Here is a 57,671-nt window from a genome sequence, read left to right as displayed (position 1 = left end):
GTGTGGATAATAATCGCCGGGAAGAGCACATAATAGGCGATCTTCTCGAAGCCGATCCACTGGTCCGGGGTCAGCAGGGCACGCGAGCGCAGCACCGCGCCGACGGCGATCACGAGCAGAACCGGAAGAAGGGCATCGAAGGCGGCGAGCATGGTGGTCAGCCGAGTCGAGAAAGGCGGTCGAGGGCGCCCTGCAGGATGAAAGCGGCGGCGGTCGCGTCGATCTTTTCGGCCCGTTTGGCACGTGAAATATCGGCCGCCAGCATCGCCCGTTCGGCGGCAACCGTCGACAGGCGCTCGTCCCAATAGGCGATGGGCAAATCGGTCAACGCCGACAGATTGCGCACGAAGGCGCGGGTTGCCTGGACGCGCGGGCCCTCCGAGCCGTCCATATTGAGCGGCAGGCCAATGACCAACCCGCCGACGTCATGCTCGGCGCACACGGCCAGCAGTTCCTGTGCGTCCTTGGTGAATTTCACCCGCTTCAGAGTCTTCATCGCGGTGGCAATGCCGCGTCTCACATCCGAGAGCGCAAGTCCGATTGTCTTGGTGCCGAGGTCGAGGCCCAGCAGGCGGGCATTCGGACCGAGCCGGGTGGCGAATTCTTCAATGGAAAGGGCGGGATCGGTAGCCATGTTTCGGCTCTAGCACGGCGGGCGTGAGCTTGTCCCGGCAAATGTCGCGGTATCCCGTCAACGGGTCGTTGATGGCCGCGCCGACGCCTCTATAGTCACTGTATGGCTTTGCGCAGGAGTCACTGTATGGCTTTGCGCAGGCGCTGGCGCCGACGGAGGAAGAAAGATGAAACTGACCTGGTTCGGGCATTCGGCTTTTCGTATCGACATCAAGGACGCGTCGATCCTGATCGATCCGTTCCTGAGCGGAAATCCGCTCTATGAGGGCACGGTGGAGGCCGCGTCGGAGGGCGTGACCCATGTGGTGCTCACCCACGGCCACGACGATCACATCGGCGACGCTATCCCGATCTGCAAGGCGACCGGCGCGCTGCTCACCAGCAATTTCGAGATCTGCATGTGGGCGGCTGCCGAGGGCGTCGAATCGGTCAACCCGATGAATTCCGGCGGCACCGTCGATGTCGGCCCGTTCTCGGTCTCGCTGACGGTGGCGCACCATTCCTCGTCGTCGCAGATGAACGGGCAGCCGCCGATCTATTTCGGCAATCCGCACGGCGTGGTGATCGCCGCTCCCGGCGAGAAGACGCTCTATCACGCCGGCGACACCGACATCTTTTCCGACATGGCGCTGATCCACGAGCTCTACGAGCCGAAGATCGGCATCCTGCCGATCGGCGACCGTTTCACCATGGGCGCGAAGAGTGCGGCGCTGGCGGCGCGGCGATTCTTCCGCTTCGACACTGTCATTCCCTGTCACTACGGCACGTTCCCGATCATCGATCAGGATACCGCGAAGTTCATGGTGCAGATGGGCGACAAGGCGTCCTCGGTGCGCGAGATGAAGATCGGCGAGGCGATCACGCTGTAGGCGCCGGGCGTCGCAAGAAACGGAGGCGGCATGTCGGAAGGCAACGCATCGGTCTGTCCGCGTTGTGGCACGACCTTTACCTGCGGGGCCGGCACCGGGTCGTGCTGGTGCATGGGCGAGGAGTTCCGCATGCCGCTGCCGGTCGAGGGTGACGCGGTGCAGGGCTGCTACTGCCCCGAATGCCTCCGTATTGTTGCCGCCGAGCGGATGGCGGAGCGGGGCCATTCCGCGTCGTGAGACGGCTTCATTCGCAGCAATGTGGCGATTGGCTTGCCCGTTGCGGGGAGGGCGCGTTGCGCGGCGCACACTTGGGGTGATATAGCCGGGCGTGTGGCCGGGTTCACCGCGCGTGCGCCCGCGTCCGCATCAGTCCCTCTCATTCCAACGGAAGCGATTGTCGATCCATGTCCGTCGATACCGACACCGTGAAGCGCGTTGCCCATCTGGCGCGGATTTCCATCACCGAAGAAGAAGCCGGCAAGATGACCGGCGAACTGAACGCCATCCTCGGCTTCGTTGAGCAATTGGACGCGGTCGACGTCGACGGCGTAGAGCCGATGACGTCGGTGGTCGACACCACCATGCGCAAGCGCGTCGATGGTGTGACCGACGGCGGATATCCCGAGCGGGTGACGGCGAACGCGCCGGAGAGCGAAGACAACTTCTTCGTCGTGCCGAAAGTCGTCGAGTAAGCGGGGGCGTTGCAATGAGCGAACTGACCAAACTGACCATTGCCGAAATCCGCGACGGGCTCGGCGCCAAGAAATTCTCGGCTGTTGAACTGACCGACGCCTATCTCGGCGCGATCGAAGCCGCCAATCCGGTGTTGAACGCCTATGTGGCGGTGACGCCGGACAAGGCGCGCGAGATGGCGACGGCCTCCGACGCGCGGATCGCGGCGGGCGAGGCACGGCCGCTCGAGGGCGTGCCGCTCGGCATCAAGGATCTGTTCTGCACCGAGGGGGTGCATGCGCAGGCCTGCAGCCACATCCTCGACGGCTTCAAGCCGACCTACGAGTCGACCGTGACGTCCAATCTGTGGGCCGATGGCGCGGTGATGCTCGGCAAGCTGAACATGGACGAGTTCGCCATGGGCTCGTCGAACGAGACCTCCTACTACGGACCGGTGAAAAGCCCGTGGCGGGCGAAGGACTCCAACGCCGATCTGGTTCCAGGCGGTTCGTCCGGTGGCTCCGCATCGGCGGTCGCCGCGCAGCTTTGCGCCGGTGCGACCGGTACCGATACGGGCGGTTCGATCCGCCAGCCGGCCGCGTTTACCGGCACGGTCGGCATCAAGCCGACCTATGGCCGTTGCTCGCGCTGGGGCATCGTTGCCTTTGCCTCGTCGCTCGACCAGGCCGGCCCGATTGCCCAGACCGTGCAGGACGCGGCGATCATGCTCAAATCGATGGCCTCGGTGGACCTGAAGGACACCACCTCGGTCGACGTGCCGGTGCCGGATTACGAGGCGGCGATCGGCCAGTCGGTGAAGGGCATGAAGATCGGCATTCCGAAGGAATACCGCGTTGAGGGCATGCCGGCGGAGATCGAGGCGCTGTGGCAGAAGGGTGCCGACATGCTGCGCGACGCCGGCGCGGAGATCGTCGACATCACGCTGCCGCACACGAAATACGCGCTGCCGGCCTATTACATTGTCGCACCGGCAGAGGCCTCGTCGAATCTCGCGCGTTACGACGGCGTTCGCTACGGGCTGCGCGTGGCGTCCGACGAAATCATCGACCTTTACGAGAAGACGCGCTCAGCGGGCTTCGGCGCGGAAGTGAAGCGCCGCGTGATGATCGGCACCTACGTGCTGTCGGCGGGCTATTACGATGCGTATTACCTGCGCGCGCAGAAGGTCCGCACGTTGATCAAGCGCGACTTCGAGCTGGCGTTCGACGCCGGTGTCGACGCGATCCTGACGCCGGCAACTCCGTCGGCGGCCTTCGGCATCGCCGAGATGGCAACGGCCTCGCCGGTCGAGATGTACCTGAACGACGTCTTCACCGTCACGGTCAACATGGCCGGCCTGCCGGGCATTTCGGTGCCGGCCGGGCTCGACGCCAAGGGTCTGCCGCTCGGCCTGCAGCTTATCGGCCGCCCGTTCGACGAGGGCACGCTGTTCCGCACTGCCAAGGTGATCGAGGACGCAGCCGGGCGTTTCACGCCGACCAAGTGGTGGTAGGGGTTTGCAAGGCCCGGCCGGGCAATGGTGTTCGGTATCGAAGCTGAATTGAAAGCCCGCGCTGGTTCGGCGCGGGCTTTTTAGTCCGTGCGCATTTCCATGCTGATGCCGCCCGACATGTAGATGTCGGTGTTGGCATCGGAATAGACCTTTGTGCCCTCAGGCGGTGGCAGCTCGGGAGCGCGCACCGATGAACAGGCGGCAAGCAGCGTGAGCGCGAGAAGACTGGCGAACAGGCGCATCGATCAGGTCCGATCCTGAGGCGGCGCGGGATCGCGCCACCAGCGTTGAATTCGTCCCTGCTTGTAGCGCCAATGCGGCGGAATTGGGAAGGGCTGCGATCGATCTCGTCAGGATGTCGGCGCAGCCAACTGTTGCGGTTCGCCCAGTGTCTTCTCGATCAGCGCTCCGCCCTTTGTGAAGTCGATGTGGATCGGATTGGGCACATGCTCCAGCGTCGATCCTGTTGCAGCATCGACCCCCATGCCGATGACGCCGCCGGCGAGCACATTGCCGGCGAAACCCGCCGCGCCCGCATTGGCGACCTTGGTGACCACCTCGACCTCGACGGGCGGATAGTCCGGCGCGGTGAAGGTGGCGACGAACTCTTCCTTGCGATCGATCTTCAGCGTGCACGGCGTGGTGCACACCCGTCCTGTCGATGTGCGTACTTCCGCGCCTGACGGGGTCGAGAGGAAGGTGACGTCATTTGTGGTGCCGCGGGTGACGGTGGCGCAGCCGCCGAGAACGAGGGCGGTGGCGGCGAGGGCATGAAGGATACGCATCGTGCCGGAATTCCTTGTTATGGTCGCGCGAACGCGCGGGGCGGGTAACTTCGGGTGGTGATGGGAAAATATACAATTTAAACGGTATTTGAGTCCATCGCCTGCAATTAATGCGAGCAGGGCTTCGCGCGCGTCGTTTCCGCGCACGCGGCGGAGGTGCCTGATCAATTCCCGCCGCGGGGTTGAACGGGGCTGCCGGACACGGGAAAACAGGTGCCGGGTGAGGCCTGAGGGTGCGATGAGCGATATCCGGGAACGATTTTTCGATGCAGATGCGGCAAACGCACCGGACGGGCTTTCGCCAGCGCTGGCCGGGCTGTGGCATGCCGGTCGCGGCGACTGGGACCGGGCGCACCGCATCGTGCAGGACGATCCCGGGCGCGACGCCGCCTGGGTGCACGCCTATCTGCATCGCGTCGAGGGCGATTTGTGGAACGCCGGCTACTGGTACCGGCAGGCCGGGCGGCCTGAATGTCAGGTGGCGCTTGAAGACGAATGGCGGGAGATTGCCGACGCACTGCTTGGAAAGAGCTGAGCCTGTGGCACGTCAGTTTGTGAGGGATATTCGATGACGATCAAAGGGCACAACCGGCCGGTGGGAACGCGGACGCTCGCCATTCACGGCGGTGAGGTTCCCGATCCGGCGACAGGAGCTTCGGCGCCCAATATCGCCATGTCGACGACCTATGTGGTCGACGAGGTGGCCGGCTTTTCCGCCCACGATCTGACTCCTGACTCGCCTTACCTCTACACCCGCTGGGGAAACCCGACCGTGCGTCAGCTCGAGGCCAAGCTCGCCGCGCTTGAAGGCGCGGAGGGCTGTGTCGCCTTCGCGAGCGGCATGGCGGCTGCGAGCGCGCTGTTCTTCAGCCTGCTGTCGGCGGGCGATCATGTGGTGATCAGTGACGTGTCCTATGCGGGCGTCGCCGAGCTGGTGCGCGAGACCCTGCCGCGTTTCGGCATTGAGGTAACGCCGGTCGATATGTCCGATCTTGCGGCGGTGTCGGCGGCGATACGGCCAACAACGAAGCTTGTCTATGCCGAAACGCCGGCCAATCCGATCCTGCGGCTGACCGACCTCTCGGCGCTGGCAGAGGTCGCCCGTGCGGGCGGGGCAAAGCTTGCCGTCGATTCGACCTTCGCGACGCCGATCGCGACGCGGCCGATCGAACTCGGCTGCGACTACGTGGTGCACTCGCTGACGAAATATCTCGGCGGCCATGGCGACGCGCTTGGCGGGGCGGTGCTTGGCAATGCGGATGCCATGCAGGCGCTCAACGTCGAGGCGGGCATCCACTATGGCGGCATCATCAGCCCGTTCAATGCCTGGCTGATCATGCGCGGGATGGCGACGCTGCCGCTGCGCATGCGGGCGCATGCCGAAACCGCGCTGAAGGTCGCGGAGTATCTGGAAGCGCATCCGAAGGTCAGCCGCGTTATCTATCCGGGTCTGCCGTCGCATCCGCAGCACGATCTGGCGAAGCGTCAGATGGCCAACTTCTCCGGCATGCTGACCTTTCAGGTCGGCGATGGCGCGTCGCTCGCCGAAGTGATGATCGAGGAGCTCGAGATCATTCACTACGCGGTGTCGCTCGGCCATCAGCGCAGCCTGATCTTCTGGATGCCGACCGACGGCCTCATTGAGACATCGTTTCATCTCGAAGGCGCAGCGGCCGAGAGCTATCGCGCCTTTGCGGGCGATGGGATGTTCCGCTTCTCGGTCGGGCTGGAAGACGCGGACGATCTGATCGCCGATCTCGACCGCGTTCTGGCGAAGGCGTGAAGGTGCCTCACGGGGCATTCAGGGGAGGGATCGGATGATCCGGGTCACCGACAGGATCAGCATCGACGAAAGCGAGATCGTTCTCTCCTTTATCCGGGCGAGCGGACCGGGCGGGCAGAACGTCAACAAGGTGTCGAGCGCAGTACAGCTTCGCTTCGATGCGCGGCACTCGCCGTCGCTGACGGATCGGGTGCGTTGGCGGCTGGAGAAAATCGCCGGCTCGCGGCTGACCAAGGACGGCGTCATCGTGCTGACCGCCGACCGCTTCCGCACCCAGGAGCAGAATCGCGAGGACGCGATTGCCCGTCTCGTCTCGATGATCGAAAAGGCTTCCATCGAGAAGAAATATCGCGTTCCGACCAAGCCGACGCTCGGCTCCAAGAAGCGCCGACTTGAAGCGAAAAACCGGCGCGGCGGTATCAAGAAGATGCGCAGCGGCAAGATCGATCGCGACGGCTAAGCAATTCCCTTTGCACATTCTTTCGGCTTGTCATTGCGCCGGGCTTGTGGTCGTTTTCGAAACTTGGGGCACGCTGAAACGTATGAGGGAATGAGGCATGGAAGCCGTCTTTTCGATCGATAACTGGTTCACGCTTGCCATGCTGGTGCTTTTGCAGGCGGTGCTCGGCTTCGACAACCTGCTCTACATCTCGATCGAATCGAAGCGGGTCGCAGCGGACCGTCAGGCCTTCGTGCGCCGCATGGGTATCGGGCTCGCGATCATCCTGCGCCTCATTCTGCTCTTCGTCGTCATGCAGGCGATCCAGTACTTTCAGGAACCGTTCGCGTCGATCCACTGGACAGGCGTGCTCGAAGGCTCGTTCAACGTCCACACCGTGATCGTGCTCGTCGGTGGCGCCTTCATCATCTACACCGCGATGAAGGAGATCTCGCACATGCTGGTGATCGAGGAGATCGGCGATCACCAGAAAAGGAACAGCCGCTCGGTGATTTCCGCGATTGTCTGGATCGTGTTGATGAACCTCGTCTTTTCCTTCGACTCGATTCTGTCGGCGCTGGCGCTGACCAAGGTGTTCTGGGTGATGGCGACGGCCATCGTCATCTCCGGTCTGATGATGATCTTCCTTGCCGACTACGTGTCGGAGTTCCTCAAGAAGAACCGGATGTATGAGGTGCTCGGCCTGTTCATCCTGTTCATCGTCGGTGTCATGCTGCTGTCGGAGGGTGGTCATCTCGGCCATCTGCACCTGTTCGGCTATGCGGTCGAGCCGATGGCCAAATCGACCTTCTACTTCGTGATCGGCGTCATGGTGATCGTCGATCTGGTGCAGTCGCGCTACCAGAAGAAACTGCTGGCGCAGGCAGCCGCCGAACGCGGGCAGGAGGCTGCATGAGCCTGACGATTGCTGTCGATCGTGAACTGAAGAGCGCGGCGATCATCGGTCTGCTGGAACGCCATCTCGATACGATGCGCGCGCATACGCCGCCCGAAAGCGTGCATGCGCTCGATCTTGATGGTCTGCGCAAGCCGGAGGTGACGTTCTGGTGCGTGTGGGACGGTGACGATCTGGTCGGCTGCGGGGCGCTGAAGGAACTCGACGGCGCCCATGGCGAGATCAAGTCGATGCACACGGCCGCGGAACATCGCGGCAAGGGGATCGCGGCGACGCTCGTCGCGCACATTCTCGACGAAGCGCGGCGACGGGGTTACGCCCGGCTCAGCCTCGAGACCGGCTCGCCGGAGCCGTTCCACCCCGCGCTGGCGCTCTATGAACGCCATGGCTTCACCCGCTGCGGGCCGTTCGCGGACTATGTCTACGACCCGTTCAGCGTCTACATGACGCTGGAGTTGTGAGGGGCGGGGCTTTTTGTCCGAATAGGCGATCGAGAGAAGGCACGCGATCCAGGCGCTCCCCGTCACCCCGGGCTTGACCCGGGGGCCAATGTCCCTTTCGGCGGGGTGTGTGGATTGCGATGTAACAGGCGCTCGCTTCTCCCGCCCACGTCATCCTCCGGCTTGACCGGAGGATGACGAGGAGAGATTCCGGAGGATTACGAGGGAAGAGTCCAGGGGTTGACCAGAGCGGTACAGTGCCTCAGACGAGAGAGGCGCCCGCGCGCGTCGCGCTCGGTGACCGAACGAGTATCCCGCCCATCATCCGCTCCTTCTGCCTTCCACCCTGTGCCGCATTGCGCTAAAGGAAGGCCGTGAATACCTTTCGCGGGTATCCATGGTTCTCCCAAGCATTCAAGGCATCCCATGACTCTCGTCGACACCCGTACCACCGATCCGAAGAACCTGATCAAAGGCGCCACCGGCGACTGGGAGATCATCATCGGTCTGGAAGTGCATGCGCAGGTGCAATCGGAAGCGAAGCTGTTCTCCGGCGCCTCGACGGAATTCGGCGGTGCGCCGAACGATCACGTGTCGCTGGTCGACGCGGCGATGCCGGGCATGCTGCCGGTGATCAACGAGGAGTGCGTGCGCCAGGCGATCCGCACCGGGCTCGGGCTGAAGGCGGAGATCAACTGCAAGAGCGTGTTCGACCGGAAGAACTATTTCTATCCGGACCTGCCGCAGGGCTACCAGATCTCGCAGTTCAAGCAGCCGATCGTCGGCGAAGGCGAGGTGTTTCTGGAGCTTGACGGCGAGGAAATCCGCGTCGGCATCGAGCGGCTGCATCTGGAGCAGGACGCCGGCAAGTCGATCCACGACATGCACCCGACGAAGTCCTATGTCGACCTGAACCGCTCGGGCGTGGCGCTGATGGAGATCGTGTCGAAGCCGGACATGCGCTCGGCCGACGAGGCCAAGGCCTATATCGGCAAACTGCGCACCATCCTGCGCTATCTCGGCACGTCTGATGCCGACATGGACAAGGGCAATCTGCGCGCCGACGTCAACGTCTCGGTGCGCCGTCCGGGCGAGGGATTCGGCACCCGTTGCGAGATCAAGAACGTCAACTCGATCCGTTTCGCCGGCCAGGCCATCGACTATGAGGCGCGGCGCCAGATCGGTATTCTGGAAGACGGCGGCTCGATCGCGCAGGAAACCCGCCTGTTCGATCCGAACAAGGGCGAGACGCGCTCGATGCGGTCCAAGGAAGAGGCGCACGACTACCGCTACTTCCCGGATCCGGACCTGCTGCCGCTCGAGTTTACCGAGGCCTATGTCGAGGAACTGAAGGAAGGGCTGCCGGAGCTGCCGGACGAGAAGCGCGCGCGCTTCATCGCCGATTACGGCCTGACGCCCTACGACGCCGACATTCTCGTCGTCGAGAAGATCGCTGCCGACTTCTTCGAGAAGGTTGCTGCCGGCCGCGACTCCAAGCAGGCGGCGAACTGGGTGACCAACGAGCTCTTTGCCCGCCTCAACAAGGAAGGCCTCGACATCGAGACCTCGCCGGTGTCGGCCGAACAGCTCGGCGCCGTCATCGATCTCGTCAAGGACGGCACGATTTCCGGCAAGATCGCCAAGGATCTGTTCGAGATCGTCTGGGCCGAAGGCGGTGATCCGGCCAAGATCGTCGAAGAGCGCGGCATGAAGCAGGTCACCGATCTCGGCGCCATCGAGGCGATCGTCGACGAGATCGTTGCCGCCAATCCGGAAAAGGTCGAGCAGGCGCGCGAGAAGCCGGGCCTGCTTGGCTGGTTCGTCGGCCAGGTGATGAAGGCGAGCCAGGGCAAGGCCAATCCGCAGGCGGTCAATCAGCTGCTCAAGGACAAGATCGGCCTCGAATAGGCTGCCGGCCGGCGCGGCATTTTTCGCCCGAGAGCAGGACACGCGGTGCGCGCCCGATTGGCGCCGCCGACGTTTTGCACGCGTCAAACCCGGTTCTGCCGGCCCTCCGTTCCGCCTGCCATAGTGTCTGGCACCTGCGGTTATGTGCCGCTCCTGCCTATCCGGCCCATGCGCGCGTTCGCGCCGGCGGCATGGTTGCACGCAGGCACTTGTCGAAACCCATCCAGAATGCGGGAATTCCGTGCCCTTTCAGCGGGCATTTGCTTGCAAATCGGCCATGTGTGCGCCGCAGAAGGCGGCATTGTATGCAACCGGTTTTCTGCTTGTATACGAGGGCGTTTTATTCCTCTTGCGCTGCAGCGCGGATGACATAAATATCGATCGCTTTTCGGCTGGTCAGCAAGTTGGCCGGGCGCACGAAGACGACCGTGTTTTTGCCGTATTTTGGTCACTAGGCTGTTTTCGTTGATTGAAATCTGGCTGCCCTCGGGGCGGGCCTGGGGGTGGCGAAGGAATGGATCGACGCCGGTTCTTGAACGGCAGTGTCAGCCTGTTGGTTTTGGCGGGCGCGGGGGTTGCGTTGCCGGTGTTTGCCGATGAGGCAGCGCCGCCGGCGGGCTCGGAGTTTTCGTTCGATAAGTTGAGCCAACAGATGCAGTCGGCGGCCGCAACCGAGTGGGCCGGCGGCGAGCCGAAACTGCCGGACCTTCTCAAGGATTTTTCCTACGACCAGTATCGTGCGATCCGCTATCGGCCCGACCGGTCGCTCTGGCGGGGGAGCGAGTCTGCCTATGAGGCGCAGGCGTTCCACCCCGGCTGGCTGTTCAAACGGCCGGTTCAACTGTTCGAGGTTGTCGACGGACGGGCCAATCCAGTGGTCTATACGGCGGCCGACTTCGAATACCGCGCCCCGCTCGACCCTGCGCAGTTCGCCGGGTTTGAGCTGCCGGGCGTTGCCGGTTTCCGCCTGCATTATCCGCTCAACAGGCCCGACTATCGCGATGAGCTCATTTCCTTCCTCGGTGCCAGCTATTTCCGTTCGCTGGGACGCAATTCGATCTACGGGTTGTCCGCGCGCGGGCTGGCGATCAACACGGCGTCTGACACGCGCGAGGAGTTTCCGGCATTCACCTCGTTCTATCTGGAGCGCCCGGCGGCCGGGGCGACGGCCATGCGGCTGTGGGCGACGCTCGAAGGACCGAGCGTGACGGGCGCCTATGCGTTCACGATCCAGCCGGGTTCGTCGACGGTCGTCGATGTCACGGCGCGGCTGTTCTTCCGCGATGGCGTGGAGCGGCTCGGCGTCGCGCCGCTCACCAGCATGTTCCTGTTCGGCGAGAACGAGCGTGCCGGCTTCGACGATTACCGGCCGGAAGTACACGACAGCGATGGGCTGGCGATCGTCAATGGCGATGGCGAGCAGGTGTTCCGTCCGCTGCGCAATCCGCCGTCGCTTCGCGTTTCCTTCTTCTCGGTCGCCAATCCGCGCGGGTTCGGGCTGGAGCAGCGCGATCGCGACTTCAATAATTACCAGGACCTCGAGGCCCAATACGACCGTAGGCCGTCGCTGTGGATCGAACCGCAGGGGACCTGGGGGCAGGGGCGTGTGGTGCTGGCCGAAATCCCGAGCAAGAGCGAGGCGAACGACAACATCGTCGCCTTCTGGCAGCCGGAAGCGGCGCCGGCCGCCGGCGAGGCGCGGGAATACAGCTACCGCATGTATTGGGGCGACCAGCCGCATGGGAATGCCGATCTGGCCCGTGTGGTGGCGACCCGTTCCGGCCATGCAACGACACCGGTGCTGCGCAAGGATCCGGCAGTGCGCAAATTCGTCATCGATTTCGCCGACGGCATGCTTGCCTCGCTGCCGCCAGAAAGCCGCCTTACTCCTGAGGTCGAATGCAGTAACGGGTCGATTGTCGACAGCGTTCTGCAGCCGTTGAAGCGGGAAGGGCGCTGGCGTCTCGTTCTCGATGTTAAGCGGGATGGAACCAACCCGGTCGAATTGCGTTCCTTCCTTCGGTTCAATGATCAGCGACTGAGTGAAACCTGGCTCTATCAATGGAGTGTCGAATGACGGTTCACGCACACGTTCTTTCTATTCTGCCGGACGACGGCGAAGCCTTCTTGGACCAGCCCTATCGCGCGTTCGCGAGCCGGGTCGGGCGGGAAGATCTGGCGCCTGAGACGGTGCGTGACCTCATCGCCGACGCGATCGTGCGCCTCGGCATGGACGGTATCGAAGCGGGTTCCGTGGTGCGTGGAGCCGTCGCGCCCGATGTCGTGGCAGCGCTCGTCGCAGCCATTGCGTTCCCTGCGCCGTTTTCGCCGATGGCGATGCCGGAGCAGCCGCTCGGACGTGTCCGCCAGCCGGCCGTCCGGCGTTCATGGTTGCCGTGGCGGCGCGAAAAAGCCGCCTGATCGTTCTGCTCATAGCGAAGGAAACCGACCCAATATGTCCGCTCTTTTCGGGCAGCTTCGATGATGGCGATTGTCGTGCGGCGCCTTGCGGCCGCAATCCTGACTGTCTGCCTTACGGCGATCGGCGTCATGCTGTTCTACGGGGTCGTCGGTTCTGACGGCTTCGATGTCCTGGACGCGATCCGTCTCGTTCTGCTTGCCCTGTCGAGCGGCTGGCTCGCCTGGGGTGCCTGTACCGCCTTTATCGGCTTGCTGTTTCCCGTCGATGTTGCCGCCTTCGCGCATGGCCGCGATGAGCCGGAGGGGCGGGTCGCCGTTCTGGTGCCGATCTACAACGAGGATGCGACGGTCGTCTTCGCCAATGTCATGGCGATGTATCACGACCTTGCCGCGACCGGCTTCGGCGCCTGGTTTGACTTCCATATCCTGAGCGACAGCACGCGGCCGGAGCGGGCAGCGGAAGAACTGCGGCTGTTTCGTGCCATCGTCACCCGCTACGGCGTTGGCAACCGCATCTTCTACCGTCATCGCTCCCCCAATGCCGGCCGCAAGGCGGGTAACATCAAGAGTTTCGTGACCGCCTCGGGCGGCGCCTACACCTCGATGCTGGTGCTCGATGCGGACAGCCTGATGCGCGGCGAGACGATCCTCGAGATGGTCCGCCGGATGGATGGCGATCCCGAACTCGGGCTGTTGCAGACGGTGCCGGTGGTGATCGGGCGCACGTCGCTGTTCGGCCGCGCGCTGCAATTTTCCTCCGCCTTCTATTCGCCGATCTTCTCGCGCGGTGTCTCCGCCCTGCAGGGGCGTGACGGGCCGTTCTGGGGGCATAACGCGCTGATCCGGGTGCGCGCCTTTGCCGAGAGTTGCGGGCTTCCTTCGCTGCCGGGCAAGCCGCCTTTCGGCGGCGACGTGCTGAGCCATGATTTCGTCGAGGCGGCCTTGCTGGCGCGGGCCGGCTGGAAGGTTCGGCTCGATCCGGATCTGGTCGGCTCCTACGAGGAAGCGCCGGCCAATCTTCTGGAATACGCCAAGCGCGACCGGCGCTGGTGCCAGGGCAATCTGCAGCATAGCCGGGTCCTGCCGACGGAGGGGCTGCCGTTCTGGAGTCGCGTGGCGTTGGTGCAGGGCATCCTCGCCTATCTCGCCTCTCCCATGTGGCTGTTGTTCCTCGTCACCAGCCTGACCGCGCTGATTGTTGCGCCGGCGCCGGTCTATTTCCCGACCGAGGGAAGCGGCGTGCCGATCTTTCCCTATCCCGAGACCGGCAAGGCGATTGCTCTCATCATCGGCATTGTCGCGTTGCTGATCCTGCCGAAAGCCCTGATGTTGGTGCGCGCGCTCTGGCAGGAGGACCTCTCGGCCTATCGCGGCCGCTTCGCGGTGTTTGTCGGCTCCGCTATCGAGCTGGTCCTGTCGAGTGTGATTGCCCCGATCAACATGATGTTCCAGAGCCGGTCAGTCATGCAGGTGCTGATGGGACGCGATGCCGGCTGGCCGGCGGCGAACCGGGCCGACGGGTCGGTCAGACTTGCGACAGGCTTTGCAGCGAGCTGGTGGATGATGCTCGCCGGCGGTATCGGTGCTCTGCTCGGCTGGTTCTTCGCGCCGAAAATCCTGATCTGGCTGTGGCCGATCGCGGTGCCGCTGATCTTCGCCCCGTTGGTCATTTCCTGGACGGCGTCGCCGCTGGTCGGGCGCATTGCGATGCGCAGCGGCTTGTTCGCGACGCCGGCGGAGACCGGGCCCGAAGCCGTGATCCGCCGCGCTGAGGCCTTTGCCGTGGAACTTGCCGGGGAGGGTGAGGATGATGGTGCTACCATCGCCGACTTCACAACTGCGCGAGCGGCACGACCCCAGGAAGGGTGACCCGTTGAGGTGCGTCGCCGGTGGTCCTATTTAGGGTCGACAATGCTCGCAAACACCTGCCGGGGAGCCTCCAGACATGACGCAGAAAGAACCCATCGCCCTTTACTACTGGCCGACGCCGAACGGCTGGAAGATTTCCATCATGCTGGAAGAACTCGGCGTGCCCTACGAGGTTCACTATGTGAATATCGGCGTGGGCGAACAGTTCGAGCCGTCTTTCCTGGCGATTTCGCCGAACAACCGCATGCCCGCCATCGTCGATCTGGAAGGGCCGGGGGGCGAGCCGATCTCGGTGTTCGAATCCGGCGCGATCCTGCAATATCTCGGGCGCAAGTTCGGTAAGTACTACCCGACCGACGAGCGTGGCCGGGTCGAGGTCGAGCAGTGGCTGATGTGGCAGATGGGCGGTCTTGGTCCGATGGCCGGTCAGGCGCATCACTTCCGGCAATACGCGCCGGAGCAGGTGCCGTACGCCATCGAACGCTACACCAATGAGGTCAATCGGCTCTACGGGGTGATGAACAAGCGTCTCGCCGACCGGGATTTCCTTGCCGGCGACTATTCGATCGCCGACATGGCGGCGGTCGGCTGGATCAAGCCTTACGCCCGGCAGGGCCAGGATCTTGATGACTTCCCGCACCTGAAGCGTTGGTTCGAGACGATGCTGGCGCGTCCGGCCGTCGAGCGGGGACTTGCGGTTGGCGCCGAACATCGGCGTAATCTCGATCTCGCCAAGGACAAGGACGCGCAATCGGTGCTGTTCGGGCAGAAGGCGCGCTGACATTCCATCCGGCGCGTCTTGCCGCCGCTTGGTGAGCGGAGGAGGGCGTCATGGATCAGGTGACGGGCGGCTGCATGTGCGGCCGCGTTCGGCTCAAGGCTTCAGGCCGTCCGTACAGGGTCGGCCTGTGCCATTGCCTCGATTGCCGCAAGCATCATGGCGCGCTTTTCCACGCCTCTGCGATATTCCCCGAAGACGCTGTGACGCTCGAGGGCGAGACGCACGCTTATGAGGGGCGGCATTTCTGCCCCCGTTGCGGGTCGTCGGTGTTCTCGCGCAGCGGCGATGAGATCGAGGTGCATCTCGGGGCGCTCGACGCGCCGGATCAGTTCCTGCCGACCTATGAGCTTTGGACGATCCGCCGCGAGGCCTGGCTGCCGCCGTTCCCGCTCGCCCGTCACTGTGAGCGCGACCGCGAAGGCACTGAGCGGACCGAGGACTAGGCGGGCTTTCGGCCAGTTTGTTTCGACGCCGCTCAGTTCTTGCGCGTCCAGATTTCGTCCTGGCAGATCTTGAAGGCGACCCGGACGCATCCCGTGAGCTTGATGGTATCGGGGGTCTCGACGGTGATGGTCGCGTCGGTGAGGATGCCGTTCTTCGGCAGGTAGATTTCTGCTTCCCAGGTTTGCGGCGCCGTTGGTGTAATGTCTTCCAGCACATGGACGCCATAGAGCGAGCGCGCGCGCATTGCCGGATCGGGGTTGTTCCTGTCGATTGCGCGCTCGCGGGTGATGCCGGGCGGCAGGATGAAGTCGACGAGCGTCCCGCACAGGCCGGAATCACAGGGCGCGATCTCGATCGTCGCCTTGTCCTTGGTCTCCCAGAAGCCGCGCAGGACACTGTCGTCCGACCGGGCGGCCGTGCTGAGTGACAGCCCAGTGACGGCGAGGACGGCAAGGTAAGTGCGAAACGGCATTCCACGACTCCTTCTTCGATCACATCCGCCCATCCAAGCGCGCCTCCATGACGCGCATGTGAAACGTCGGACGGCGCCTGTTATCCGCCCTGTGAGAGCGTTTGATGCCTTACCGGACGGAAATCGCGGCCCGAAAATTCCCGCGTGGTTTCGAGTCCATGCTTAATGATCGGTGAAATGATTGTGTGAAATTGTTTGTTTCGCACCTTGAATCCAAAAGACGATTCACGGAATCAGCTTTAATAGACTGTGAAATTTACGAACAATTTGTGCTTTATTTGAGTAAAATTAAGGCTGTTGTTTAACTCGCGATTCAAGCGACTGCCACACACTCGAAGACATTACGACGTTGAAAAGTCGTGGGGTTTTCAGGCCTTACCTGAAGAAAGGACTTGGGAGAGTGTCATGGCTCGTTTGGAGATCAACGATGCAACGATGGCGGCGCTGGGACAGGAAGACGCCAGTGGAGATATCCTGTTCCGGCTCGGCATGAATTATTCGACCGGCCGTAACGGTACGTCCGATCTGGTCGAAGCACACAAGTGGTTCAATCTCGCCGCGATGAAGGGCAAGCGCGAAGCGGTCTGCTATCGCCAGGAGATTGCCGCGGAAATGTCGTCGTCGGAAGTTGCCGAGGCTCAGCGCGCTGCGCGCGAGTGGCTGCGCCTGCACTGATTGATATGTCTTGCAGCGATCCTTTCCCCGCCAGGGGTGTGGCGGGGAACGATCGCCGCGCGACATAAGCCGACACAGCCGTTCGGCTGAACTCCGGCCAGATCGTTTTGCTTCAGACTGAATCCGCAAAATGCTCTAACGAATTGCCCTGTCGCGTTTTCCAATCCAAAAAGTCTGTCAACTTTTTGGGAAAGCGCTTCAGATCATGAAGTCGCCCGCGTCGAGATCGCTGGCCGCGAAGCCGACGACGGTGATTTCATCAGTGCCCAGGTCGACCACAGCGTCGCCGTCCGCGTTCTCGCGGATTCTCAGATCGCTGAAGCTCGACAGGCCTGCATAGGGCCGCAGATCGATCACGTCGGTCCCGGACACGAAGTCCATGATCCGATCGCGACCGAAGCCGTCGTTGAAGCGGAAGGTGTCGCCACCGCCCTGGCCGAACAGGGTGTCGTTGCCAGCCGCACCGATCAGCAGATCATTTCCCAATCCGCCTCTGAGTATGTCGCGTCCGGTGCCGCCATCGAGCGTATCCTGGCCGCCGCCGCCAAACAGCGTATCGTCGCCGCCGAGGCCTCTGAGCGTGTCGCTGCCGTTGTTCGCGGCCAGCCTGTTTGCTCCCAACTTGCCAATCAGCAAGTCGTCGCCGGCGCCCGAGGTGACGTTTTCGATCTGCAGCAGTTTGTCCGTGCCCTGACCGGTGTCCTGCGCGGCCGTCTTGCGCAGATCCACCGTGATGTCATTGGAGCCAAGGAAGGTTGCCATGTCGACACCGGCGTCACCGTCGATCGTGTCATTTCCCGCGTCGCCGGTAAGCGTATAGTTGCCGCCGCCGCCGCGCAGGACGTCGTTGCCGTTGCCGCCGTATAGCTTGTCGGCATCGTTGCCGCCGAGCAGCGTATCGTTGCCGCCAAGGCCTTTCAGGATGTCGTTGCCGGCATTCCCAGCAATCCAGTTGGCGCTGGCGTGTCCGGTGAGCTGATCGTCGCCCGTTCCGGATGCGACATTTTCAATGTCGAGCAGCGTGTCGTTACCAAGGCCGGTGTTCTGAGCGCCGGTGACGCGGAGGTCAACCGTGATGTCGGCAGCCCCTGCAAAGACCGCCTTGTCGGTGCCATCGTCGCCATAGAGCCGGTCGTTGCCGGCGCCGCCCTCGAGCGTGTCGTTGTTGTTGCCGCCGCGTAGCACATCGGCGCCGTAGTCGCCCTTCAGGCTGTCATTGCCGTCTCCGCCGAACAGCAGATCGTTGCCGCCAAGGCCAATCAGGGTGTCGTTACCATTGTTGCCTGCAAGCCTGTTGGCATCCGCCTTGCCGACGAGCCGGTCGTTGCCGCCGCCGGAGGTGAGGTTCTCGATCCCGGTGAGCGTGTCGATGCCCTGACCGGTGTCCTGACCGACAGTCACACGAAGATCGACGGTGATGTCCGTGGCTCCGACGAAGGTTGCGGTATCGACGCCGGTGTCGCCCTGCAGGTGATCGTTGCCGTTGCGGCCGATGAGGGTGTCGTCTCCGTCGCCGCCGAGCAGCGTGTCGTCGTTGGTTCCGCCGTCAAGCAGGTCTGCGCCGGTGCCGCCAATGATGCTGTCGTTGCCGCCGTCGCCGCGGAGTGTGTCGTCGCCGGCGAAGCCGTTCATCGTGTCGCGGCCGATGCCGCCGGAAAGGCTGTCGTCTCCGGGCGTGCCGTTGATGACGTCGTTGCTGTCGATGCCGGTATGGGTGAGCGTGAGTGACTCGGTTCCGCTGTCGGTGCCGTCATTCAGGGTGAAGTCGAGTGTGACGGCTTCCGTCGCGCCGACCGGCAGATCCTGCGACGGATTGCGATACGAGATTGCCTGGACGATCTCGTTCACAACGGCCGTGGTCGGCGTGCCGCCATTGCCGTTGGTGAAGGTGATCGCCAGCGTTCCACCGGTGCTGGTGTAGGTGGCGATGATGAGGCCGTCCTTGACCAGATTGCTGCCGACAACTGTGACATTCGCCATCGCGGCAAACGAGAACACATCGTCGGCATTGGCGCCGCCGTTGCGCTCGACGGTGAGCGTTGCACCGTCATAGTCGCCATTGCCGCCGTTAGCCGCGTCGAGCTCGATGTCGGAGACGGTCGCGTCGGCGTCGAGAACGACCGGCGCGTCGCCTTCGGTGTAGCCCGGTGTCGCGTCGAGACCGGCAAAGGCGGGTGCGTCGTTGGCGCGCGTGACCGTGACGGTCGTATCGCGCGCGGTCGAGGTGCCGCCGTCGCCGTCAGTGACCGTGAACCGCACGGTGCGCGCGCCTTCGCTCGGCATGTCGGTGTCGGTGTTCTCGTAGGTGACGTTCTGGACGAGGGCTTCAACCGCTTCCGGCGTGGCGCTGGCATTGAATGTGACGACGAGGTCGGCGCCGCCCGTACCTCCGGCTGCCGTGCCGATCACGGTGCCTTCATAGGTGATGTTGGAGCCCGACACGCCGATCTGCCCGGCGCCGGTGCCCTGATTTTGGATCGCAAGCACGTCCTCGGCGGTGTCGCCGCCGGCGGCAATCGAAACCGTCAGGGTGCCCGATTCCAGATTGGCGGAGTCGGGATCCGTTACGGTTGCCGCCGTGCCCTGATCGATGACCACCGCGCCATCGTCTTCGGTGTAGGCGAGGGCGTCGCCGGCGAGATTGCCGATGTCGGGCGCGTCGTTGACGCCTGTCACCGTGACCGTCGCGTCATGGGTGCCGGTCGAGCCGCCGTCTCCGTCGGTCAGTTCGAAGCGGATCGTGCGCGCGCCTTCGGTCGGATCTTCAGTGCCGGCATTCTGGAAGGTGATGTTGCGCAATAGTGCCTGCGTCGCGGCCTGCGTGGCGTTGGCGTTCAGCGTGACGACGAGGTCGACACCGCCGGTGCCGCCGGTGAAGGTGCCGATCACGGTGCCTTCGTAGGTGATGTCGGCGAGGTTGCGGCCGATCTGCCCGGTGCCTGTGCCCTGATCGCGGATTTGGAGCAGGTCGTGGCTGGCGTCGGAGCCGGCCGCGAAGGAAACGGTCAGCGTGCCGCCGTTGAAATCGGCGGAGTCGATATCGCTGACAGTGGCGTCGCCGCCCTGTTCGATGACGACGACACCGTCGCCTTCGGTATAGGCGAGGCTGTCGCCATCGAGGTTGGCGATCACGGGCGTCGAGTTGATGCCGGAAACGGTGACGGTCGCCGAATGGGTTCCGGTACTGCCGCCGTCGCCATCGGTGAGGGTGAAGTCGATGGTGCGCGGGCCTTCTGTCGGTGCGACCGTGTCGACGTTCTCGAATGTGATGTTGCGGATCAGCGCGGAAGACGCCGCCGCAGTGACGCTCGAATTGAAGGTGACGATGAGATCGGTGCCGCCGGCGCCGCCGACGAAGGTGCCGATCACGGTGCCTTCATAGGTCACATCCAAGCCCGACACGCCGATCTGACCGGCGCCTGTGCCCTGGTTGCGGATTGCGAGAAGGTCTTCCGCGTTGTCGAGGCCGGCCGAGATCGAAACCGTCAGGGTGCCGAGATCGAAATCGGTCGAGTCGGAATCGCTGACGGCCGCGTCGCCGCCTTCCTCGATCACCTGCGCGCCGTCGCCTTCGGTGTAGGCGAGAGCGTCACCGTGCAGATTGACCAGCACCGGATCATTGTTGTTGAGGAAGACGTCATTGGCGACGCTCGAATAGTTGCCGATCATGATGTCGAGATCGCCGTCATTGTCGAGATCGCCGACCGCGAGGCCCTGGCCGTAGGCACTGATGAGCGTCTGGCCGCTGTCGGTGTAGGTTCCGCTGCCGTCGTTGAAGTAGACCTTGGTATTGGTGTTGTAGGACGTCACGATCGCGTCGAGATCGCCGTCGCCGTCGATGTCTTCCAGAGCGACTTCATACGTCTCTACGCCGCCGATCGTCTGGCCGGAATCGGTGAACGACCCGGAGCCGTCATTCAGCCAGACCTGGTTCGGGGTGTCCCAGTCGCTGATGAAGACGTCGATATCGCCGTCGCCGTCGACGTCGCCGAGCGCAACGCAGCGCGGATCGGTGTGGGCGATGGCGAGGCTGCCGCCGGAGAAAGTGCCCGAGCCGTCGTTGATCCATAGATAGGCGCCGGAATCCTTGACGATTTCGAGGGCGTCGAGGTCGCCGTCGCCGTCGAGGTCGGCGAGTTCAAGTGAACGGGTGTCGTTGGAGCCGAGACTTTGGCCGCTGTTTGAAAATCCACCGGCGCCATTGCCGAACCAGACGGTATTGGCGGCGCCGAAATTGCCGAGCATCAGGTCGACATTGCCGTCGCCGTTCAGGTCGCCGACGCCCATATCCCAGGCATTGTGGCCGGCGATGCTGGTGACTTCGGTGAAGGTGCCGGAGCCGTTGTTTGTGTAGACCTTGATCGAATCGCCGCCGGTGACCGCATCGAGGTCGCCATCACCGTCTATGTCGACGAGGGCGACCTGTTCCGTTCCTTCGTAAGGTCCGATCGCCTGTCCTGAATCGGTAAAGGTGCCACTACCGTCGTTCAGCCAAAGCCGATCGATGCCGTTGTTGCCGACGAGGGCGTCGAGGTCGCCGTCACCGTCGACGTCGCCGAAGGCGATGGCGTCGCTGTTGCTGCTGCCGAGCGCCTGGTTGGTATCGACGAACGAACCTGTCGCCGGTGTCGTGACGCGCAGTTCGACATCGGCGTTGGCCGATGTGCTGCCATCGCCGTCGCTGATGGTGACGCGGATGGTGCGCGGGTCGGTGTCGGGGTCGGTTGCGTTCGTATTGTCGTATTGCAGCGCCTGGACGAGTGTCGTTGCGGTCGTCGGATTGGCGTTTGCGTTGAAATTGATGACGAGGTCGTTGCCGACGCCGATGTCGTTGCCGAGCGTGCCGACGACCGTGCCGTCGACAAGGACGTTCGAGCCGGCGGTCGAGCCGGAAAGCGAGACGGTTCCGCTGGTGTCGAGTGTCAGAAGGTCTTCGGCGGCGATTTCGCCGCTGACGATGGTGACGGTGAGGGCGCCGCCGTCAAAGTCGGCACTGTCGCCATCTGTCACCGTTGCGGCGACCGAACTCAGCACGCGGTTGTCGACCTGAGTGCTGCTGGCATCGAGCGCCACTGCGCCGAAGCCCAGTTTGAAGTTCACGTGGTCGTCGTGAAGATTGAGGATTGAGGGGGCTTCAAGGGGCATTGGGCCTTACCTTTGTCGTATGGGGCTGGCGCCCCGTCAGAGTCTTGTCGCCGCTTCCGGGTTGCTCGGGCTCCGGTTGCCTGACCGTGGCCGCGAGGGCGTGGCTACTTGCCTCAACGGTCTGGCCCGCCGCCTTGTTCGGTTTTCTCTCGCAGCTTCGCTCAAAGGGGTTGGTTACATGCGGGTGAAACGGCTTCTGCCGTTCGTGCCGTTCCTGGGGGCGGATCCACGGGAGGGAACGAGCCTGAGCAAATTTTCTCAGGCGCAATTATCGCGCCGAATTTTTTCTGGATTTATGAGATGCATCAAAATTGGCGAAAAATTTCGATTTTTCAGCCGCTTAATTGTTTTCTCGATTAATTCTACGGGTGGTGTGGCGGCATGCCGACGCGGTTTGATTGTGGGTGCCCGCGCAAGGCTTTGAATCCGTTACGTCAGCTCCGCTATCCGTTGAAAGCGTAGCTGATGCGCGGGTTTTGCCGCTACGCAGCATCGCGGTGGTCCCCTATATTGGGAAGCGGAATCGATGCAGACCGGCTCGCGGAGACGCGGGGGCGGTGAGTGCATCTTTTCCTGTTTCTGACCGATGGGGAAAGATGTGACCATCCGCCGTTCGCTTGTTGTTTGCGTCCTTGCTCTGGCGGTCTTCGGCTGCCGGGAGCAGTCGAGCGAAAGCGACAAGCTCCCAACGCTCGTCCGCGTCGAGACCGTGGCCTTTGCCGAGCACTCCGAGACCATCGAACTGACCGGGGAAATCCGTGCCCGGGTGCAGAACGATCTGGCGTTCAAGGTTGCCGGACGCATCGTGGAACGGTTCGCCGATGTCGGCGATCACGTTGCCGCGGGCACCACCATCGCCCGGCTCAGCCCGCATGAACAACAAGCCGACCTCGAGGCAGCGGAAGCCAGCGTGCGGGCGGCGGAAGCCGTTTTGCGCCAGGCAAAGACAACGCTTGAGCGGCAAAAGGCGCTGCTCGGCAAGGGGTTCACCACACGACGTCAGTTCGATACGGCGGAAGAAGCGTTTCGCGTGGCGGAAGGTACGCTCGATGCGTCCGAAGCAAGACTTTCGACGGCGCGCCAGAACCTCGCGGACACGGAATTGAAGGCGGAAGCCGACGGCGTCGTCACCGCGCGCAGCGGCGAAGTGGGGCAGGTCGTTCTGCCCGGGCAGGCCGTTTTCACCTTCGCCAATGATGGTCCGCGCGACGCCGTGTTCGATGTTTTCGAGACGTTGCTGGCCAACGAACTGGCCACACAGGAAATGACTGTTTCGCTGGTTTCCGATCCGGCAGTGACGACCACAGCGATTCTTCGCGAGGTCTCGCCGACGGTGGATGCCACCAAGGGGACCGTCCGGGTGAAATTCGGTATCGACAATCCTCCGGCGGGCCTGACCCTGCAGGCGAGTGTCGCTGGCAAGGTACGTCTCAAACCGGAACGGCTTGCGCTTCTTTCGTGGAGTGCGCTGACGGTTTCGGCGGACGGCCCGGCTGTTTGGGTTCTCGAACCGGAGAGCCGCTCGGTTTCCTTGCGCCCGGTCGAGGTGGCACGGCACGAGCGCGATGTCGTGATGATCCGCTCAGGGGTCGAGCCCGGTGAGCAGGTGGTTGCAGGTGGCTCCCAGCTGCTCCATGTGGGGCAGGTGGTGGCGGTCGCCGGCGCGGGAGAGGGCCAATGAAAAATCTCCTGCCGCTGTTGTTCGCCGCCGCCGTTCCGCTTCTTGTGGCCGGGTGCAATGAGGAAAAGGCGCCGAAGGAGCCGCCGGTTCGCCCGGTCCTTTCGGTCGTTGCGAGCCTGTCGGCGGCGGCCGATTCCGGCTTCGTCGGTACGGTCGAGCCGCGCTTCAGCACCGATCTCGGGTTCCGGGTTCTCGGGCGGATGATTTCGCGCAGTGTCGATGTGGGCGACACGGTCGACAAGGGTGCGCCGATCGCGAGCCTCGATGCCTCGGCCTATGAATTCGCGCTGCAGGCAAGCAAGGCCAACCTCGCGGCGGCGAAGGCGCAACTTGCCAACGCGCTTGCCAGCGAGACGCGGCAAAAGACGCTGCTTGAACGCGGTGTGGCGACACAGGCCGATGTCGACGCGGCCGAACAGGCACGCAAGAGTGCCGAGGCGGCGGTGACGCGAGCTGAGGCTGACCTCTCCAAGGCCGAAGAACAGCTTGGCTATACGCAGCTCACGGCGAGTTTCGATGGCGTGGTGACAGCCGTTGGGGCCGAGGTCGGGCAGGTCGTCTCGGCCGGTGAGATCGTGGTGACGCTTGCCCGGCTCGATCGGCGCGAAGCGGTTGTCGACATTCCTGAAAACGTTAGCGGAGTTGCGGTCGGTAGTCGTTTCGAGATGACCGTGCAGGCGCCCGGATCGCCGGCGGTCGAGGGGACGGTGCGCGAAATCGCGCCGGAAGCCGACCGCGCGACACGCAGCCGGCGGGTGCGCATCACGCTCGACGAGATGCCGGCACCGTTCCGGCTTGGCGCAACGGTGACCGCGCGGCCGCTCGAAGCCGTTCAATCGCGCCTGCGGCTGCCGCTGTCGGCGTTGCTGGAAGAAGACGGCAAGAGCTTCGTGTGGGTGGTCGACGAGGCGGCGGGCTCGGTGAACAGGCAGTCGGTAACGGTCGGCGCGCGCAACGCCAGGAGCTTCGTGGTCGTCGACGGGCTGGAGGCGGGAACACGGGTCGTCACGGCGGGCGTCCACAGCCTTGACGACGGTCAGAAAGTGCGTGTCGGCGAGGGAACGCGGTAATGAAGAAGTTCAATCTCTCCGACTGGTCGCTGCAGCACCGCTCGCTGATCTGGTATTTCATGCTGATCTTCATGGTGCTCGGCCTTGGCTCGTATATCGAGCTCGGGCGGCAGGAAGATCCAGATTTCACCATCAAGACGATGCTGATCCAGGCGCAATGGCCGGGCGCGTCCGTCGAGGACACGATCAACCAGGTCACCGACCGGATCGAGAAGAAGCTCGAGGAATTGGCCTCGCTCGACTACACGCGCAGCGTGACGACCGCCGGCAAGACCACGATCTTCGTCAATCTGAAGGCCACCACCAAGGGCCACAATGTTCCCAATGTCTGGATTCAGGTTCGCAATCTGATCGACGACATCAAACCGCAATTCCCCTCCGGCGTTGTCGGGCCCTTCTACAATGACCGTTTCGGCGACGTGTTCGGCAATGTCTATGCGTTTACCGCCGACGGCATCAGCTTCCGGCAATTGCGCGACTATGTCGAAGAGGTGCGCGCCCGCGTGCTGACGATTCCCGACGCCGGCAAGGTCGAACTGATCGGCGAACAGGACGAGGTCGTCTACCTGGAGTTCTCGACCCGCAAGATGGCCGCGCTCGGCGTGACGCGGGCAATCGTCCTGCAGACATTGCAGGAGCAGAACGCGATCACGCCGTCCGGCGTCATTCAGGCGGGGCCTGAGCGCATCAGCGTGCGCGTCGACGGGCAATTCGGTTCCGAACGGGACCTCGAGAACGTCAATCTGCGTGTCGACGGGCGGTTTTTCCGGCTGAGCGATGTCGCCACGGTGCGGCGCGGCTATGAGGATCCGCCCTCGACGCTGTTCCGCTACAAGGGCGAACCGGCGATCGGGCTTGCCATCGGTATGAAGGCGGGCGGCAATCTGCTCGACTTCGGCGAGGCGTTGAACAAGGAACTTGACCGGGTTGTCGAAAAACTGCCGGTCGGTGTCGGAATCCATCTGGTTGCCGACCAGCCGGGCGTCGTCGAGGAAGCGGTCGGCGGGTTCACCCGCGCCTTCTTCGAGGCGGTGGCCATCGTGCTCGCGGTCAGCTTCATCAGCCTTGGCGTGCGCGCCGGCATCGTCGTCTCGCTGTCGATCCCGCTGGTGCTGGCGATCACCTTCCTTGCCATGCAACTGCTCGACATTCCGCTGCAGCGCATTTCGCTCGGCGCGCTTATCATCTCGCTCGGTCTGCTGGTCGATGATGCCATGATCGCGGTCGAGATGATGGTGGCGCGGCTCGAACTCGGCGACAATCTCAACAAGGCGGCGACCTACGTTTACACCTCGACGGCGTTCCCGATGCTGACGGGAACGCTGGTCACCGTGGCGGGTTTTATTCCGATCGGCCTCAACAACAGTAACGCCGGCGAGTTCACTTTCACGCTGTTCGTGGTGATCGCGGTGTCGCTGATCGTGTCGTGGATTGTCGCTGTGCTGTTCACACCGCTGCTCGGCGTCACCATGCTGCCGGCAAAACTCAAGCACCATCACGAGGGACCGGGCCTGGTCGGGCGCATCTTCGGGCGGCTGCTCGACTTCGCGATGCATTTCCGCTGGGTGACGATCATCCTCACGGTGGTGATCTTCGGCCTGTCGCTCTACGGCATGCGCTTCGTACAACAGCAGTTCTTTCCGCAGTCGGACCGGCCGGAGCTGGTCATCGACTGGACGCTGCCGCAGAACGCCTCGATTGCCGAGACCAGGGCGCAGATGGACCGCTTCGAGGAGCATCTGAAGGGTGATCCGGATATCGAGCGCTGGTCGTCCTATGTGGGCCAGAGCGCGGTTCGCTTCCTGCTCTCCTTCGATGTGCAGGTGCCGATGCCGTATTTCGGCCAGATGATCATCGTCACCAAGGGCATCGAGGCGCGAGAACGGGTGAAGGCGCGGCTGAAGCCGATCCTGCGCAACGACTTCGCCGGGACGGACGCCCACCTGCAGCTGCTGGCGCTCGGGCCCCCGGTCGGTCGGCCGATCCAGTATCGCGTCAGCGGCCCGGACATCGAGACGGTGCGGGAGTTCGCGCAGAAGATTGCCGCTGTCGTCAGCGCCAACAAGCACGTCGGCTCGGTCGTCTATGACTGGTTCGAGCCAGGGCGGGTGGTGCGTGTCGACGTGCTGCAGGACAAGGCGCGCAAGCTCGGCATCAGCTCGCAGGATATTGCCGGCTCGCTCAACAATGTGGTCGGCGGCACGACGATCACGCAGATCCGCGATTCGATCTATCTGGTTGATATCGTGGCGCGCGCCAACGAGGACGAACGCCACTCGATCGAAACAATCCAGCAACTCCAATTGCCGTCAGGCAACGGCCAGTCGATCCCGCTCGCGGCGGTGGCGAATTTCCGCTACGAGACCGAGCAGCCGGTGATCTGGCGGCGTAGCCGCGTGCCGACGATCACGGTCAAGGGCACAATCGCCGACGATACGTTGCCGGCGACCATCGTTGCCGAATTGAAGGGCGACATCGATGCGGTGCGCGCCGGTCTGCCGAACGAGTTCAAGATCGCCATGGGCGGCTCGGTCGAGGAAAGCGCCAAGTCACAGGGGCCGATCGCCGATGTGGCGCCGTTCATGATCTTCACCATGGTCACCATCCTGATGTTCCAGCTGCAGAGCTTCCAGCGGCTGTTCCTGGTGTTCGCGGTGGCGCCGCTCGGTCTCATCGGCGTGGTCGCGGCACTGGTTCCAAGCGGCGCGCCGCTTGGCTTTGTGGCGCTGCTCGGCGTGCTTGCGCTGATCGGCATCCTGATCCGCAACTCGGTCATTCTGGTGGTGCAGATCGAGGATCTCAGGCGCGACGGCGTGTCAGCGTGGAACGCGGTGCGCCAGGCGACGGAGCAACGCACGCGTCCGATCATGCTGACGGCGGCGGCGGCGAGCCTTGCGCTCATTCCAATCGCGCGGGAGATCTTCTGGGGACCGATGGCGTTCGCCATGATGGGCGGCATCATCGCCGGCACCATGCTGACGCTTCTGTTCCTGCCGGCGCTCTATCTCGCCTGGTTCCGCATCAAGCCGGAGGCGGCGGCATCGGACGGGCCGAACGAGGCCTGACGCGGCATGCGGGTTCGCATTCCCCGGGGAAAGCGCGTGCCGGGTGGCAATTGGTCGGACAAAAGGCCTTGAATCGGGCGCGCTTTCGCCTTAGACGGGTCGTCACGGAGACGTGGCCGAGTGGCTGAAGGCGCTCCCCTGCTAAGGGAGTATACGTCAAAAGCGTATCGAGGGTTCGAATCCCTCCGTCTCCGCCACCTACTAATCTATTGATATTATGTAGTTTTATTCCTTGGTAATAGAGGCGAAATGTCCACCTCTTGCCGAGTGCAGGGCGCTGCAGAGACGCAATTTTCAGCCCGCAAATCCGGCCCAATTTGGCGCAAGTCTCTGTTGGCCGTTGTGGGCGATACGGTTTTCGGCGTTCTGGCTGGTGAAGGGCTTGGCCTGGACGGGCTGCCGATTGCTCGGCGCACTCGCCGCGTTGTCTCAGAGGGATGCGAAGGCTTGGCGCTGGTCGCTCCAGTCGGCCGGCAACTGGCGGCGCTTGAACCATTCCGAGGTAAAGCCGACCGGCTGGGTTCCGGCCACAACCTGATCGAGGATGTCCGGGGCGAGGAAGGCGAGACCGATCATCTGCTGGATGCGATTGGGTGTGGTGTTCTCGCGTTCGGCCAGCTTGCTGAAGGTGGTTCCTGCCTTGATGGCATCGTACCACCTCCGAGCGGTCAGGATGTTCTTGACGAGGATCGGATCGATCCGCGGTGTTGTGGCGCCGAGAATGATTTTCGTTTCGATCCCGCGCCGCTGAAGGCGGAACGGAGCGGTGAGTTGGCATGCCTCGGCGACGAGGCGGTTGCGGTCGATGCCAAGGCGGTCGGTAAGCGCCTTCCGGTCGAGCCGCACTATGACAATGCCTTGCGCAAGGTCGACACGCCGCATGAGCGGAGCCCATTCCGCGGCTCCGTGTTCGCGTTCGCAGTCGGCGGCGAGATGGTGCAGCTTGTCCCGAAAGTTCGTGATTTCCGAAGCTGTGATGTTGGCGATCAGATCGGTGAGGAAAGCCGGCTTTATCAGAGAGTCGCGGAGAACACCTGAGAGGAAAGCTTCGATCTCGCCTGCCGGCAGCCGCCAGGCATCGGCGTGGCTGTGGCGTCGATCGGTGATCAGTCGCCGTGAGACGTAGTAACGAAGACGCTTGCCGTTCTTTTGCGTGTGGCTGGGTGTCAGGCGATCGCCGGTTTCGTCGAAGAGCTTGCCGGCAAGCGGGGAATGGGCCGAGGAGTTGCCCTTTCCGCGACTGCGGGCGGAGTCTTCGATCAGTCGATCCTCAACCTGCTGCCACAGCTCCGGTTTGATGATTCCCGGGTGCTGGCCGTCTTGGACCCTGTCCCGATGCCGGATACGACCTGCGTAGAGCGGGTTGGTCAGGATGCTGTAGAGGTGCCCGGCGGTAAAAGGCCGATCGCCGGAGATCCGCCCCGATCCGCTGATACGTTTGGCCGTTCGCAGGCCCAGGCGATCGGCTTCCTCCCTGGCGGCCCGAACCGATCCCAGTTGCAGGTAGAGGTCGTAGAGCGCCCGGACCGTAACGGCTTCCTTCTCATCGATCGTCAGGGTTCGTCCCTGTGGCCGGTATCCGATGGGGACATTGCCCCCCATCCAAAGACCCTTCTTCTTCGAGGCTGCGATCTTGTCGCGAATGCGCTCCGCCGTGACCTCCCGCTCGAACTGAGCAAAGGAGAGCAGCATGTTGAGGGTGAGACGTCCCATGCTGGTTGCAGTATTGAACGACTGGGTGACTGAGACGAACGACGCGCCTGCCGCATCGAGACGATCGACGATCTTGGCAAAGTCAGACAGGGGACGGGTCAGGCGATCGATCTTGTAGACGACGATCTGATCGACGTGGCCGGCCTCGATATCTGCTAGCAACCTCAGCAAGGCCGGTCTCTGCAATGTGGCACCTGACAGGCCTCCGTCGTCATAGCGGGTCTGGACCGGTATCCATCCCTCGGCTTTCTGGCTGGCGACATAGGCGAGGCAGGCCTCCCGTTGGGCCTCGAGCGAGTTGAAATCCTGTTTGAGCCCTTCCTCGGAGGATTTGCGAGTGTAGATCGCGCAGCGAAGGCGACGGGTCATGTCAGGCACTCCTCATGCCGGACCGACGCGCTGTCTTCGATCTCTGACCACCTTCGTTTCCTGACGATCGGTTCAGGCCGAAGAACCGCGGTCCGGACCAATGGGCGCCGGTGATCCGTCCGGCAATTGCCGAAAGCGAGACGTAACGTTCTCCAGCCATCAGATACCCGCCCTCGACCACGTCAACCGTCCAGGTTCGTCCTTTCCATTCCCGGACAAGGCGGGCTCCCGGCTTCAGCACCGCGCCGGTTGAAGCTCTCGACGTTTTTCCATTGCCGATGCGCTTCAGATCTTTGAGCGTCTGAGATTTCGGGGCATCCAGGGCAGCACACTGCATCTCGAAGGCAATTGCCCGTCGCAGAAAGGGAAGCGACAGGCTTTTCGGCGGCGGAGCGCCGATCATCTCCCGCCAGAGACCAAGGAGTGCCGCTCGATCGGAGCTGTCGAGTTCCGCAAGAGCAGTCGTCAACGCCTCGGGGGAGGGTACGGGTACAGAGGAATGAGATCGTCGCCGGGACATCATTCCTCGACCTCCGGCAACCCGTGCGCAGTATTCCCCGACGAAGGCTCGGCTATTATCCGATAGGTCGGACCAGCCCTGTCCTTGGCCGCCTTTGCCGTCGCGACGCTGTATCCGGCCTTTCTCAGGCCGGAGATCGCGGCCCGCACGGTATGCGGTTGCCAGCCGAGCGCACGGCCGATTCCAGCGGCCGAAGTACCATTCTTCCGCCGCAGCATTCCGATCAGACGGGATGTCTTGGTCTGCCTTGGGTCCTGTTTTCGACCTGCGGACTTGTCCGCTTCGGAGGTGGGCGAGGTCGTCGAATTGAGAAGATTGCTGGTCATCAGAAGACTCCTGGAAGAATGCCACGGAACTATTCCGGTGCTTCCACCAGGCAGAGCCCGGATATCCGGGCGAACGCGGATCTAATGACGACGGCATATCAGCGCCTGAACACTACCGCTCTTCCTGGAGGAGAAGTCCAGTGGGTTTTCCGTGATTTAAGACGTTATTCCATAAAGGAAAATGGACGCCGGATCCGTCGCCCGGCGCGACAAAAATCAACGGAAGAAAATCACCAAAATACATTCGCGCGCGAACGTTGGCGGGCGGTAGCTCAATCGGTTTTTTTTTTGTTTTGTGATTGAGATCACACGACCCGGTCGGAGGCGTTTCATTCTCAAGGCGGACGTCGGTTCGAACCGTATCGTCCACTTCATCGCCGCCTAGCAATACCTCCAACCTAGAGTGTCAGATATGAATCCGAAACGTTTTAGAAGGAACTGGTTGTCCGCCGGTGTAGGCGTCATCGCAATTGCCGCCGCTGCCGTCGTGGGATCCGCCAGCTTCTCCAGCTCGGCCTCCGCCGAAGAGATGATGGTGGAACGGGCGAAAATCTTGAAGGACATCGGCGTCTACGGCCTCTTCACCACCTTCAAGGTCCGGCCGAGCTATTACATGCTGGACGCCGCAGAGCGTGCCATGGCCGCCGATGAAGTCGACGCGCTGGTCATGGCGCACAAGGACAAGGTCCTCGTCGATGCCTACCTGACCCGCGGCTTCGAAAGCGAGTCCGACTTCATGCTGCGGCTGAATGCCTATGAGCCGCTGAACTCCCAGGCGTTTCTGACGGAATTCGCGGCGACCCGGCTCGGTCGCAATTCCGACGTCACCTTCTCGGTTTTCGGTGTCACCAAGCCGCTCAATCACACAACCAAAGAGAAATCACCCGACCTGCTAAAAGCACTGCAGGAAACCGCCTATTCGGCACCGGATCCGAAATACGCCTTCATGATCCCCATCGCCAAGGATGCCGAATGGTGGAACATGTCGGAAGCTGACAAGCTGAAGAGAATGGAAGAGCATACGCTCCCGACACTGCCGTTCCTCGTCAACGTCAAGCGTAAACTCTACCACTCGACCGGCATCGATGACACGGATTTCATCACCTACTTCGAGACCGCCGATCTCGTCGCCTTCAACGACCTTAACATCGCACTGTTTTCAGTTCCTGAGATGCTGAACAACACGCGGTATGGGCGGCCGACCGTGATGGGCGCGATCATGTCCGTGAAGGACGTGGTGATGGCTCTTTCGAAATAGCTACGAGTCTTCTCTCCCCGGGGGCGGTTCTGCCGCCCCTGGCGGACTTCCGTTGATCGGTTGACTGGTGCAACTGGTCTTCAGAACAAAGGAAAAATGGTGTCGCCATGTGGACAACAAGTCGACGGAATTTCATCAGGGGTGGCCTCTATGCAGCAGCCTTCGTAGGCTCGCCGTTCGCCATCCGCCAGCCGGTTCTTGCGGCGCTTGAAATAGCAAAGGGTCCGCGTCCCTGGGAGGACGGTTATCGCAAGATGGTCGAAGGTGACCAGGTCGTACGCACCGTCAACCTGCCGAACTGCACCGGTTCGTGCGGGTGGAACGTCCATGTGCGCGGCGGCATCGTGCATCACGCCGAACCGCCCTATGACTATCCCGATGCCGACTACAGCCCGCGCGGCTGCATGAAGGGGCAGACCTACCATAAGCGGACCTACGGGCCGAACCGGGTCAAGTACCCGATGAAGCGCATCGGCGCTCGCGGTCAGGGCCACTGGCAACGGATCAGCTGGGACGAGGCGTACGACTACATCGTATCGGAAATCAAACGCATCAACGAGAAATACGGCCCCAAGGCGGTATGGATCTATCCGCCGGTACCGGCGACGGGTCTTGTCAAGCAGGGTGCCGGTTTCCGCTTTGCCGCGGTCAACGGCTTCGGCATCGGCACCTTCTACAACTGGTACGGCGACCTTCCGATCGCCCACCCGATGACATGGAACGTCCAGACCGAAGAACACGAGCTGATGGACGTCCAGAACTCGAAATACGTCATCATGTGGGGCAGCGACATGGTGCAGACCCGCATTCCCGATGCGCATTTCTTCATGGACGTGCGCGCCAAGGGAGCGAAGACGGTCTATATCTCGCCCTATTTCGACCCGACCGCGACAGCCGTCGACGAGTGGGTGCGGGTACGCCCGGGCACCGACGCTGCCCTGGCGCTCGGCATGTGCCACGTCATCGTCAAGAAGGGCCTTGCCAAGGACGAGCCGATCCGGCGGACGACCAGTGGCCCGCTCCTCGTGCGCGCCGATAACGGGAAGTACCTGCGTCAGTCGGACGTTCAGGCCGGCGGCGACGAAAAGGTCTTCATGGTCTGGGACGCTGCTATGGGCGGACCGGCCGCGGACGAGTATTTCAGCGACAAGCCGGCACTGACCGGGACCTTCACCGTGAAGCTTGCGGATGGCAAGGAAGTCGCCTGCTCGACGGCCCACACGCTGTTTCTCGCCAAGCTCGAGGAGTTCGATCCGGCGACCGTGTCCGAAATCACCGGCGTGCCGGCGGCGGACGTCGAGCGTCTGGCGGTCGAATATGCCAGCCACGCCCCGGCCTCGATATGGTCCGGCACCGGTATCAACCACTGGTACCACGGCGATCTGATGGGGCGGGCGGTGATCGCGCTGACCATCCTGTCCGGTAATGTCGGCGTCAACGGTGGCGGCGTCAGCCCGTGGGCCGGCCAGTACAAGATGCGCCTCAATCCGACCGACTACTTCTTCCCGCTGAAGGAAGCCGGCAAGGACGATCGGTATCGGCCGGTTCCGCTCGACACCGCCTACGTGGTCAATGGGCCGACCGACACCATGGCCAACCGCGAGAAGCTGTGGCGGCAGGTCCGCTGTATCTGGATTGCCGGCGGCAACCTGCTCGGGCAGGCGTCGGATCAGAACACACTGCTCTACAAGTCGCTTCCGGAGGTCGAACTGATCGTCGCCCCGGAAATCGAGATGAGCTCGAGCGCTCAGCTCGCCGATATCGTGCTGCCGGTGGTCAGTTGGTACGAGCTGTCGGCCGATGTCGCGACGACGCCGGCCCACCCGTACATCCAATACGTCGAGGGACCGGTCGCACCGCTCTACGAGGCCAAGACCGATTTGGAGATCTACCACGAGGTCTGCAAGCGGCTGGGCACGGGCGACGTCTTCAAGTTCCGCGAACCGGTCGATGCGGTCGACCATCTGCTGAAGACGGGCGGTCCGCAGGTCGAGGGTATCACCCTCGAGCGACTGCAGAAGGAACGGGTCATCCGAGTCAACAGCCCGTCCAATCCGATTGCCGCCTTTTCCGAGGAGATGCAGGGCAAGAAATCGTTCAAGACCGCGACGAAACGCCAGGAGCTCTACAAGGAGGAGGATCGCTTCCTCGAATTTGGCGAACAGCTGCCGACCCACAAAGAGCCACAGATGGCTACTCCGTACGGGCGGTCGATGGAGTGGAAGGAGGCCAAGAAAGTCCAGAACCCGGACTTCGAGAAATATCCGCTCTACTATCTGGCGCGCCATACTCGCTGGAGCGTCCATTCGTCCTGGCGGACCGAAGACCTCGTCCGCCGACTAGACGATGTCGGCGAACCGCTCCTCGAAATGAACCCGCTCGACGCCGCCAAGCGCGACCTGTCGGCTGGCGACTGGGCGATCGCCTACAACCAGGATGGCTACGTCAAGGCCCGGCTGAAGCTGCGCGAGGCCGTCCCCCCGGGAGCGGTGCTGATGTATTTCGGCTGGCAGCGCGAACAGATCCAGGACGGACACTGGAACGCTCTCAATCGGAACGCCATCAATCCGATCCACGAGATCTACTTTATCCCCAATGTTTGGGGCCCCGTGTCAGGCCACTTCGACGAAATATGCGAAGTAAAAAAGGCTTGAGATCAGGAGATCATCGATGTCTGAAGAACTCTGGCAAAAATACTACGGTCAGCCGAACCCGATCTACGGGAATACCAAGCAGTACGGGATGCTGATCGACCTCAACAAATGCTTGGGGTGTCACACCTGCACGATCTCGTGCAAGACGTCCTGGACCGACGGTCCGGGCCAGGACAACATGTACTGGAACAGTGTCAACACTAAGCCTTTTGGCGCCTATCCCAGGCAGGATGAAAACGCTCCGGATGGCAAGGACTACACCAATCCGAACCTCTATCAGGACGTGCCAAAGGGAGTCTACCCGAACCTGTGGCAATTCTATCTGCCGCGCCCCTGCAACCATTGCGCCCGTCCGGCCTGCCTGCCGGCATGCCCGACCCAGGCGATCTACAAGAACGAGAATGGTCTCGTGCTGATCGACGAGGATCTGTGCCAGGGGTACAAGAACTGCATTCAGGCCTGCCCCTACGACAAGATCTACTTCAACAGCGTGACGAAGAAATCGCAGAAATGCATTCTCTGCTTCCCGCTGATCGAGAAGGGGCAGGAGCCGCAATGCGTGAAGAGCTGCGTCGGCAAGATCCGCGTGTTCGGCGATCTGATGGATCCGGAAAGCCCGATTTCCAAGCTGATCCGCGATCCCTCGCTCGGTGCCAAGCCGTATGATCCCGACAAGCATTTCAACGCCGTGACCCGGTACATGACCGAAAACGAACGACGGCAGTACCGCCCCGATTTCGGCACCATTCCGTCGATCTGGTACATCCTCCCCAAGAACGTTCCGATGGAGGAACTGGAGAAGTATTTCGGTCACGCGATGAACGGGTTGATCGACGAGCCGCACGCTCCCGAAGCGCGGCTCAAATACACCAAGGCGTAGGAGGCACACCCCATGAACACTGCGGTTGCTTCCCGTCCGCCCGGGGAGGTCGAAATCTCCGCACACGGGAAAATGTATCATTTTCTGTCGATGTGCTTCGCCCATCCCGACGGAGACATGTTGGAGTGGTGGCAGGGGGGCACTGCGCTGGAGGAAATCCTCGCTGTCGCAGGGCGCCTGCCAAAACCGGAAGACTTGGTCGAAAAACTGATGTCGCGAGTGAAGGAGCTCGTCGAGGACGCAAACCAGCTCAGCTTTGAAGAGTTGGAAGCGACTTACATCAGGATGTTTGCCTGCGGCGTTCCGCAAGTTCTCTGTCCGCCGTACAGCTCGTTGTTCACGTCGGCGGACGACGACAAGCGTCTCGGCGAAATGATTGCCGTCCGCGATTTCTACGAGGACTGCGGAATGGTCGTTTCGGCCGACTTCAAGGACCTGCCCGACCACATCTGTGTCGAATTTGAATTCCTGCAGTATCTCGCCTACGAGGCAGAACGGGCCAGAGTTGGCGGTGAGGAAAAGCTCGGCGCGTTCTTCGAGGACAAGGCGCGGGGGTTCATCGACCGCCACGCCATGGGCTTGCTGGACGGCATGGAGGCCGTCACTGCGATGATCAGACCGCACAACTTCTATTGCGGCCTGATCGGTTTCGCCGCCGCTGTCCTGCGCCACGATCGCGCCTGCCGGCACGCTGCGACCAGCGGCACTGCTTCAGTTCAGAAAGGTTTGGACCAATGAAACCGATTTTCCAAAATGTAGCGTTTTTCGCAGCAGGAGCCCTGCTGCTCGGCATGGCAGTCGCCGATGGTGCATCCTCACAGGACGTCGTTTGGGAACCGGCCATGCCACGTCTCAAGTCGTCGGGTGGCGAGGTCTCGGTCGAGCGGGGGCAAATGCTCTTTGTTCGCCATTGCGTCAACTGCCACGGCGTTCGCGGCGACGGCGCCGGGTTCAAGAAATACTCGTGGCAGGACTACCAGTACATCCCCGACCTGACCGACCCGGAATTCATGGAGGCACGCAAGGATACCATCGCCACGAGCCTGCACGACGGCTTGAAGAACCTCGAACCGCCGCTCGTCGTGATGCCGTCATTTGCCTACGTTCTATCGGCGGAAGATCAGGAAAGCGTCCTGGCCTTCGTCAACACATTGCAGCGGAAAGCGCCGATGAACCAATGACGGCCATGGAGCCCGGCATTTTCGCCGACTGTTGCCCGTGCCGGTCAGACCAACGGTCGCGACCAGGACTTGTCCCTGTGCGGACAAGAACATCCCCCCCTCGTCCTGCCAATGCCCCGGCCGGACCGACGGCGCGGCAACTCTGAGTTCGGCGGGAATGCCGGACTGCCTTTTCGGGGCGGTTCGTTCCTTGCGGGTGATGTCGATCTACCCCGGGGACGGCACTGACCGAAATAGATAGCAGAACGAATTTCTCAGATTTCAGTTTCATGATTTAGCACCAAGCAGTATCGGTTTGTTCGAAGGGAGCCTTAATAGCGAAGGTTGTCGATGGAAACCGGTGAGGCATTTGGGCCGATATGGGCATCTCCGTCAGATGACGAACCGCCAAGGCGTCGTGCGAGTTCACTGCGCGGTCTACCAGGAGGTTGGCGTGCCGATACACACACCGCTATGGCTTGGCAAATGCATCAGGATGGCCCTTCTGACGGCGCTTTTTGTCGGAATAGCTGCCCTTGCCCGAATCTGGCCACTCGGCGCGCTTGAGGCGCGCGTTCCGTGGATTACGTTCTATCCCGCGGTGACGCTGTCGGCACTGATCGGTGGCGGTTGGTTCGGCGGGATGGCAATCGCCCTTACCATTCTGTTGGTGCTCGTTTGGTCGCCCGTCGACATGCCGTTTATCAACGACGAGCGGGACTGGCTCGGTGTCAGTGTGTTCGTACTCAATTGCCTGATGATCTCGATCATGGGCGAAGCGATGCTGCGATTGCGTAAACGCGAAACCCTAGCCAAGGAAGAAGCTCAGGCGGCGCGGGCCCAAGCCGAATTCGCCAATAGCGCAAAGAGTGAATTTCTGGCCAACATGAGTCACGAATTGCGCACGCCGCTTAACGCAATCCTTGGATTTGCGCGACTTGCCAATGCAGATCCAAATATAAATAAAGAACTAAGAGAAAAAATTAGCATAATTATAAATAGTGGCGATTATCTTGTGAAATTAATTGGTAATATTCTCGATTTTGAAAGAATAGAAGCTAATAAAATAGAATTAAGCTATTCAGAATTTGATATAGAAGATATTCTGAAGTTAGTGTATTCAATTAGTATACTGCAGGTCAATAAAAAAAATATCGAACTAAAAATTGTAGTAAATAGTAATGCGCCAATTATTGTTCGCTCAGACAAAGAAAAAATACAAGAAATATTGATAAATATCGTCGGAAATGCCGTCAAGTATACCGAGTCTGGCGGCGTTTCGGTAACCTGCAGTATTCTGCGCTGGGAAAAACCGGAAAAGGCGACCCTGCGATTTGAGGTGGAGGACACCGGCGTCGGCATTCTGGAGGAGGATATCGCCAGAGTTTTCCTACCGTTCGAACAGGGGAAATCTCTGCCGGCGGCGCGCTCGGGGGCCGGCCTGGGCCTGGCAATCTGCCGGCGTTATATCGACCTGATGGGCGGCCAGATCGAGGTTGTCAGCGAACCCGACAAGGGGTCGGTGTTCCGCATCGACGTGCCGGTCGAACTCAGCGTCGGAACCCGAGTCGTGACGCCGGCGGCGGCGCCGAGGCGGGCGATCGGTTTGGCCGAAGGGCAACCGCGCCTGTGCGTCCTGATCGTCGAGGATCGACTCGAGAACCGCATGCTTTTAAGGCAGATCCTCGAGCGCTTTCATTTCGATCTGCGCGAAGTCAGCGACGGGCAGTCGGCGATCGTGCAGGTCGAGGAATGGCGGCCACACCTGGTTTGGATGGATGTCCGGATGCCGGGGATGGACGGACTGCAGGCCACGCGGGCCATTCGAGCCAACAGCGGCGATCCCCAGCCGAAAATCATCGCGATGACCGCCCACGTGCTCGACGAAGAACGCCAGCGGGCTCGCGCTGCCGGGTGCGATGACTTCCTCTGCAAGCCCTACCGCGAAGACGACATTGTGAATCTTCTGGCGAAACACTTGGGATTGCGTTTCGTTTATGACGGCGAAGCAGGGAATAGTAGCGGCCACGACTGAACGCAATCGCGTTATCAAAATGTGATTTCTACGTTATCACCACGAGAATTTTCATCTTTACAGTCCTGTTCGAAACAAGGTGCTGGCCGGTATTCGAGCGGTCACGTCCGGCTGCGGCAAGGTTGGCCGTGCCGGATGAACCCGAAAAAGCGGAAATCGGTATCGGCGCAGAACGGGCGAGGGAGGCGCTGGGCAATACGTGATCTATCGGCCCTCTCATTCTCGACGGGATTCTCGGATCGGGTGGGCAATGCGAACGAAAGGCTTTGCGACCACGACAGTTCCCACTTCGTATTCTCGGTCCAGAAAATCCGAGCAATCTTCGTCCAATTGGTATGTCAAAGCGCTTGGTGGAGCGTCGCATGCCGCCATTCTTACAGAATATCAAGAAGTGGCCTGTTGCGGTGCTGGTATCCCTGGCATTCGTTTGCGGGGGTATCGGCGGTGTTGTGTTCTGGGGTGGGTTCAACACCTTCATGGAATACACCAATACGCTCGAATTCTGCATTGCGTGCCATGAAATGCGGCAGACCGTGGCACAGGAATACATGACCAGTCCGCACTACTCATACGCTTCCGGTGTGCGGGCGATCTGCTCCGATTGCCACGTCCCGAAGGAATGGGTCCCGAAACTCAGGCGCAAGATCCAGGCGAGCAACGAGCTGTATCACTGGGTGGTCGGGACAATCGACACGCCGGAGAAGTTCGAAGCGATGCGCTTCGAAATGGCCAAGCGCGTCTGGGCGCAAATGGAAGCGAACGACTCGCACGAATGCCGGAATTGCCATGCCTACGATTCGATGCACTGGGAAAAGCAGCGCCGCGCCGCATCGGAAAAAATGAAAGATGCGGCCGAACAGAAGAAGACCTGCATCGAGTGCCACAAGGGTATCGCCCATCAACTGCCCAAGGAAGCCAAGGCGCTGGACAGTAGTCTTGGGCTTGACCTTGATTTGCTTAATGGAGGCGGAAAACCAGCTGGAAATACGCCCAAATAGACCAAGATAAACATCGTTCAAGAATCGAACAGTCTAAGATAACCGCAATAAAGTGGAAAAGAAGCTATGAGTCCTGATCTTGCTCGCCTTGGGATGTGCTCCTGCCGGTGTCCGATCCGGGCGTGTTTCGATGGAACGGAGACCTGTTCGAAATCGCGATGGGTACTGCGTCGTCGCCTGGGCAGTGGCGACTGCATCACGTCCAATACCACTGAAACCTACGGATTGCGGATCGTCATTTCCGGTATCGTCAAAGTTTTCGACTACACGAGAAACGGCGAGCAGTTCATCCACAAATTCGTCTATCCGGGCGAATTCCTGAAACTGCAGCCGTGGGCCGAGATTCCCAAATGTACGACGATCGCGCTGACCGACGTCAAGATCTGCGATATCGCTTATCAGTGGCATCGGCAGGCTGAAGCGCCATTTCCCGGCATCGACCGGGTGCTGCTCGCATCGGCGATCTGGGAGAACAACCACGCCGAGCTCTGGCAGCGGATACTGGTATTGCGCAAACCCTTGGACCGGGTGATCTATTTCCTGCTCGACATTGCCGAACGGTCGGGCATCTATTGCGACCGCGAATGCTTGATCGAATTGCCGATGACGCGCTCCGATGTCGCCGATTACCTCGGCCTCAAGCGCGAGACCGTCAGCCGGGCGTTTTCTCAGTTGCGCGACGAGGGTTACATCAGCGTCCTCAACCGTCAGACCCATGCAATTCGGAATATCCGGCGGTTGGCCAATCTCGTCGACTCCGAGATCGTTACGTCGTCCGTCAACCCGCAGCAATCGGGACGGATCGACGCTCCTCGCCAGTACGACGCATAGGGGCCGCCGGCGGTTTCGATACCCAACCAGGGGAGCCGAGGTGGCGGTGGAATTCCCGCCATCCGCGACCGCGCTGGACAAACGGCAAATTCAACGTGCAACGTGTTCATGTCCTTGCCGGCCTGTCCTCACCGATGGGTCCCGCGATGCCGGCATTCGTATGGTGACCGGCAGCAGGGGAGGACAAAAGCCTGAATCGGGCGGCTATGTCCGCCATGATGGCCCGCACGGGGGAAGGCCCGCCGGGCGCCAATCGGTGCCATTGCGAAAGTGACCTGCGTTCGGCGCTGCGGTCGCCAATCGGGGGGGGGGGGATCACGCTGTTCATCGGCGAGCCGGCGTGGAATAATCGGACTTGAATCGTTTGGCGCCAATAAAGGGCCGATATGCCGCGTTCGGTATTGATCATCGAGGACAACAAGGACATCGCGTCGTTGATCGCCATACATCTGCGCGACAGCGGTTACGATGTCACCATCGAACACTCCGGCGACACCGGGCTCGAACGGTTCAAGGCCGGCCGGTTCCGTCTGGTGGTGCTCGATCTGATGCTGCCGGTTCTCGACGGCCTGAGTATCTGTCGGATGATCCGCGAATTTGATCGAACCGTCTCGATCCTGATTCTCACGGCAAAGGCATCCGAACTCGATCGGGTCCTGGGCCTGGAAATCGGCGCAGACGACTACATGACCAAGCCCTTCAGCATTCGCGAGTTCATCGCACGGGTCAACGCGCTGTTCCGGCGGATCGATGCAGCCGCCAGGATTGCCGCCGAAAATCCGGCACAAGAAGGCAGTGCAGCGCATCTGATCGATGTCGGCAGCATCCATATCGATATTCAGAAGCGGCAGGTTGCCGTGAATGAAAAGGCAATCTATCTGACCGCCCGCGAGTTCGAACTCCTGCTGCACTTTGCCCGCAATCCGGGCCGGGTATACAGCCGCATAGAACTTCTCGAGCAGGTATGGGGATACGCCTTCGAGGGATACGAACACACCGTCAATACCCACATCAATCGCCTGCGCGCCAAGATCGAGCGGGATCCGAAGAACCCCGTCTTCATAAAAACGATTTGGGGTTGCGGGTATAAAATGGCCGACTAGTCGATGACCTGTTGTCTGTCTGTCGAAGCGCTATTGCCTGTCGAATTGTTCACCGCGAAATTGGCTTCCCTGTTCTTGCCGTTCGATACCTATGAACCGGCGATCGTGGCCGCCTTCGCCCCGGTCGACGGATACGCCGGGCTTTGCGGCTTGGCGGTGTTTGCCGGCGCGATACCCGACCTGTCCGCGGCCCAGCCCGTTTTGGCGGCGACCATTTCGGCCGGCGCGATCGGATGGGACAGCGGGTGGTATTGGGGACTCGGATTTGTCGTCGGGCTCACGGTTGGGTTGGCGGCGCTGTGGGCAACCGCCCGCCGTCTCGGGCGCCTTTCGAATAGGGTGCGGGCATTGGAGCAGCACCTCGCAGCAGTTGGAGGGCCGTTGGCCACGGGCGGGCGCACCGGGGCGGCGGAACACGACCGGCTCGAGGAAAGACTCGATCGGATTTCCGCCGCGCTCGATGACTGGACGGCACAGTACGGTCGAAAGAATGACCTGCGCCGCCGATTGATTTCTCAGCTTTCGCATGAGCTGCGCAGCCCGCTTGCGTCGGCCTATGGCTATCTGGAGACACTACAGATGAAGCGGGAGCAGATGACCCAGGAGCAGCGGTGCGAATACGTCAACATCGCCCTTCTGCAGGTCCGGTCGGTGGAAAAGATCGTCTCGAACATGTTCCAGCTGGCGGCGTTGGAAGCCGGTGACGTCGCACTCCAAAGGGAAGCGTTCGCGATCGACGAGCTCATCAACGATATCGCGCAAAAGCACCTGGCTCACGCAGACCGGCATGGAACGTCGATCTACCTCGCGACGATGCCGCAGATGCCATTCGTTGCCGGCGATGTGGGCGCAACCGAACGGATTTTCGATCATATTCTCGACAACGCGCTTCAGTTCTCGAGTAGCGGCGACCGGGTAACCATACGTGCGGCCGCCAAAGATGGATTTGCCATGGTGTCGGTGGTCAATGAAGGAGCCCGCATTCCGTCTTCTGATCTGCCGCACCTGTTCGAGTCGTTCTTCACGACCCACAGCAGTTCCGGCCATCAGTGCCATGCCGGCCTTGGTCTCGCCATTGCCCGCCACCTCGTCGAATTGCAGGGCGGTCGGATTAGCGCGGAAAACCTGAACGACTTGAAAGGCGTCGCCTTCCACTTCACGCTGCCGCTTTACGGCGACGACGCCGACGGCTGATCGGCGCCGAGCGTTTTCGATTCTTCGAAGGAACGGCGGGACGCCACGACGCGCGGCCCTCGCTGCGACCTCGTTCGGTCGCAATAACCCCCATTATTTCGCGCTGTGTGATCGCAATCACACTCGGGTTGCCGATCGGCACCATCCTGTCCTCCATCTGTCGTCGCGACGGGTCGGCTTTCCATCGCGACTCGATAGCTAACCAATCCGCAGGTCATCAACGCTACGGGGCGAAATTACTCGAGAAATACGCCTCCGGCGACGAAAAGGAGGTAGGGAAGTGTCGAAGACAACGCGAAGAACCTTCCTGACAGGTGCAAGCGCCACCTGCTTGGGCGCCTCCTTCGGCAGCGGATTTGCTTTCAGGACGCTCGCTGCCATGAGCGACCCGATGGTGCAGCACGACTATAGCGGCTGGGAAAACCTGCACCGCGATCAATGGTCTTGGGATGCCAAGACCCGCGGCACCCACCACCTCAACTGCACTGGTTCTTGCCCGCATTTCGTCTATACGAAGGCCGGCATCGTCCTGCGCGAGGGGCAGTCGAAGGATATTCCAACCTTCGACGGCGTTCCGGAATACAATCCGCGCGGCTGCAACAAGGGGTCGTGCGCTTCGGACTACATGTAGAGTGCCCATCGGGTGAAATACCCGCTGATCCGAGCCGGTGAACGTGGCGAAGGCAAGTGGCGGCGCGCGACCTGGGACGAAGCGCTGGAGATGATCGCCGACAAGATCGTCGACACGATCCGCGACGAAGCCCCCGATTGCATCAGCGTCTACACGCCGGTTCCGGCGGTGTCGCCGATTTCATTCTCAGCTGGCCATCGGTTCGCGCACTATATCGGCGCTCACACTCACACTTTCTTCGACTGGTACGCCGACCCTCCGACCGGCACGACCCAGACCTGCGGCATCCAGGGCGATACCTGCGAGACCGCCGACTGGTACAACGCCAAGACGATCTTTGTCTGGGGCGCTAATCCGGCGACCACCCGCATTCCCGATGCGCACTACATCTACGAAGCGGCGCTCAACGGTTCAACGGTCGTCAGCATCTCGCCGGACTACAACTCGACGTCGATCAAGGCCGACCTGTGGATCCATCCGAAACCCGGCACCGACGCGGCGTTGGCCCTCGGCATGGCCCACCAGATCATCAAGGCCGGCAAGTTCGACGCCGCGAACATCAAGGAACAGACCGACATGCCGTTCCTCGTGCGGAACGACACCGGCATGTTCCTGCGCGAAGCGGACGTGGTCGAAGGCGGTTCGGACGGCAAGTTCTACGTCTGGTGCACGAAGCAGATGAAGCCGGTGCTGACGAAGGGCAGCTGGGGCGAGGAACCGGAGAAGGCCCCGCCAATCCAGCCGCCGTTCTTCGGCCGCAACACCCTGACCTTCCCGGACGGCCACATCGCCCTCGGCGAGGTCGAGCCCGCCCTCCAGGGTACCTTCTCGGTCCAGCTGAAGGACGGCACGGCCATCGACGTGCGACCGGTGTTCGACGTCTTCTCGGAAAAGATCATGGGATCGTACACCCCGGCGCAGGTGAACGAGATCACCGGTGTGCCCGCCGACATGGTCGTTCGGCTGGCAGACCTCTACGCGACCGAAACACCGTCGATGATCATCACTGGTGGTGGCACCAACCACTGGTACTATTCCGACGTCGTGCTGCGGACGTTCCATTTCCTGTCGGCGCTGACCGGCAACGACGGCAAGAACGGCGGCGGCGTTAACCACTATGTCGGGCAATGGAAGCCGACCGCCCTGCCGGGTGTCGCCGCGCTGTCGTTCCCGAACTCGCTGGCCAAGCACCGCGTCTGCCAGACCACGATCTGGTGCTACTACCACAGCGAAGTCTACGACGCGATGGAGAACGAAGGCATTGACACGGCCGCCTATCTGCGCGCCGGCCTGGAAAGCGGTCAGATGCCGATCTATCCGCGCGATGGCCGGGACCCGAAAGTCCTCATCGCCTACCGCGGCAACTTCCTGAACCAGGCCAAGGGTCAGGAATACATGGTGCGGAACCTGTGGCCGAAACTCGATCTGATCGTCAACCTCAACTTCCGAATGGATTCGACGGCGCTCTATTCCGACATCGTCCTGCCGTCCGCGCATTGGTACGAGAAGACCGAACTCAGCATGACGGAAGAACATACGTTCATCCACATGACCGAGCCGGCCATCCCGCCGATGCACGAATCGAAGACGGACTGGGAGATCTTCCGGCTCCTGTCGCAGAAAGTGCAGGAAGCGGCGGTCCGGAAAGGCTTCGAGAAGTACTACGACGCCCAGTTCAAGTGGGCTCGCAACCTCGGTGAGCTGCTCAAGGACTACACCGCCGAAGGCAAGCTCGAAAACGACGTCGATGCCTGCCGGTTCTTCCTCGAGACGGCGCCGCAGACCAAGGGGCCGCACCGCTTCCGCGCGAACTGGACTTCGCCGATCGAAGACAACGTGCCCTACACGCCGTTCAAGTTCTTCATCAAGGCGAAGAAGCCCTGGCCGACCCTGACCGGCCGGCAGCAGTTCCTCATCGAGGCCCAAACCTTCCGCGATCTCGGCGTCGAGCTTCCCGCCTACAAGGCGCCGGTCGATGCCGACCGCTATCCGTTGCGGTTCAACACCCACCACAGCCGGTTCGCCATCCACTCGACGTGGAAGGACAACGAACTGATGCTGCGGCTGCACCGCGGCGGTCCGCTCGTGGAAATGGGAACCGAGGACGCCAAGGCGCGCGGCCTCAGGGACAACGACTGGGTCGAGGTGTGGAACGACCATGGCCGCATCATCGCCCGCCTGAAGATCCGTGCCGGCGAGCCGATGGGGCGCGTATCGATGTGCCACGCCCCGGAATTCTACCAGGATCTGATCGAGGGCAGCTCGCAGAGTGTCCTGCCGATCCGGATCAATCCGACTTCGCTCGTCGGAAACTACGGTCACCTGCGGTTCAAGCCTAACTACTACGGACCTGGCGGTGTGCAGCGTGACGTTCGTGTCGAAGTGAAACGGTACTTGGGCGCGGCATCGCCCATTTGAGGCGGATGAACGAACCGGGCGCCGCTCCCCGCGGCGTCTCCTCGTAATTCGTGGACCAAAAGGAAGATGGCTATGTCTGAAAAAGCCATGTCGACGTCCAAGAGACAGATTGTGTTCGGGGCCGACCTCAACAAGTGTATCGGCTGCCAGAACTGCACCGTCGCCTGCAAGAAGGCGTGGACCCGCAACGAAGGCCAAGACTACATGTACTGGCGCAACGTCGAAACTGCGCCTGGCCTTGGATATCCGAAAAACTGGGCGAAGAACGGCGGCGGCTTCGTCGACGGTCAGGTGCAGAAGGCGACTGCCGGCCGCTCGCTTGCCGACTACGGCGTTCCGTTCGCATTCGAGTACCACGACCGGCTGTTCGAGGGTAAGGGCAAGCACGTCAAACCGAGCCCGGTCGCCCGTTGGGCGCCGAACTGGGAGGACGACCAAGGCAGCGGCGAGTTCCCAAACAACTTCTTTTTCTACGTGCCGCGGATGTGCAATCACTGCGATAACCCAGCCTGCCTGATCGCTTGCCCCAACGATGCCATCTACAAGCGCTCCGAAGACGGCCTGGTGGTCATCAATACCGACCTGTGCAAGGGCGCTCAGGACTGCGTAGCGGCATGTCCCTATGCCAAGTCCTACTTCAACCAGAAGACGACCAAGGCCAACAAGTGCTTCGGTTGCTATCCGCGCATCGAAAAGGGCATAGCTCCTGCCTGCGTCGCCCAGTGCAACGGCCGGGCGATGCATGTCGGCTTCCTCGACGATCCGATGAGCTCGGTGCACAAGCTGGTGAGCCAGTGGAAGGTTGCACTTCCTCTCTTTGCCTACCGCGGCACTAAGCCAAACGTGTTCTGCGTGCCACCGTTCCTCGGACCGACCGTCGAGGACATGCAGGGCGCACTCGGCATGGAATCGAAAATCCCGATGTCGCTCCTCGAAGAGTTGTTCAGAGGTGATGTCGGCGCCGCGATCGACGTGCTCAAAGCAGAGCGGCAGAAGAAGAAGGATACCGGCATGTCCGAACTGATGGATCTGCTGATCGGCCAGCGGTCGGCCGACATGATGCTGAATCCGCTGGCGTAATCGAAACGGATCAGCAGCGGCGGACTAGTCGCGGACAAATGCCGATCCGGCGAGCGGCCCGTATCCGGGGCCGTTCGCATTCCCTCCGTTGTCCGCCACCGACCGACCATCGCCCCTTTGGCCATGGACGTGCTTTTCGGACGGAGACAAGACGATGACGCTAGTGATCCGTGCACTTCTTTATTCTGCAGTGATGTCGGCAGCCTGCCTGTCTGCCGCCGTCGGAACTTCGGCTGCCGAGCCGACCTATGTCGGCGTTCTCGTTTGTGCCAAATGCCATGAGCACCACGGCCAGTCATGGGCGAAGACGCCGCATGCGGCGGCGCTGAATTCGCTTAAACCGGCGATGAAGATCGAGGAAAAGCAACGGGCGGGCCTTGATCCGGAAAAGGACTACAGTGCCGATCCCGGCTGTGTCGGCTGCCACACCACCGGGTTCGGGACGGTCGGCGGCTATAACCCTGCCGAACCGGACAAGACCCTGGCGCGTGTCGGTTGCGAATCCGGCCACGGCGCCGGCAGCGTGTTCCGCGAGGAACATAGTGAAGCCGAACGGAAAATGCAGGCCGAGGCGGAGGCGACGAACCGCAGCGTTCTGGTGGCGGCCGGCCAGAATTTCGATTTCGAGGGTGCTTGCGCGACCTGCCACATGAACTACGAAGGCTCGACTTGGTCGGGAGCAAAGCCGCCCTATTCGCCGTTCACGCTGGCGGTCGATCCGAAATACGCCTTCGATTTCGAAGTGGCCGTTCGCGGTGAAGGCATCCACACCCACACCAAGCTGTACGACATCTTCGTCGGCCCGCCGATCCCGGCTTTTCACGAGGAGTTCCAGAGCACGGCTGTGGAGTCGCAATAGAACGAACATTGCGAGGCGAACATCTTGAACGTCTCGCCGTGACCACTTCAGCGGGCGATTTCGTTGGCCGGTGTTCCGTGAAAGCGTGGAGCATCGCGTAGGCGATCGGAGACCGTTGATCTCGACAAAGATGCGGTAAAACAACAAAATAGAATGTAATCGCGACTGCGGATGACCGCTGAGCACTCTGGAAGTCGATGAACTTCGCTTCGGCGGACGGTTTCGGTGAAGTGAGGTAGTTCGGCAGATGCCCAATAGCTCGTAAGATCGGTGGCCGAGCGGCGGTGGAGCTAAGAAAGGGAGATGCCATGAGCGATCTTCACCAGGGCGAATTCGCCCGTGCCGAGCTCTGGGGATTTCTGGCATTCGGGTTCAGCTATCCGGAGGAGAAACAGTTCGCTCTGATCGCCGATGGCACCTTCCGGACCGATGTCGCCAACGCTCTCCGTGCAGCGATGGCCATGTCGGACGATACCGTCCAAGAATTGACGGGCAATCTCGCGAACGTCGGGGACAGCTTCGCACAGTTCGAAGCCGACTACCTGCGGAGCTTTCACACGAATACGCCCATGGATAGTGCATCGCTCTACGAAAGCCACTATGTCCGAGACAAGGACAAGCCCTTGATTATGCTTGAACTGAAGGCATTTTTTGAAAATTTCGGCCTCGCAGTGAAGAAACAGGACGGCAACCTCGAAGATTCGCTCACCGGCGTGTTAGAGATGATGCATTTCCTGGCGAAAAGAGAAGTTCAATCCCTCGTCGACTCCGCCAACGCGGACCCCTATCGCCGTGCGCAGGCCGATCTGCTGAACAAGCACATGGCGCAGTGGATGAGCGCTTTCCGTGCCGACGTCGACAAGAAACTGAGTCCCGGTTTCTTCCGCGACCTCGCGACCATTGCGGATTGTTTTACGTCTTACGAAGGCGGACAAACCCTAGAACAAATATAAGCACCCGCATAGGCGGATAAAAAATTATAGGTCAATTTCAAATTTTGAGTGATGTAGCAGATTTGATAAATTCGTGTGCGGTTAATAGTAAATAATAGTGACCTGCTGCCGGTTTCTCGTACTCCGAGATCGGGTCTACTTGCGTTGGCTCAGTAATCCTCTCCCAGCAAATCCGAGCGTCTATCGATGGCGTCCTTGAATTTTTCCGTCAGCATCGTTCGCGCCAGCTCGTCGGTGATGCCCGGATCGAGGGCCTCGTCGAGAAGATCGTAAAAGAACTTCGCGAGCGCCGGGCGCCTGACGGCGAAGAACACCGCCGGGCCAGAGCCGCCCATGGCATAGCCATGCCAGGGCCCGCCGTGCTGGATGACACAGAGCACCTCGTAGAATGTCGGTTCTGGGTCGGGCTCGCCCGCGGGAAACAAGAGGTTGGGGGCAATGGCGAGGCGGAATACGGGTTCGATCTCTTCCAGATCCATGCGCTTGCCCGTCGAGAGCAAGGTCCAAAGGTCGTCGAGAATGTAACAGCCGTCGCTTTCGGCCGAGTAGTAGCCCGGCAGGATCCATTCCTCCTGGTATCCGGGCGGATGGTCGTAGGCAGCGTTCGAGAACAGCGGTTCGTCGCCGAGGAAGAGGCCGATCTGCAGGAGGCCATAGACTTCGCCCTCCCAATCGCGTCCGGTGAGCGAGTACCAGCGGACCGAAAGGCGCAGCGGCTTGTCGATCGGATCGTCTGCTTCAAGGGAATTGATGAGTTCAGCCATTTCTGGGGTCCTTTCCCTGGCGCCTGGGGAAAGCACCACTACTTGCCATTGTGTCGTCGTTGTGTCCGAATGGTTGGATGGGTCGCGATTTCGCTATCATCGCGAGTAGACACGCCGAGGCTCCCAAATCGGCGGACCATCAGCTTCCGATCGGTCTATGCCGCGCAGTAGCCGTCCCGCCTGTCCATCAGGTCCTGAAGGATCTCGGTGATCTCTGTCAGGGAGGGAGCCGCCGGCGAGATACCCCGCCGTTTGATCTCCGCCAGGAAGTCGTAGATCAACCGGAGCCTTGGCTCGACGAGCCGGAGCGGCGGGAAGGTCTGACCCCGCTTGCAGGCATGGCCGAGGCCTTTCCAACCGTGATAGAGATTCTTCAACAGTAGTCGTTTCGGCGTCGCGTGATGCCGCATCATTGCCGTCGTCATTGCCACGTCGCTCAGCCGGAGCCGTGGCGGCAGGGTGGCGTTGACCGCGATCGCAAGGATCAAAGCCGATCCTGTTTCGTCTTCGGATCGGCCGTTCAGCAACTGATCGTGCGACCGCCCATCGAGGGCATCCTGCATGAGGAGGACGTCTCGGAGTTGGCAACTCTTGTGGACGGAAGCGGCTTCGTTCTCGTTCGCCGGACCGATGAAGCGAACCCGTTTGCCAGGTTCGATGATGATGTCGTCGGGATGGGGGATCGGCTCGGGAACCGGATCTCCCTGCTTTACAGCCGCAGCGATTTCTGCGCGGCAGTGTTCTTGGTAGTCCGAGAACACCTGGTTTTCACGGGCCACTTCCAGGGCTTCTTCGCGCTCTAGGCGTTCGATCCGATCAAGGAGATGGCGCTGGGCATAGGTGTTTCCTTTCAGAGCAGCTGCGATCTCGGCCCGCAACAGAGCCTGACGAACCGGCATTTCGACCGCTCGGTCATTCTCGCGGACGGGGATTGTGCGGAGAAGCTCGTCAAGAAGACGGGCTTTCGTCGGCTGGTCGGAGATCGAAATGGCTGCCTCGGCCTTTCTCGGCGGACGTCCCTTCGGATTGCCCGACTGCCCCTTGCGGAACCGGCCATCGGTCGAGCGGCTCACCACTTCCTTGCCGCAGACCACTGCCTGTTTGACGGCGGACGTGACCTTGTCAGGCAGGCGCTCTGCGGGCGTTCCATGGGCTAGGCGATTTTTATCCGGCGCGCGGTCGTCATTGGCAGTCATCGGTCTGCCTCCCTGCCGAAGTCGCCGACCGGGCGACGGGCGTCATGATCAAGCACTTCCCGGTTTCGCGTCGATCTCGGACTACCCTGTCGATCAGCAGCGGGCGTTTTTTGTTGTCGGTGCTTTGCCCCTCCCGCAGTCTCCAACCCGGACAGGCCACGTTCCTCGGCTATATCCTCGAAGGTTCTGCCGGTATCGCCAAGAAGAGCCGGCTTTCCGGTGTAGCGTTGCCACCGAGCGATGATTGTGTCGCAATAGGCCGGATCGTATTCGACAAGCCGCGCCTGACGTCCACAGCCCTCGGCAGCGATCAACGTCGAACCCGAACCGGCAAAAACATCGAGCACCGTCTCGCCGCGCCGGCTGCAGTCCTTGATGGCATCGGCAACGAGCGCGACCGGTTTGACCGTCGGGTGCATGGCAAGGCTGTCGGACCGTTCCGCACCAAGGCTGCTGATGCCGGCATAGTCCCAGACATTGGTGCGGTATCGACCGGTTTCTCCCAAGCTGAAGGTGTTGGTGTGGGGCGCCGTACCAACCTTGAAGACGAAGACCAGTTCATGCTTTGAGCGATAGAACGAGCCCATGCCGCCATTGGTCTTGTTCCAGACGCAGAGGTTCTTCAGCTCGGTAAAGGCTGTTTCGCCGGCGATGAGCAGTTCCCCCATATGACGCCAGTCCATGCAGACAAAGGCGATCGCACCATCTCTGCAGGCGTCTGCCGCATTGCCGAGGGTCTCGGTGAGGAACTCGGTGAACTCCCGCGTCGATAGCTCACCCGCTGCCATGGCGAACTCGCGATGCCGAATGGCGCCAAGACCGCAGACATGACCGTCGATCGGTACGTTGTAGGGAGGATCGGTGAAAACGAGATCGGCCCGCGCCCCGTCCATCAATCTCGCAAGGTTTGTTCGCGATCGGGCGTCGCCGCACAGGAGCCAATGACGCCCGAGCATCCACAGATCCCCCGCCCTCGATACCGGATCGGCAGGACGCTCGGGGATCCAGTCGACCTCATCCGGCGCTTCTGATGAAGCATTGCGGGCTCCATCGAGCGTGAAATCGATCTCGGCAAGCGAGAAGCCTGTCAATGACACATCGAATTCGAGATCGATCAACGCCTGCAGTTCGATCGCCAGAATTTCTGTGTCCCAGCCGGCGTTGAGCGCAAGCTTGTTGTCGGCGAGGACATAGGCGCGTCGTTCCGCGGCCGTCAGGTGCGACAGCTTCAGGGTCGGCACTTCGGTGATGCCGAGTTCTTTCGCCGCCATCACGCGGCCATGGCCGGCAACGATCTCGCCGTCGTCACTGATGAGCACGGGATTGGTGAAGCCGAAGCGGCGGATGCTGTCACCGATCTGGCGTAGCTGCGCCTTCGAGTGCCGCCGCGCGTTGCCCGGATAGGGCCGCAGCAATGAGATCGGCTGCATTTCGATCTGTGGCTGGCGATCAATCATGGGAGCCTCCACTTTGAGCCCTGATAAGCGAAAAACGATCGTGCGGTCGGTCGCTACCGGGTCCAAGCGTGGAGCGAAGAGATCTGAAAAATCAAACAAAAGAATGTGAAACGAAAAATTCTGCGGAGTGTTGGAACAAAACCCTTCGAAACCCCTTTAAACGCTGTTTGAAGCCGTTTCGAACGATCGGAGAATTTAAACGCCCCCAGCAAATCCGATGAGGTCGATGCCGCGGCTGAACGGATATGGAAAAAAGCCCACAGTGATTCGCCAAAATGACTGTCGTCGGCACCATCGCATTCAATGCCAGCAATCGCTCTTGCAGCCCGCCAATTCCTACCCAGCGGTACCAGGAATAACCGCTGTCGGCACCTCCTGAGGCTGACGCCTCCTGCGGCTCGCGACAGAAAAGAGCAACGCTGCACCGCCTAACGCCACCACAGAGTCGGCAAACGCCAATCCGATCTCGCCTTTCGTCAACCGCTGCGCGGCTACGGGCTCCGTCGTTCCGCTCTCCGGCACAGCTATCCCGGATAAAGACAATCGGTTTCCGCTTAATGGCAACGGATTCCCACATTGCGGCAATGTTTTACCTGATCCCGGCGATAGGCGAACCGCCGGGAAGATCGGCTATCCTTCCGTAACTCATTGGAGAAAACGGAGAATATCGGGAACGTGCCCGGACTAAGAGGACTTCGCATACCCGTCTTGTTCCCAAAATCGGAGACGAGTTAGCGCCAGACTGCGTCCTCCGCCATCATCTGACTTCGCGCTGTCGCCCTTCGGGCTTCGCTCCAGTCGGGGCCTCGCATAAGCTCGGACGGCCTTTAGCCTTGCGAACCCTGCGGGTTCGGTTCTTCTCCCCGACTATCTGCCATTCATTCGCTCTCGGAAGTCTCGTTGTGCTTGTCGACCCGGCCGGGAGGTGTCCCTGTCGGGCGCGCGATCGCATTCGGCTGCAGGCCAACATTCGGTGTTTATCAGCGCTTTAGGGACATGCCGTCGCCTTGACACCACTGCGTTTTCCACGATGATGAGTCGGCAAAATAAAATTGTGTAGGGAGCGAAAACAAATGCTGAGAAAATTCGTTGCGGTGGGGCTCGCCACGGCACTCACCACTGCGGTCGGCATTGGCGCCGTCATGGCCGCCGATGGGTACCCCGATCATGCCATCACCATCATCGTGCCGTCGAAAGCCGGTGGGTCGACCGATACGACCGCCCGGATTTTCTCCGAAATCGCCGAAAGCAAGTTCGAGGGGTTCGAGTTCGTCATCAACAATATGGGCGGCTCCGGTGGCCAGAAGGGCTTTGAGGCGATCGCGCGGGCCGAGCCGGATGGCTACACGATCGGCATGAACTTCACGCCGCAGCTCGTCGCGCACATCGTTTCGAAGCGCGCGGACTACACGCTAGACAGCTTCCACGTCATGGGCAATGTGGCGCAGGATCCGGGCATCGTCGTCGTTCCGAAAGACAGCGCGATCAAGAACCTCACCGATCTTGCCGAAGCCGCGAAGGGCGGTGCTCTGACCGTTTCGGTCAACGGCATCGGCTCGGATGATTTCCTTGCCGCCAAGTCGTTTGAAAAGCAGGCCGGCGTGACCTTTAACCTGCTGCCGACCAAGGGCTCGACCGAACAGAAGGCCGGCATTCTCGGTGCCCATGTCGATGCCGCCTTCATGAACCTGTCGCAGATGATCGCGCAGCACAATGCGGGCGATGCCCACATCATCGCGCTGCTGACGGAAGAGCGCGCGCCGGCGGCGGATCAGGTTCCGACGGCCAAGGAGCAGGGGTTTGAAACCTACATGACCGCCACGCGTGGCTTTGTCGCTCCGGCGGCTGTCGATGGGGCGATCCTTGAAAAGCTCGACTCGATCCTCGCGACGGTGGTTGCCGATCCTGCGTTCCAGGAAAAGACCAAGGCCAGCAAGATCGACCTGCTGCCGATGAACGGTCCGGACTACGCGGCTTATCTGGCGAAGCTCCAGGCTTCGACTCAAGAAGTGTATGACGCGGCTCCCTGGTGATGAATCGGGCGACCGTTGATCGGATCGTCCTTGCCAGCTTCGTGATTCTGTCGGTGCTGCTTTATCTCAGCACCGACAGTTATCCCGGCATCGCGCAGAAGACGTCCGCCAAATATGTCCGTTTCCTGGCTGTGTGCCTCGGCGGCCTGGGGCTGGTACAGCTCGGCATCAGCCTGCTGAAGGAAAAGCTGCCGGTCGGGCTCGACTTCACCGAGCACTTTCCGCGCTTCCTCGGGCTGATCGCGGCGTTGATCGCATTCGGGCTCAGCTTCAATACGCTCGGGTTCTTCATTCCGGCCGCGGTGTTCATTCCCGCGATCGCCGTGATGCTAGGGCACCGAAACGCCGTTGTCATCGCGGCGACGACGGCGGGCCTGCTGGTCGCTGTCTATGTGATCTTCGTGCTGATCCTCGGCATCACGCTCCCCGGTCCCCGTTTCTGAGAATTGGCCTGAGATGGAATACCTCTCCGTAGTCTTCACCCTGCCGGCATTGCTGACGATTCTGCTCGGCACTTTTGCCGGCGTGGTCGTCGGCGGGATGCCGGGATTGACGGCGACGATGGCCGTTGGGCTGCTCGTGCCGTTCACCTATACGATGGATCCGACGCTCGGCCTGATGCTGCTTGGCGGTATCTATTGTGGCGCGATGTATGGCGGTTCCATCCCGGCCATTCTGCTCAACACGCCGGGCACGCCGGCGGCTGTCGCGACCGCGATCGAAGGCTATCCGATGAGCCGTCGGGGCGAGGGCGGGCTGGCGCTCAAGACGTCGGTTATCGCGTCGTTCATGGGCGGCTCGTTTTCGATCGTCATTCTTCTGCTCTTCGCGCCTCTGCTGGCGCGGCAGGCGCTGCATTTCGGTCCGGCCGAAACCTTCCTTCTGGCCCTGATGGGCCTGGCCGGCATCATTTCGATTGCCGACGAAAACACTTCGCTTATCAAGGCGCTGCTGTCCGGTGTCCTCGGCATGATCATCGCGGTGGTCGGCACGGACGATATGTCGGGCAGTCTGCGCTATACGGCGGGCCTGACCGAGCTGATTGACGGGATCGATTTCATGCCGGCGCTGATCGGCCTGTTCTCGATGATCCAGATGCTCGAGCTGGCCGGCCAGCGAGGCTATGTTCCGATCGATACCTCGGCGCTTTCCGGGCCGCAGAAGAGTTCCAAGCTGCCGCGCGGCATCGGCCGGTTCATGGCACTCGGCTCGGCGACCGGCACGGTGATCGGCATTCTTCCGGGTGAGGGGGCGACGATCGCGGCCTTCATTTCCTACAATTTCGCCAAGCAGATATCGAAAGCCAAGGCGATGTTCGGGAAGGGCAATCCCGAAGGTGTGGCGGCCGCTGAAGCCGGCAACAATGGCTGCGTCGGCGGTTCTCTGGTGCCGACGCTGACACTCGGCATTCCCGGCAACTCGGTCGCGGCCGCGCTGATGGGCGCGTTCATCATCCACGGGATGATCCCGGGGCCGGAGCTTTTCACGATCTATGCCGACCGTACCTATCCGTTCATCCTGTCGATGTTCCTGGCCAATATCACATTCCTGATCATCGGCCTGAGCTTTGCGCCCTATCTCGCCCGCATCGCGCTGATCCCGCCGGCGATCATGGTGCCGGTGGTCTCCGCCTTTGCGGTGCTCGGCTGCTACGCGCTCAATCAGTCGGTGTTCGATATCTATCTGATGATCGGCTTTGCGGTGTTCGGGCTGCTGCTCAAGAAGCTCGGCTATTCGCTCGAGGGCCTTATCCTCGGTCTGATCCTTGGGCCGATCGCCGAAGGCGGCTTCTCGCAGGGCATGATCATCGGCAAGGGTTCGCCGTCGATCTTCTTCCAGAGCGAGATCGCCAAGGTTATGTGGGTGATCATTATCCTGCTGCTGATCCCGCCGCTGTTCGGCCTGTTCCGCAAGCGCCGCGCCAACGGCAAAGCCGCCTGAGCGTTCGGCGGATAACGGGTTTGAGGCGATCTACGTCGACGGCTGCAGGATCTGCACGCCCCAGTCGCGCACGCTTTCCATCGATACATAGGTCGAGGTCGAGGCGACGAAGGGCAGCTGCGATATGGTCTCGCTGAGCACCCGGCGATAGGTCTGGATGTCCTGCGTACGGACCTTGACGAGATAGTCGAAGCCACCGGCGATCATGTGGCATTCCTCGACCTCGGGGATCTCGCGCACTGCCTTGTTGAAGGCCTGCAGCGCCTTTTCGCGCGTGTCGGACAGACGGATCTCCAGAAAGGCGATGTGCTCGAGGCCGAGTTGGCGCGCCGACAGCTCCGCCCGGTAGCCGACGATGACGCCGTCCGCCTCCAGCCGCCGAACGCGGGCGGTTACCGGGGTTTTCGACAAGCCGACGCGCTGACCGAGTTCGGTCATCGAAATACGTGCATCACGCGACAGAATGGACAGGATGGAACGGTCGATCTGGTCCAGGTTTTCGATCGTGTTCATTTATTTGGCCCGCTGGATCGAAATTTTGTAGGTGAATAGCCTATCAGATGAGTTTCTTCAGGCAAATCGTCTGTCTTTGATTTGGTAAAATGGCTCTCAGGTGCATTGAGGGTTTCGCCATGATCGATCTGGACCGGAAATGGGATATCAACAAGCGGCGCGACGAGGCGGAGCTTCTCGCTGAACTGGTTAGCCGGGCCGATCTCGACGCGGATACGCGGGCGCGGATCGTGCAGCGTGCGGCGGGTCTGGTCGAGCATATCCGAACGGTGTCGCGCCCGGGCTTGATGGACGTGTTCCTTGCAGAATACGGGCTGTCGACGGAAGAGGGTGTCGCGCTGATGTGCCTTGCCGAGGCGCTGCTGCGGGTGCCCGATGCGGCGACCATCGACGCGCTGATCGAAGACAAGATCGCGCCGTCCGACTGGTCGAGCCATATCGGCCAATCATCCTCGCCGCTGGTGAATGCGTCGACCTGGGGCTTGCTCTTGACAGGCAAGGTGCTCGATGACGCCGAGCCCGGCATTGCCGGCACGTTGCGCGGCATGGTGCGGCGTCTCGGCGAGCCGGTGATCCGCACCGCTGTCGGCGGCGCGATGCGCGAAATGGGCCGGCAGTTCGTGCTCGGGCAGGACATCAAGGCGGCGATGACGCGGGCCTCGCGCAAGGAAGCCGCCGGTTTCACCTATTCCTACGACATGCTCGGCGAGGCGGCGCGCACCGCCGGTGATGCGGCGCGCTACGCCAAGGCCTATTCGCAGGCGATCGACGCCATCGCAGCGGCCTGTACGCACAAGGACATTGCCGCCAATCCGGGGATTTCGGTGAAGCTCTCTGCGCTGCATCCGCGCTACGAGGTCGCCAAGACGAAGCGGGTCGTGGCCGAACTCGTGCCGGTTCTCTCCGGTCTGGCGCGCCAGGCGGCGCGTGCCGGCATGGGCCTCAATATCGACGCGGAAGAGTCCGACCGGCTTGGTCTGTCGCTGAAGGTCATCGAAGCGGTGCTGGCCGATCCCGAGCTTGCCGGCTGGGACGGCTTCGGCGTCGTGGTGCAGGCCTATGGCCGGCGCGCCGGCGATGTCATCGACGGGCTCTACGAGATGGCGGTTCGTTATGACCGGCGCATCATGGTGCGCCTCGTCAAGGGTGCCTATTGGGACAGCGAGATCAAGCGGGCGCAGGTCGAAGGGCTGAGCGATTTTCC

General features: G+C 61.6%; 48 protein-coding genes, 1 tRNA gene and 1 pseudogene (2 of these 50 running past the window's edge). 38 read left to right on the top strand and 12 right to left on the bottom strand.

Going from position 1 to position 57,671, the window contains the following annotated elements:
• On the bottom strand, positions 1–152 hold the 5' end (the start) of the coding sequence (locus C0606_13500) for an AEC family transporter (protein ID PLX36818.1). The gene continues 787 nt to the left of window position 1, outside the view; 152 of the gene's 939 nt are visible here — the first part of the coding sequence; its start codon is at positions 150–152; its stop codon lies beyond the left edge, outside the window.
• A gap of 5 nt (positions 153–157) precedes the next feature.
• Positions 158–634, bottom strand: a complete 477-nt coding sequence (locus C0606_13495; GenBank protein ID PLX36817.1) for a Holliday junction resolvase RuvX — start codon at positions 632–634, stop codon at positions 158–160.
• Between the two features lie 166 nt (positions 635–800).
• Between C0606_13495 and C0606_13490 the strand changes: the two genes are divergently transcribed.
• From C0606_13490 to gatA, 4 genes are all read left to right on the top strand, one after another.
• Positions 801–1,502, top strand: a complete 702-nt coding sequence (locus C0606_13490; GenBank protein ID PLX36816.1) for a metal-dependent hydrolase — start codon at positions 801–803, stop codon at positions 1,500–1,502.
• Positions 1,503–1,532: 30 nt separating this feature from the next.
• Positions 1,533–1,739, top strand: a complete 207-nt coding sequence (locus tag C0606_13485; GenBank protein ID PLX36815.1) for a hypothetical protein — start codon at positions 1,533–1,535, stop codon at positions 1,737–1,739.
• 167 nt (positions 1,740–1,906) lie between these two features.
• Positions 1,907–2,194: an Asp-tRNA(Asn)/Glu-tRNA(Gln) amidotransferase GatCAB subunit C gene (locus tag C0606_13480; GenBank protein ID PLX36814.1), complete on the top strand. Its 288-nt coding sequence runs from the start codon at positions 1,907–1,909 to the stop codon at positions 2,192–2,194.
• 14 nt (positions 2,195–2,208) lie between these two features.
• Complete coding sequence (gene gatA, locus C0606_13475; protein PLX36813.1) at positions 2,209–3,687, top strand: Asp-tRNA(Asn)/Glu-tRNA(Gln) amidotransferase GatCAB subunit A; 1,479 nt, start codon at positions 2,209–2,211, stop codon at positions 3,685–3,687.
• A gap of 350 nt (positions 3,688–4,037) precedes the next feature.
• Here the strand turns inward: gatA and C0606_13470 are convergent, their stop codons facing one another.
• On the bottom strand, positions 4,038–4,472 hold the full coding sequence (locus C0606_13470) for a translation initiation factor 2 (GenBank protein PLX36812.1): 435 nt from the start codon (positions 4,470–4,472) through the stop codon (positions 4,038–4,040).
• A gap of 238 nt (positions 4,473–4,710) precedes the next feature.
• Between C0606_13470 and C0606_13465 the strand changes: the two genes are divergently transcribed.
• The 11 genes from C0606_13465 to C0606_13415 all read left to right on the top strand — a co-directional run bounded on the left by C0606_13465 (position 4,711) and on the right by C0606_13415 (position 15,472).
• Positions 4,711–5,007: a hypothetical protein gene (locus C0606_13465; protein PLX36811.1), complete on the top strand. Its 297-nt coding sequence runs from the start codon at positions 4,711–4,713 to the stop codon at positions 5,005–5,007.
• Positions 5,008–5,040: 33 nt separating this feature from the next.
• Positions 5,041–6,255, top strand: a complete 1,215-nt coding sequence (locus C0606_13460) for a cystathionine gamma-synthase (protein PLX36810.1) — start codon at positions 5,041–5,043, stop codon at positions 6,253–6,255.
• Between the two features lie 34 nt (positions 6,256–6,289).
• Positions 6,290–6,715, top strand: coding sequence for an aminoacyl-tRNA hydrolase (locus tag C0606_13455; GenBank protein ID PLX36809.1), 426 nt, complete (start codon positions 6,290–6,292; stop codon positions 6,713–6,715).
• Between the two features lie 139 nt (positions 6,716–6,854).
• Positions 6,855–7,610, top strand: coding sequence for a tellurium resistance protein TerC (locus tag C0606_13450; protein PLX36938.1), 756 nt, complete (start codon positions 6,855–6,857; stop codon positions 7,608–7,610).
• Positions 7,607–8,071: a GNAT family N-acetyltransferase gene (locus tag C0606_13445; GenBank protein ID PLX36808.1), complete on the top strand. Its 465-nt coding sequence runs from the start codon at positions 7,607–7,609 to the stop codon at positions 8,069–8,071. Before C0606_13450 ends, C0606_13445 begins: the two co-directional genes overlap by 4 nt.
• Before the next feature lie 405 nt (positions 8,072–8,476).
• A complete protein-coding gene (gene gatB / locus C0606_13440) occupies positions 8,477–9,958 on the top strand; it encodes an Asp-tRNA(Asn)/Glu-tRNA(Gln) amidotransferase GatCAB subunit B (protein PLX36807.1) in 1,482 nt (493 codons plus the stop codon).
• Between the two features lie 514 nt (positions 9,959–10,472).
• Entirely contained in the window at positions 10,473–12,035 is a 1,563-nt protein-coding gene (locus C0606_13435; protein ID PLX36806.1) for a glucan biosynthesis protein D, read from the top strand.
• On the top strand, positions 12,032–12,379 hold the full coding sequence (locus tag C0606_13430; GenBank protein PLX36805.1) for a hypothetical protein: 348 nt from the start codon (positions 12,032–12,034) through the stop codon (positions 12,377–12,379). Before C0606_13435 ends, C0606_13430 begins: the two co-directional genes overlap by 4 nt.
• Positions 12,380–12,439: 60 nt before the next feature.
• The gene (locus C0606_13425; protein ID PLX36804.1) at positions 12,440–14,248 is read left to right on the top strand and encodes a glucans biosynthesis glucosyltransferase MdoH; all 1,809 of its coding nucleotides are present in this window, start codon (positions 12,440–12,442) and stop codon (positions 14,246–14,248) included.
• A 76-nt stretch (positions 14,249–14,324) separates the two neighbouring features.
• The gene (locus C0606_13420; GenBank protein PLX36803.1) at positions 14,325–15,029 is read left to right on the top strand and encodes a glutathione S-transferase; all 705 of its coding nucleotides are present in this window, start codon (positions 14,325–14,327) and stop codon (positions 15,027–15,029) included.
• A 50-nt stretch (positions 15,030–15,079) separates the two neighbouring features.
• Positions 15,080–15,472 (top strand): aldehyde-activating protein, encoded by a 393-nt coding sequence (locus C0606_13415; GenBank protein PLX36802.1) that lies wholly within the window; start codon positions 15,080–15,082, stop codon positions 15,470–15,472.
• Between the two features lie 32 nt (positions 15,473–15,504).
• Here C0606_13415 and C0606_13410 read toward each other — a convergent pair whose 3' ends face one another.
• Positions 15,505–15,978: a hypothetical protein gene (locus C0606_13410; GenBank protein PLX36801.1), complete on the bottom strand. Its 474-nt coding sequence runs from the start codon at positions 15,976–15,978 to the stop codon at positions 15,505–15,507.
• 402 nt (positions 15,979–16,380) lie between these two features.
• On the opposite strand from C0606_13410, the gene C0606_13405 reads away from it, so the two are divergent.
• Complete coding sequence (locus C0606_13405; protein ID PLX36937.1) at positions 16,381–16,620, top strand: hypothetical protein; 240 nt, start codon at positions 16,381–16,383, stop codon at positions 16,618–16,620.
• A 198-nt stretch (positions 16,621–16,818) separates the two neighbouring features.
• On the opposite strand, the gene C0606_13400 is transcribed toward C0606_13405, so the two are convergent.
• Positions 16,819–21,765 carry a hypothetical protein gene (locus tag C0606_13400; protein PLX36800.1) on the bottom strand — a complete coding sequence of 1,649 codons (4,947 nt, stop codon included), beginning with the start codon at positions 21,763–21,765 and terminating at the stop codon, positions 16,819–16,821.
• A gap of 586 nt (positions 21,766–22,351) precedes the next feature.
• Here C0606_13400 and C0606_13395 point away from each other — a divergent pair.
• The 4 genes from C0606_13395 to C0606_13380 all read left to right on the top strand — a co-directional run bounded on the left by C0606_13395 (position 22,352) and on the right by C0606_13380 (position 27,778).
• Positions 22,352–23,446 (top strand): efflux RND transporter periplasmic adaptor subunit, encoded by a 1,095-nt coding sequence (locus tag C0606_13395; protein PLX36799.1) that lies wholly within the window; start codon positions 22,352–22,354, stop codon positions 23,444–23,446.
• Positions 23,443–24,516, top strand: coding sequence for an efflux transporter periplasmic adaptor subunit (locus tag C0606_13390; GenBank protein PLX36798.1), 1,074 nt, complete (start codon positions 23,443–23,445; stop codon positions 24,514–24,516). Before C0606_13395 ends, C0606_13390 begins: the two co-directional genes overlap by 4 nt.
• Entirely contained in the window at positions 24,516–27,581 is a 3,066-nt protein-coding gene (locus tag C0606_13385; GenBank protein PLX36797.1) for an ACR family transporter, read from the top strand. The genes C0606_13390 and C0606_13385 overlap by 1 nt, the downstream gene beginning before the upstream one ends.
• 106 nt (positions 27,582–27,687) lie before the next feature.
• Positions 27,688–27,778, top strand: a tRNA-Ser gene (locus C0606_13380).
• A 232-nt stretch (positions 27,779–28,010) separates the two neighbouring features.
• Here the strand turns inward: C0606_13380 and C0606_13375 are convergent.
• Genes C0606_13375 through C0606_13365 form a run of 3 tightly spaced genes read right to left on the bottom strand, consistent with a single transcriptional unit; the run spans position 28,011 to position 30,509 of the window.
• Complete coding sequence (locus C0606_13375; GenBank protein PLX36796.1) at positions 28,011–29,663, bottom strand: recombinase family protein; 1,653 nt, start codon at positions 29,661–29,663, stop codon at positions 28,011–28,013.
• 1 nt (position 29,664) lies between these two features.
• Positions 29,665–30,186, bottom strand: coding sequence for a hypothetical protein (locus tag C0606_13370; GenBank protein ID PLX36795.1), 522 nt, complete (start codon positions 30,184–30,186; stop codon positions 29,665–29,667).
• On the bottom strand, positions 30,183–30,509 hold the full coding sequence (locus C0606_13365; protein ID PLX36794.1) for a hypothetical protein: 327 nt from the start codon (positions 30,507–30,509) through the stop codon (positions 30,183–30,185). The genes C0606_13370 and C0606_13365 overlap by 4 nt, the downstream gene beginning before the upstream one ends.
• A gap of 412 nt (positions 30,510–30,921) precedes the next feature.
• Here C0606_13365 and C0606_13360 point away from each other — a divergent pair, with 412 nt between their 5' ends.
• The 14 genes and pseudogenes from C0606_13360 to C0606_13295 all read left to right on the top strand — a co-directional run bounded on the left by C0606_13360 (position 30,922) and on the right by C0606_13295 (position 48,563).
• Positions 30,922–31,767 (top strand): chlorite dismutase, encoded by an 846-nt coding sequence (locus C0606_13360; protein PLX36793.1) that lies wholly within the window; start codon positions 30,922–30,924, stop codon positions 31,765–31,767.
• 107 nt (positions 31,768–31,874) lie between these two features.
• The gene (locus C0606_13355) at positions 31,875–34,421 is read left to right on the top strand and encodes a hypothetical protein (GenBank protein ID PLX36792.1); all 2,547 of its coding nucleotides are present in this window, start codon (positions 31,875–31,877) and stop codon (positions 34,419–34,421) included.
• A gap of 16 nt (positions 34,422–34,437) precedes the next feature.
• A complete protein-coding gene (locus C0606_13350) occupies positions 34,438–35,301 on the top strand; it encodes a hypothetical protein (GenBank protein PLX36791.1) in 864 nt (287 codons plus the stop codon).
• 12 nt (positions 35,302–35,313) lie between these two features.
• Positions 35,314–36,039 (top strand): hypothetical protein, encoded by a 726-nt coding sequence (locus C0606_13345; protein ID PLX36790.1) that lies wholly within the window; start codon positions 35,314–35,316, stop codon positions 36,037–36,039.
• On the top strand, positions 36,036–36,482 hold the full coding sequence (locus tag C0606_13340; protein PLX36789.1) for a hypothetical protein: 447 nt from the start codon (positions 36,036–36,038) through the stop codon (positions 36,480–36,482). Before C0606_13345 ends, C0606_13340 begins: the two co-directional genes overlap by 4 nt.
• Positions 36,483–36,858: 376 nt before the next feature.
• Complete coding sequence (locus C0606_13335) at positions 36,859–38,496, top strand: hypothetical protein (GenBank protein ID PLX36788.1); 1,638 nt, start codon at positions 36,859–36,861, stop codon at positions 38,494–38,496.
• 362 nt (positions 38,497–38,858) lie between these two features.
• Positions 38,859–39,494, top strand: coding sequence for a Denitrification system component NirT (locus tag C0606_13330; protein PLX36936.1), 636 nt, complete (start codon positions 38,859–38,861; stop codon positions 39,492–39,494).
• A gap of 66 nt (positions 39,495–39,560) precedes the next feature.
• On the top strand, positions 39,561–40,325 hold the full coding sequence (locus C0606_13325; protein PLX36787.1) for a hypothetical protein: 765 nt from the start codon (positions 39,561–39,563) through the stop codon (positions 40,323–40,325).
• Positions 40,326–40,711: 386 nt separating this feature from the next.
• On the top strand, positions 40,712–41,428 hold the full coding sequence (locus C0606_13320; GenBank protein ID PLX36786.1) for a DNA-binding response regulator: 717 nt from the start codon (positions 40,712–40,714) through the stop codon (positions 41,426–41,428).
• A gap of 3 nt (positions 41,429–41,431) precedes the next feature.
• Positions 41,432–42,622 carry a hypothetical protein gene (locus C0606_13315; protein PLX36785.1) on the top strand — a complete coding sequence of 397 codons (1,191 nt, stop codon included), beginning with the start codon at positions 41,432–41,434 and terminating at the stop codon, positions 42,620–42,622.
• A gap of 280 nt (positions 42,623–42,902) precedes the next feature.
• Positions 42,903–45,671, top strand: a pseudogene (locus C0606_13310) (molybdopterin oxidoreductase).
• 87 nt (positions 45,672–45,758) lie between these two features.
• Entirely contained in the window at positions 45,759–46,751 is a 993-nt protein-coding gene (locus C0606_13305) for a respiratory nitrate reductase subunit beta (protein ID PLX36935.1), read from the top strand.
• Between the two features lie 193 nt (positions 46,752–46,944).
• Positions 46,945–47,610 (top strand): cytochrome C554, encoded by a 666-nt coding sequence (locus C0606_13300; protein ID PLX36934.1) that lies wholly within the window; start codon positions 46,945–46,947, stop codon positions 47,608–47,610.
• 308 nt (positions 47,611–47,918) lie between these two features.
• On the top strand, positions 47,919–48,563 hold the full coding sequence (locus C0606_13295; protein ID PLX36784.1) for a hypothetical protein: 645 nt from the start codon (positions 47,919–47,921) through the stop codon (positions 48,561–48,563).
• Between the two features lie 149 nt (positions 48,564–48,712).
• Here C0606_13295 and C0606_13290 read toward each other — a convergent pair whose 3' ends face one another.
• The 3 genes from C0606_13290 to C0606_13280 all read right to left on the bottom strand — a co-directional run bounded on the left by C0606_13290 (position 48,713) and on the right by C0606_13280 (position 51,980).
• Entirely contained in the window at positions 48,713–49,327 is a 615-nt protein-coding gene (locus C0606_13290; GenBank protein PLX36783.1) for a hypothetical protein, read from the bottom strand.
• Positions 49,328–49,482: 155 nt separating this feature from the next.
• On the bottom strand, positions 49,483–50,523 hold the full coding sequence (locus C0606_13285; GenBank protein PLX36782.1) for a hypothetical protein: 1,041 nt from the start codon (positions 50,521–50,523) through the stop codon (positions 49,483–49,485).
• Positions 50,520–51,980, bottom strand: coding sequence for a DNA methylase N-4 (locus C0606_13280; GenBank protein PLX36781.1), 1,461 nt, complete (start codon positions 51,978–51,980; stop codon positions 50,520–50,522). Before C0606_13280 ends, C0606_13285 begins: the two co-directional genes overlap by 4 nt.
• A 1,142-nt stretch (positions 51,981–53,122) precedes the next feature.
• On the opposite strand from C0606_13280, the gene C0606_13275 reads away from it, so the two are divergent.
• From C0606_13275 to C0606_13265, 3 genes are read left to right on the top strand one after another with little or no spacing between them, the layout of a single operon-like run.
• Complete coding sequence (locus C0606_13275; protein ID PLX36933.1) at positions 53,123–54,013, top strand: tripartite tricarboxylate transporter substrate binding protein; 891 nt, start codon at positions 53,123–53,125, stop codon at positions 54,011–54,013.
• The gene (locus C0606_13270) at positions 54,013–54,456 is read left to right on the top strand and encodes a hypothetical protein (GenBank protein PLX36780.1); all 444 of its coding nucleotides are present in this window, start codon (positions 54,013–54,015) and stop codon (positions 54,454–54,456) included. The genes C0606_13275 and C0606_13270 overlap by 1 nt, the downstream gene beginning before the upstream one ends.
• A gap of 13 nt (positions 54,457–54,469) precedes the next feature.
• Positions 54,470–55,954 carry a C4-dicarboxylate ABC transporter permease gene (locus C0606_13265; protein ID PLX36779.1) on the top strand — a complete coding sequence of 495 codons (1,485 nt, stop codon included), beginning with the start codon at positions 54,470–54,472 and terminating at the stop codon, positions 55,952–55,954.
• Positions 55,955–55,984: 30 nt separating this feature from the next.
• Here C0606_13265 and C0606_13260 read toward each other — a convergent pair whose 3' ends face one another.
• Positions 55,985–56,467 (bottom strand): hypothetical protein, encoded by a 483-nt coding sequence (locus C0606_13260; GenBank protein PLX36778.1) that lies wholly within the window; start codon positions 56,465–56,467, stop codon positions 55,985–55,987.
• A 119-nt stretch (positions 56,468–56,586) separates the two neighbouring features.
• Between C0606_13260 and C0606_13255 the strand changes: the two genes are divergently transcribed.
• Positions 56,587–57,671, top strand: the beginning of a protein-coding gene (locus tag C0606_13255; protein ID PLX36932.1) for a bifunctional proline dehydrogenase/L-glutamate gamma-semialdehyde dehydrogenase. The gene runs 2,356 nt beyond the window's last position; 1,085 of the gene's 3,441 nt are visible here — the first part of the coding sequence; the start codon lies at positions 56,587–56,589; its stop codon lies off the right edge, out of view.

The organism is Hyphomicrobiales bacterium, assembly GCA_002869065.1.
Lineage (GTDB): Bacteria > Pseudomonadota > Alphaproteobacteria > Rhizobiales > Rhodobiaceae > Rhodobium.
This window is presented reverse-complemented; position numbering and strand designations above follow the sequence as displayed.

Bases quoted from the DNA above. Each gene is read 5' to 3' on its own strand.
- C0606_13405 (PLX36937.1), top strand. From the start codon at position 16,381: ATGGCGGCGCTGGGACAGGAAGACGCCAGTGGAGATATCCTGTTCCGG.
- C0606_13385 (PLX36797.1), top strand. From the start codon at position 24,516: ATGAAGAAGTTCAATCTCTCCGACTGGTCGCTGCAGCACCGCTCGCTG.
- C0606_13430 (PLX36805.1), top strand. From the start codon at position 12,032: ATGACGGTTCACGCACACGTTCTTTCTATTCTGCCGGACGACGGCGAA.
- C0606_13490 (PLX36816.1), top strand. From the start codon at position 801: ATGAAACTGACCTGGTTCGGGCATTCGGCTTTTCGTATCGACATCAAG.
- C0606_13480 (PLX36814.1), top strand. From the start codon at position 1,907: ATGTCCGTCGATACCGACACCGTGAAGCGCGTTGCCCATCTGGCGCGG.
- C0606_13320 (PLX36786.1), top strand. From the start codon at position 40,712: ATGCCGCGTTCGGTATTGATCATCGAGGACAACAAGGACATCGCGTCG.
- C0606_13330 (PLX36936.1), top strand. From the start codon at position 38,859: ATGCCGCCATTCTTACAGAATATCAAGAAGTGGCCTGTTGCGGTGCTG.
- C0606_13495 (PLX36817.1), bottom strand. From the start codon at position 634: ATGGCTACCGATCCCGCCCTTTCCATTGAAGAATTCGCCACCCGGCTC.
- C0606_13415 (PLX36802.1), top strand. From the start codon at position 15,080: ATGGATCAGGTGACGGGCGGCTGCATGTGCGGCCGCGTTCGGCTCAAG.
- C0606_13485 (PLX36815.1), top strand. From the start codon at position 1,533: ATGTCGGAAGGCAACGCATCGGTCTGTCCGCGTTGTGGCACGACCTTT.
- C0606_13290 (PLX36783.1), bottom strand. From the start codon at position 49,327: ATGGCTGAACTCATCAATTCCCTTGAAGCAGACGATCCGATCGACAAG.
- C0606_13270 (PLX36780.1), top strand. From the start codon at position 54,013: ATGAATCGGGCGACCGTTGATCGGATCGTCCTTGCCAGCTTCGTGATT.
- C0606_13305 (PLX36935.1), top strand. From the start codon at position 45,759: ATGTCGACGTCCAAGAGACAGATTGTGTTCGGGGCCGACCTCAACAAG.
- C0606_13260 (PLX36778.1), bottom strand. From the start codon at position 56,467: ATGAACACGATCGAAAACCTGGACCAGATCGACCGTTCCATCCTGTCC.
- C0606_13340 (PLX36789.1), top strand. From the start codon at position 36,036: ATGAAACCGATTTTCCAAAATGTAGCGTTTTTCGCAGCAGGAGCCCTG.
- C0606_13265 (PLX36779.1), top strand. From the start codon at position 54,470: ATGGAATACCTCTCCGTAGTCTTCACCCTGCCGGCATTGCTGACGATT.
- C0606_13335 (PLX36788.1), top strand. From the start codon at position 36,859: ATGACGAACCGCCAAGGCGTCGTGCGAGTTCACTGCGCGGTCTACCAG.
- C0606_13435 (PLX36806.1), top strand. From the start codon at position 10,473: ATGGATCGACGCCGGTTCTTGAACGGCAGTGTCAGCCTGTTGGTTTTG.
- C0606_13355 (PLX36792.1), top strand. From the start codon at position 31,875: ATGTGGACAACAAGTCGACGGAATTTCATCAGGGGTGGCCTCTATGCA.
- C0606_13470 (PLX36812.1), bottom strand. From the start codon at position 4,472: ATGCGTATCCTTCATGCCCTCGCCGCCACCGCCCTCGTTCTCGGCGGC.
- C0606_13295 (PLX36784.1), top strand. From the start codon at position 47,919: ATGAGCGATCTTCACCAGGGCGAATTCGCCCGTGCCGAGCTCTGGGGA.
- C0606_13275 (PLX36933.1), top strand. From the start codon at position 53,123: ATGGCCGCCGATGGGTACCCCGATCATGCCATCACCATCATCGTGCCG.
- C0606_13350 (PLX36791.1), top strand. From the start codon at position 34,438: ATGTCTGAAGAACTCTGGCAAAAATACTACGGTCAGCCGAACCCGATC.
- C0606_13410 (PLX36801.1), bottom strand. From the start codon at position 15,978: ATGGGCGGATGTGATCGAAGAAGGAGTCGTGGAATGCCGTTTCGCACT.
- C0606_13395 (PLX36799.1), top strand. From the start codon at position 22,352: ATGGGGAAAGATGTGACCATCCGCCGTTCGCTTGTTGTTTGCGTCCTT.
- gatA (PLX36813.1), top strand. From the start codon at position 2,209: ATGAGCGAACTGACCAAACTGACCATTGCCGAAATCCGCGACGGGCTC.
- gatB (PLX36807.1), top strand. From the start codon at position 8,477: ATGACTCTCGTCGACACCCGTACCACCGATCCGAAGAACCTGATCAAA.
- C0606_13465 (PLX36811.1), top strand. From the start codon at position 4,711: ATGAGCGATATCCGGGAACGATTTTTCGATGCAGATGCGGCAAACGCA.
- C0606_13420 (PLX36803.1), top strand. From the start codon at position 14,325: ATGACGCAGAAAGAACCCATCGCCCTTTACTACTGGCCGACGCCGAAC.
- C0606_13370 (PLX36795.1), bottom strand. From the start codon at position 30,186: ATGATGTCCCGGCGACGATCTCATTCCTCTGTACCCGTACCCTCCCCC.
- C0606_13390 (PLX36798.1), top strand. From the start codon at position 23,443: ATGAAAAATCTCCTGCCGCTGTTGTTCGCCGCCGCCGTTCCGCTTCTT.
- C0606_13325 (PLX36787.1), top strand. From the start codon at position 39,561: ATGAGTCCTGATCTTGCTCGCCTTGGGATGTGCTCCTGCCGGTGTCCG.
- C0606_13460 (PLX36810.1), top strand. From the start codon at position 5,041: ATGACGATCAAAGGGCACAACCGGCCGGTGGGAACGCGGACGCTCGCC.
- C0606_13360 (PLX36793.1), top strand. From the start codon at position 30,922: ATGAATCCGAAACGTTTTAGAAGGAACTGGTTGTCCGCCGGTGTAGGC.
- C0606_13280 (PLX36781.1), bottom strand. From the start codon at position 51,980: ATGATTGATCGCCAGCCACAGATCGAAATGCAGCCGATCTCATTGCTG.
- C0606_13455 (PLX36809.1), top strand. From the start codon at position 6,290: ATGATCCGGGTCACCGACAGGATCAGCATCGACGAAAGCGAGATCGTT.
- C0606_13345 (PLX36790.1), top strand. From the start codon at position 35,314: ATGAACACTGCGGTTGCTTCCCGTCCGCCCGGGGAGGTCGAAATCTCC.
- C0606_13400 (PLX36800.1), bottom strand. From the start codon at position 21,765: ATGCCCCTTGAAGCCCCCTCAATCCTCAATCTTCACGACGACCACGTG.
- C0606_13445 (PLX36808.1), top strand. From the start codon at position 7,607: ATGAGCCTGACGATTGCTGTCGATCGTGAACTGAAGAGCGCGGCGATC.
- C0606_13285 (PLX36782.1), bottom strand. From the start codon at position 50,523: ATGACTGCCAATGACGACCGCGCGCCGGATAAAAATCGCCTAGCCCAT.
- C0606_13375 (PLX36796.1), bottom strand. From the start codon at position 29,663: ATGACCCGTCGCCTTCGCTGCGCGATCTACACTCGCAAATCCTCCGAG.
- C0606_13315 (PLX36785.1), top strand. From the start codon at position 41,432: ATGACCTGTTGTCTGTCTGTCGAAGCGCTATTGCCTGTCGAATTGTTC.
- C0606_13300 (PLX36934.1), top strand. From the start codon at position 46,945: ATGTCGGCAGCCTGCCTGTCTGCCGCCGTCGGAACTTCGGCTGCCGAG.
- C0606_13425 (PLX36804.1), top strand. From the start codon at position 12,440: ATGATGGCGATTGTCGTGCGGCGCCTTGCGGCCGCAATCCTGACTGTC.
- C0606_13450 (PLX36938.1), top strand. From the start codon at position 6,855: ATGCTGGTGCTTTTGCAGGCGGTGCTCGGCTTCGACAACCTGCTCTAC.
- C0606_13365 (PLX36794.1), bottom strand. From the start codon at position 30,509: ATGACCAGCAATCTTCTCAATTCGACGACCTCGCCCACCTCCGAAGCG.